We start from the raw sequence: 56,957 nt of genomic DNA, 5'->3' as shown, positions 1-56,957 counted from the left end.
TTCATCGTCCATGACTTCAAGCATCGGTGGCCGGATTTCGAGCGCGACATGCCGCAGTGGCTGCGCGATGGGCGCATCCAGTACCGCGAAGACGTCGTGCAGGGGCTTGAGAATGCACCGGAAGCCTTCTTCGGCCTGCTGCAGGGGCGCAACTTCGGCAAGCTGGTGGTGAAGCTGGATTGAGCGACTGCTTCGCGGACCTGGATCTGGACGCATGCCGCGTACCGGAGGGCGTCGGCGCTGCATCGGTACGAAGGCTGCACGCGCTGTTCGCGGGCAGCCGACCGCCGCATCACGCAGGCGCGGATAGCGTTGTCTGCGTCACGCCGGCCTGTTGCCGGCGTTGTGGGAGCGATTCATGACCGAACACGACAAGAAGACCTCGAACGCCCACGAAGGCGTGCAGGAAAGTCGGCAGGACCGGCAGCAGGATGAAGTGGCCAAGCAGCGCCCTGGCCAGCAGGACCAGAAGGTACGTGACGCGCATTCGCGTGCACCGGTGCGCAAGGACGGCGGGCAGGACCCGGCCTGAGCGGTTCGCCAAAACAGAAAGCCCCGGCAGTGCCGGGGCTTTCTGTTTTTCATATGGTGGAGCCAAGGAGGATCGAACTCCTGACCTCGTCATTGCGAACGACGCGCTCTCCCAGCTGAGCTATGGCCCCATGGGGGGTGTTGCATCCCGTGGGCAGCGGAGCTGGCGCCACGTGACGTCCCTAGCATAGCGCTGGCCGGTGCCGGCTGCAAAGGGGCAGGTCGAACACAGCGGCGCAGGTGATCTGCGCCGCTGCAGGCCTGGCTCAGGGCAGCAGGGCCGCCGCGCGCTGGATCGCGATGTCGGTCGCAGCCGACACGCCATGCAGGTGGATGCAGGCGTGGATCATTCCCGGCAGGCGCTCCAGCGTGCAGTCCACGCCCGCCTCCCGCAGCTGCGCGGCGTACTGTTCAGCTTCGTCGCGCAGCGGGTCGAACTCACAGCTCAGTACCGTCGCCGCCGGCAGCCCGCGCAGATCTGCGGCGTGCAGGGGCGAAGCCAGCGACTGCCGGCGGTCACCGTCGCCCAGATAGGCCTGCCAACAGCGCTGCATCAGTTCGGCGTTGAGGTAGTAGCCGTCGGCGAACTCGCGGTAGCTGCTGCTGGACATGGTGGCGTCCAGTGCCGGGTACAGCAGCAGTTGATGCGATGGCAGCGGCAGTCCCTGATCGCGCAGCAACAGGCAGCACGCTGCGGCGAGATTGCCGCCCGCGCTGTCGCCGCCTATGACCAGGCGTGCTGGATCAAGCCCCAGGTCTGCAGCATTGGCCTGCAGCCACAGCCAGGCGTCGACGACGTCGTGCAGCGGCGTCGGGAACGGATGTTCCGGCGCCAGTCGATAACCGACGGCCGCGATGACATGGCCGCTGGCATTGGCCAGAGCCCGGCAAGGGCCGTCATAGACCGCCAGCGAGCACTGGAACCAGCCACCGCCGTGGGCGAACAGCAGGGCAGGGCACGGGTCCGTGCTGATGGCTGCGGGCGTGTACAGGCGCACAACCAGCGCATGGCCGTCGCGCGCGCTGATGACGTGCTCCACGACATGCGATACCGCCTCGGTGGCGCCCTGCAGCGTGGGCAGCGCCTGCTCGCTCAGTGCGCGCAGTTCCAGCAGATCGTCCGGCAGCGGTTGCGCCGCTACCGCATCCACGAACGCCTGCAACGCAGGTTCAAGCGGCATGGTCAGCCTCCTGCAGGAACGGCAGCAGCTGGGCGAGGAAGGCCTGCGGTGCTTCTTCCATGATGAAGTGGCCACAGCCCGGAACGACGCTGCCGCGCAGATCATCGGCGTGCGGCTGCAGGGTCAGCATCGGGGCGTTGCCGGTGGCGTGCTCGGCGCCGATGGCCAGCACCGGCATCGTCAACCGGCGTTGTGCGCGGACCTGGTTCTGGCGGATGGTTTCCGGAATCGCGCGGTACCAGGCAAACCCTGCACGCAACGCGCCGGGGCGGCTGTAGGCGGCGATGTAGGTTTCGCTGGCCACCGCATCGCGCCGGTACGACCAGCGGTCGAACATGAAGTCCAGGTAGGCGCGTTCGCGACCGCTGATGAGTGCCTCGGGCAGATCGGCCACCTGGTTGAACATGAAGTGCCACAGGAAGATGTTGTCGGCTGGCGCGGCGAAGATGCCCGGCTCAGGTGCCAGCCCGGGAATCACCGCTTCGGTCACGGCCAGGCGCTGTACCGCCTGCGGCTGGTCGCTGGCCAACGCATAGGCGATCCACATGCCGATGTCATGGCCGACCACCTGGTAGCGCTCGTGGCCGAGGGCCTGCATGGTTTGATGCAGTACCGCGGCGGCACTGCCGGTGTCGTAACCGTGTGCGGGACGATCGGATTCGCCGATGCCGGGCGGGTCGACCGCGATCGCTTCGAAACCGGCCTCGGCCAGTGCGTGCAGCACGTGGCGCCAGGCGTACCAGGTCTGCGGCCAGCCCGGGATCAACAGCACCGGTTGCCCGCTGCCAGCGGAGACGCAATGCACGCGCTGGCCGTCGATGCGCAGGTAGTGGTGGCGCAGGGTGTCGTCGCCGGGGGTACCAGCGGTGGGGATGTTCGTCATGGGAATGTTCCGGTGGGGGCTCAGGCGATGCCGAGCATGTGCTGCATCTGGGCGCTGCTGATCGGCGCGCCGGCGAAGTCGTCGAAGATCTTGTCGGTGACCGGGATGATGTGGTCGCGGATGAAGGCGGCACCTTCGCGCGCGCCGGCTTCCTGGTCCTTCAGGCAGCACTCCCACTCCAATGTTGCCCAGCCGGCGTAGTCGTACTGCGCCAGCTTGGAGAAGATCGACTTGAAATCGACCTGGCCATCGCCCAGCGAGCGGAAGCGGCCCGCGCGTTCGGTCCAGTCGGCGTAGCCACCGTAGATGCCCTGACGGCCATTGGGGCGGAACTCCGCGTCCTTGACATGGAACATGCGGATCAGCGGATGGTAGATGTCCAGGAACTGCAGGTAATCCAGCTGCTGCAGCACGAAGTGGCTGGGATCGAACAGGATGCGGCAGCGCTCGTGCTGGCCCACACGCTCGAAGAAGCGTTCGAAGCTGGTGCCATCGTGCAGGTCTTCGCTGGGATGGATTTCGTAGCAGAGGTTGATGCCGTTGTCCTCGCAGGTGTCGAGGATCGGCCGCCAGCGGCGTGCCAGCTCATCGAACGCGGTATCGATCAGGCCCGGCGGACGCTGCGGGAACGGGAACAGGTAGGGCCAGGCGAACGAGCCGGAGAAGGTGCCCATGTCCTGCAGGCCGAGCCGGCGCGAGGCGCGGGCGGCCAGATGCAGCTGCTGCTGCGCCCATTCGCTGCGGGCCTTCGGGTTGCCGCGCAGTGCTTCCGGTGCGAAGCCATCGCACAGCTCATCGTAGGCCGGATGCACGGCGACCAGCTGGCCCAGGATGTGGGTGGTCAGTTCGCTGACCTGCAGGCCGTGCTCGGCCAGGGTGCCACGCAGGTCATCGCAGTAGTCCTGGCTGTCGGCAGCGGTGGCCAGGTCGAACAGGCGCGCGTCCCATGCCGGAATCTGCAGGGCCTTGAAGCCATGGCCGGCCGCCCAGGCGGCGATGCCGGACAGGCTGTCGAACGGCGCCTGGTCGCCAGCGAACTGCGCCAGATGCAGGCTGGGGCCTTTGAGGGTTTGCATGTGTTGCTCCAATTGTTTGTCGGTCGACAAAGAATAGGCGCGCGCATCGGGATGGTCAACACCCGCGTTACACTGCGCGCCTCAGAACGGCAGGCAGGCAGATGGCAGGGCGACCGCGCGAATTCGACAGGGACCAGGCATTGCGCAAGGCGATGCTGCTGTTCTGGCAGCACGGCTATGAGGGCACCTCGATGTCGGCGCTGGTCGAAGCGCTTGGCATTGCCTCGGCGCGCATCTACGCCGCGTTCGGCAGCAAGGAGCAGTTGTTCCGCGAAGCGGTGACGCTGTACGAAGAAGGCGAGGGCGGCTTCGCGCCGCGCGCGCTGGAACAGGCATCACTGCGCGATGCGATCGGCAGCATGCTGCGTGATGCCGTGTTGACCTACACCCGCCGCGGTCGTCCGCATGGCTGCCTGGTGGTGTCATCGGCCAGCAGCGTGTCACCGGATGGCGAGGGCGTACGTGACTGGCTGGCCAGCCATCGTCGCCAGCGCACCGCAGCGATCATCGCGCGGCTGCAGCAGGCGCAGGCAGACGGCGGGCTGGCGGCCGATCTGTCCGTGCAGGCCTTGGGCGATCATTTCGCCACGGTGCTGCATGGCATCTCGGTGCAGGCGCGTGACGGCGTCAGCCGCGAACGCCTGCTGGCGATGGTCGAGGTTGCGCTGGCGCCGTTGCCAAAGGCCGGCTGAGGGCGGACTGTGCCGAAAACGGCTTGATGCCCCCGCTGTCTGCAGGCGCAACGAAATTGTAACAATTTGGAGGATAATGGCCGCTTGCGCAGTTTTCCTCCTATTTGCCGCCCGGTCAGCGCAGGCCGCACGGACGCCTCCTCAGAGCTTTCGATGCCTTCCCATTCCGATTCCCGCCGTTCGTCGGGCATGTCGTCCTCCCTCGTTTCCTTCCGTCGCCATCCGCTGGCCCTGGCCTGTGCAGGCCTGGCCCTGGCTGCCAGCTTCGGTGCTGCCGCACAGGACAGTGCGCCGACCCCGACCGGGCTGGACACCATCACCGTGACCGCCGAGCACCGCGAGCAGAACCTGCAGGAAGTGCCGGTGTCGGTTGGCGTGGTGCAGGGCGAGCGCATGCGCGACTTCACAGCCGGCGGCGACGATACCCTGCTGGCGCTGTCCGGCCGCGTGCCGAGCCTGTATGCGGAAACCACCACCGGCCGCATCTTCCCGCGCTTCTACATCCGCGGCCTGGGCAACATCGATTTCTACCTGGGTGCCTCGCAGCCGGTGTCGATCATCCAGGACGACGTCGTGCTGGAGCACGTGGTGCTGAAGTCCAACCCGGTCTATGACGTCGACCAGGTGGAAGTGCTGCGCGGTCCGCAGGGCTCGCTGTTCGGCCGCAACACCACCGCCGGCATCGTCAAGTTCGACACCCTCAAGCCGACCCAGGACTACAGCGGCCGTGTCAGCGCCAGCTACGCTTCCTACAACAGCGTGTCGATCGACGGTGGCTTCGGTGGCCCGATCAACGACATCGCTTCGTTCCGCGTGTCGGCCCTGTACCAGCACCGCGACGACTACGTCGACAACACCTACACCGGCCCCAGCGCCGACGGCACGGTCAGCCCGAGGAAGAACGCCATGGGCGGCTTCGACGACCGCAACGTGCGCGCGCAGCTGCTGCTGACCCCGAGCGACCAGTTCTCGATCCTCGCCTCGGCCCACGCCCGCGACTACGAAGGCACCTCGACCCTGTTCCTGCGCAACGCGCTGACCAAGGGCTCGAACAAGACCGACGTGCCGCGTGACCAGGTCGCCTACGACGAGGCCGACAACAACCCGCAGGCGTACAAGACCTACGGCGGTTCGGTGAAGGCGCGTTATGACTTCGGCGCGATCGACTTCACCTCGATCACCGCGTACGAGACCACCTCCGGTTACAGCCGCGGTGACACCGACGGCGGCGCCGCGGTCAACTTCCCGGTCAATGGCGTGCCGAACGGCTATGGCCAGTCGATGGGCCAGATCCGTGACCTGGACCAGTGGACCCAGGAATTCCGCCTGGCCAGCCACGATGACAGCGCCCTGCAGTGGCAGGCCGGCGCGTTCTACTTCAACGGCAGCGACACCACCGACTTCTACCAGCGCGCCTGGTTCCTGAAGGGCGCGGCGCGCAACCCGAACAACTGGGTGCGCCTGCGCAACAAGAACACCTCGTGGGCCGGTTTCGGCCAGCTCAGCTACGCCTTCACCGACAAGTTCACCGTCACCGCCGGCCTGCGCCAGACCCGTGATGAGAAGCACACCCGTCTGTTGAAGACCGCCGACACCGCCGCAGGTGCAGTCACCTACAAGGGCCGCACCGACGTCAAGATGACCGACACGACCCCGAGCTGGGATCTGAGCGCGATGTATCAGATCACCCCGGACGTGAGCGTCTATGCGAAGGTCGCGCGCGGCTTCCGTGGCCCGACCATCCAGGGCCGTTCGGCAGTGTTCAACGCTGACTTCACCACCGCCGATTCGGAGACGATCCTGTCCTGGGAAGCCGGCGTGAAGAGCAGCCTGTGGGACAACCGCCTGCGCTTGAATGCCACCGCGTTCACCTACACCGTCAACGACATCCAGCTCAACGGCAACGATTCGGACGGCAACGGCGTGCTGTTCAACGCCGACAAGGCCAAGGCCTACGGCTTCGAAGCGGACATGGAGCTGCGCCCGATCCCGAACCTGACCCTGAGCGCCGGCCTGAGCCTGCTGCACAGCGAAATCAAGGACAAGCGCGTGTATGCGCAGGTCTGCGCACTGAACGGCAAGGTCGTGTGCACCGTCGATGACCCGACGATCAAGGTCGGTGCCAACACCTTCGCCCAGATCGATGGCAATCCGCTGCCGAACGCGCCGAAGTACAACATCAACCTGGCCGCGCGCTACGACTTCCCGCTCAGCGATGCGGGCACGATGTTCGTGTCCACCGACTGGAACAAGCAGGGCTACACCAGCTTCGTGCTGTACGACAGCCAGGAGTTCAATTCGAAGGGTGACTTCGAAGGCGGCCTGAAGATCGGCTACTCGGGCAACTACGGCGCGTATGAAGTGTCGCTGTTCGCGCGCAACATCACCAACGAGAAGAACCTCAAGGGTGTGATCGAGAACTACATGGCCGCGGTCTACAACGAGCCGCGTACCGTCGGTGTTTCGCTGAACATGAACTGGTAAGCGGCATCGGTCGGTACCGCACGCGGTACCGACACCTTTGCACTTCCCTCCAGACGCCCTGCCTGTGCAGGGCGTTTGCCGTTGTGGGAACTGAGACGCGGAATCGACGCCCCGCAGGTGCAGGGCGTCGTGACGGGTCTACTTGGCGGCAGGCGTGACAGCAGGGGCCAGTTCGGCGAACAGGCCGCCGAGCACACCCATGGTGGCCGTGTCCGCGCCCATGTCTTCGGCGGCGTTGGCAATGGCGATCACGCCACTGTTCTGTGCGGGGAACAGCACCACCCAGGCCAGCCAGTTGCCATCGGAGCCACCGTGTACCAGCACCGGGCCCTGGCGGCCGGCGATCGACGGCTGCACGCCCCAGTCCAGACCCAAGGGGCTGCCCGGTTGCGCGCTCTGCATCAGCGTGTAGGACGCCGGTGTCAACAGCGTGCCCTTGCCATGGCTGCCCGCGAGCTGGTCGATGGCGAACAGCGCCAGGTCCTGCAGGCGCATGTGCAGGTTGCCGGCGGCGGTGTAGATCGGCGGTACGCCATCATCGGCTTTCTGTGGCGCGCGGGTGACGGGCTTGCCGCCGCGGTGGCCCAACGGCTGCCCTGTCGTGGTCGGCCCGAAGCCGGCACCGGTCATCTTCAGTGGCTGGAACACCTCGCGTTGGATCAGCGTTTCCACGTCCTTGCCGGTGGCGCGCTCGGCGATCACGGCCGCGATCAGGAAACCGCTGTTGCTGTAAGCGAATTCCGTTCCCGGCGGGTGGATCGGCGCCTCGGACAGCGCGGCCTTGATGTAGGCCTCGCGTTGTATGGGCAGGGCACGCGTGTCGGTGAAGAACGCATCCAATGCGGCGCCATCGGTGAGGTTCTCCGGCAGACCGGCGCGGTGCGACAGCAGCTGCACCAGCGTGACATTGCGGTAGGCCGGCTGCATCTGTGCCGTGAGGTCGGGCAGCATCGTCGACAGCGGCGCATCCCACTTCAGCACGCCCTGTTCGACCAGGCGCGCGATCATCGCCACGGTGATCGGTTTACCGGTCGAGCCGATCATCCAGGCATCGCCGGTGCTGGCGGCCACCTTCTCATCATTGCGGCGCACGCCGCTGACGGCCTGCTCGGCGATCTTGCCATCGCGGATCACCAGCGCTCCCATGGCCGGCGTCGTGGTGCCCTGCAACGCCTGTGCAATGCGTGCCTGCAGGTCATCGGCGGCGCTGGCACTTGCGGCAACGCACAGGAGTGAAACGCCCAGCCATCGGCGCAGGTGGCGCATGGGGCGGGAGGGGGAAGCTGCGGTCCGTTCGGAGATGATCGTGTGCATGGGAGTCCTTTGCGCAGCAGCGTGGGCAGGACCTACGCCGACGGCATCGGTCCTGCGGGGTGTGTCGTCTACTCGTGCCTTGAACAGGCGTACAAGGTGACGTGCGATTCACTCTTGCATGCCGTCGACGCAGGCGTATGTGTCTGCAGTCATGTACATAAACCGAGCGGCGCGATCCTGTTGGCGGACGTACAGGATCGCGGCAGGGCTCGCCCCAGGGAGCAATCAGCGCCGCATGGGTTTCGAGAGGCGGTAGCGCGACGTGTCGCGCGCTGCAGGCACGTGCCGCGCGCGCTCATGGCCATGCCCGGGTGTGCCGTCGCCGCGCTGCATGCGCGACGACGGCAGGGGGCTCAAGCGGCGGGCAACAGCGGTGCCAGCACCGGCTCCAGTTCCTGCTGGCGCCATCCGGCCAATGCGGCAGGCCACCGCCGATGCTCCAGATAGCTTTCCAGATGCTTGCGCGAGGCCAGTACGCCGTCGGCCAGACCGAGCTCGCGGCTGCGTTCGGCTACTGCATCCTGCAGCTTCTTCAGCAGCTGCTTGCTGGCATCGCTGGCCTGCATCGCCAATGGTGCATCGGCTTCATCGGCCAAGGGAGTATCCAGCGCCTCCCATACCGCAGCGGCAAGCTTGCGCGGCGCCTTCGGGAACTGTTCGAACAGCTTGCTCAATGCGGTGGCATCGGCAGGCGGCGTGCGTGCCAGGGTCGCGGCCAGCTCGTTGTCCAGGATCCAGCTGCGCGGACGGTCGCTGGCGCGCGCCTGCACGTCGCGCCAGCGCAGCAGGCGCAGCAGGCGGCGCTGCGCGGGCGCGTCCAGGAACTGCGCCGAGCGCATGCCCAGGTGTGGCCAGCGGTCTTCGTCATTGGCGACGCTGGCCAGCAGGCGCTCGCCGTCGTCGTGCAGCCACTGCTGGCGCCCCAGCGATTCCAGCTTGGCGGAAATCGCGTCATGCATCGCGAAGAGATGCTCGACGTCGTCGGCGGCGTACTTCAGCTGTGAATCCGACAGCGGCCTGCGCATCCAGTCAGAGCGGGTTTCGCCCTTTTCCAGTGCCACGCCGGTGATCTCCTGCACCAGCTTCTGGTAGCCCATGCCAGCACCAATGCCGGCCAGGGCGGCGCCGATCTGGGTGTCGAACAATGGGCGCGGCAGCACGCCGCAGGTCCACTTGAACGCCACCAGGTCTTCGCTGGCGCTGTGCATCACCTTGGTGATGGATTCATCGGCCAGCCAAGGCGCCAACGCCTCGGGCATGCCGGGAATCAACGGGTCGATCAGCAGGATGTCCTCGCCGACGGCCATCTGCACCAGCGCCAGTTGCGGCCAGAAGGTGCGTTCACGGATGAATTCGGTATCCAGGCCGATGCGGGTCGGCCGTTGCTGGCGGTATGTGTCCAGCTCGGCGGGGGTGGTGATCCAGGTTGCCACAGGTCAGGGCCTACTACTCGTGTTTGCTCAGGCAGGGGAGAATAGCCTAACGTCGGTCCGCATCCGTGCCGAAGGAGGCCCTGCTTGCGTTTTCTGCTGTCGCCCGTGCTGTGTACCGCCTTGGCCGTGGGCCTGGCCGGTTGCACGCCGTCGCTCCCTGCGCAGACCTCCGGTGGTACCGCAGGCCATCCGGTCGATCCCGCACCAGAGGCCGGTCCGGCACCTGGTAGCGGGCAGGGCACGGTGACCATTGCCGGTGACGATGCGGCCGAAGACATCCAGCAGTGGACGCCGCCGCGGGTCGATCGCCAGGGACGTACGCGGGCACAGCTGCGCCGGGCCGCCGATCAGGCATTCGCGCGGGGGCATCTGTACGAAGATGGCGATGCAGCAGTGCCGCTGTGGCTGGCGGTGCAGGAAGAGGAACCCGACGACCGCCAGGCGCGTCTGGGCCTGCAACGTGCGAAGCAGCGCCTGCTGCAGCAGGCCGATGCGTTGCTGCAGCAGCCATTGCGGCAGCGTGAAGCGCTGGCCGAAGCCGGGCGCCAGGCGCTGGTACTGCTGACCCTGGCGCCGAAGGACGAGAAGGTGCGCGCGCTGCAGGGCCGGGTGGAGACGGCGCAGCGCGTGGTCGCCTACAACCGCGCTGGCGAAGACGATCTGCGTGCCGACCGGATAGGTGAAGAGGGTGATGGCGCCATCGGCAACTTCCGCGAGGCACTGGCGTTGGACCCGCATAGCCGACGCGCGCGGCAGGGCTTGGCCGCGGCGGAAAGCGGGCTGATCCGGCGGGCCGAGGACGCCGCGCGCATCCGTGATTTCGCCAGTGCCGGCGCCTGGTTGGCAGAAGCCAGCAAGGTGCGGGATTCGTCACCGACCATCGCCGATGCGTTCGAGCGCATCGAGCAGATCCGTGCAGCAGCGCTGGTCCAGCTGCGCGATGGCGGACTGCATGATCTGACCACCCCGCAGGGATTGAAGCCTGCGCGCGAGAAGCTGGCCGAAGCGCTGCGCATCGCCTTGCCGGGCGACGCGGTGGTGGCCCAACTGCGCGAGCGCATCGAGCTGGCCACCCACTACGGCAGCTTCCGGCCCGGACAGGTGTTCAGCGATGCACTGCGTGATGGCGGCCGTGGACCGCAGATGATCGTGGTGCCGCACGGCGGATTCCAGATGGGTGCCAGTGATACCGAGCCGGGCGCAACCGATGCAGAGCGGCCGTCGCACTATGTGCGCTTCGAGCGCGGTTACGCGATGGCGATCACCGAGATCACCGTGGGCGACTTCGAGCGCTATGTGAAGGCGACCAATGCCCGTCCACGCGCGACCCGACGTGGACATTCGGTGGTCTATGACGAGCGCAGCGGCAATTTCATCCGTCGCAGTGGGGTCGACTGGCGGTCCGACTATGACGGCGGGCGGGCACTGGGCAATTCACCGGTGATGCACGTCAGCGTGCGTGACGCGGAGAACTACGCGACCTGGCTGTCCGAGCAGACCGGCCGCAGCTACCGCCTGCCCAGCGAGGCCGAGTTCGAGTACGCGATGCGTGCCGGCAGCAGTGGCCGCTACCCGTGGGGCGATGCCGGGCTGCCGCCGGAAGGCAGTGGCAATTACACCGGCAGCAAGGACGCTTCACCCTCCGGCAGGCATTGGCACAACGCCTTTGTCGGCTACGGCGATGGTTGGTGGGGGCCGGCGCCCGTGGCCAGTTTCCAGGCAAACGGCTTCGGGCTGCACGACATGGGCGGCAACCTGAGCGAGTGGGTGGCCGACTGCTGGCATGCCAGCTATCGGCGCGCGCCGGCCGATGGTGTGGCCTGGTTCAACCCGGGCTGCCGTTCACGGGTGATCCGGGGTGGCAACTGGGCCAATGCCCCGGAGCAGACCCGGGCGGCCTGGCGGCAATCGCAGGATTCGGATACCACCAACGCGCGCATCGGCTTCCGCCTGGTCCGCGGGATCTGACGGACACGCCTGGATCGGCGCCGGCTTCACCCGCCGCAGGCAGTGTCGCACTAAGATTGCGCCGTGCCCGCCGGCCGGCGGGGTCAGCCGGAAGACCTGCCGATGCGCAACGATCCTTTTTCCCGCTCGCCGCAGCAGCGGCGTGGCCTGTTCGGCAACATCCGCTGGTGGGTGCTGCTGTTGGCCGCCGGCTATGCGGCGTTCTACTGGTTCTCCAACCGTGCGATCGACCCCTATACCGGCGAGAAGGTGCTGATCGACAGCAGCCTGGACGCCAGCCAGGAGAAGGCACTGGGCCTGCAGGCCTACCAGCAGATCCTGTCGCAGGAGCGCCCGCTGGGCCCGAACGAACAGGTCTCGCAGGATGTCCGGGCGATTGCCGAGCGACTGATCGCCAAGGTGGACGTGGTGGAGACCGCGCTGGCGCAGGAACACGGGCTGCAACCGGCACACTTCGCGCGCGACTTCGAGTGGGAAGTGAATGTGATTCCGTCCGAACAGGCCAATGCGTTCTGCCTGCCCGGCGGCAAGATGGCCGTGTACACGGGGCTGATTCCGGTTGCGCGCACCCGCGATGCGATGGCGGTGGTGATGGGCCATGAAATCGCCCATGCGTTGCTGCGCCACGGTGCACAGCGCATGGCCCAGCAGAAGCTGACCCAGATCGGCCAGGTGGCCGGCGCCGCCAGCGGCATGGATGCGCAGCAGCAACAGATGATGATGTCGGCGATGGGCTACGGTTATCTGTTGCCGTATGCGCGCAGCCACGAGACGCAGGCTGATGAAGTAGGCCTGATGCTGGCGGCGGCGGCGTGTTTCGACCCGCGTGAGGCGGTGCCGCTGTGGCAGCGCATGGGGCAGGCAGGTGGCGGCCAGTCGCCGCCGGAATTCTCTTCGACCCACCCCAATCCGGGTACCCGTATCCAGAATCTGCAGGCGTTGATGCCGAAGGCACTGGAGTACCGGCAGAAGTTCTGCGAGCAGGCCAGGTAAAGGGTGGTTCGGCAGGGCTGCGCCCTGCACCCGCCGAAGCAACAGCAACAGCAACAGCAACTGCAACTGCAACTGCAACTGCAACTGCAACTGCAACAGCGGGCTATCCGTGGGATGGCGGGTTGGGTCCGGTTGCGGGAGACGCCGTGAACCCGTCCATGGGGGCTTGGCCGCGGCATCCATGCCGCGGACACTCCCGCAACCGGACCCACCCCGCCTTCGACAGATTTCCGCGATCGGTTGGAATGGCATTACCTGCTTTTGGTGGGTGTCGACCTTGGTCGACACGTAGATCCACGCGATGCGTGGATGCTTTTCGATTTCAATTCGAAATATTCGATCTCGATGGAGATTCATCCACGCATGGCATGGATGGGCCAACCGTCACCGGGAGACTGTCGAAGGTGGGGCGGTGTCGGATTGCGGGGTGTCAGCCGCATGGATGCGGCTGCCAAGCCTACAAGGACGTACTTGCGGCGTCCCCGCAATCCGACACTGCCCCACCAAACCCACAGATAGCTCAGCGCCGGCTGTTGCATTTGACGTTGCCGTTGCTTGAACGCATCTGCAGGTGCAGGGCGCAGCCCTGCCGAACACCCCTTATTTGACCGCCGTCACCTGGACGTCGATCACGCCGTCGCCGACGCGGGCCTGCAGTGCGTCACCCGGTTGCACCTGCTCGACCCGACGCACCAGCGTGCCGTCGTCTGCACGGGTCACGATGCTGTAACCACGGGCGACGGTCGCCAGCGGACTGACTGCTTCCAGCGAACGTGCAAGGCCACGCAGGCGCAGTGCATCACGCTGCAGCAGGCGCTGCAGTGCCGCTTGCGGGCGCCCGCCCAGCGCGGCAAGGCGACGTCGCAGCGCTTCCATCTGCCGTTGCGGATGGTGACCTCGCAACACTGCGGCGGCGTGGCGCAGGCGGGCCGCGCGACGCTCCTGCTGCTGGTTGTGCGCCGCATGCAGTCGACGCCCGAGGTCCAGTTGGCGCCGGCGCAGCAGATCCAGCCGTGCTTGCGGGCTCTGTGCATTCAAACGCAGCAGGGCACGATCGGCGCGCTGCATGGCCTGCTGCATGGCGTGGCGTTGCAGCTGCACCATGCGAGCCGCGTTGCGGCGCAGGCGCAGGGCCAGGTCGCGCTGATCGGGTACCAGCAGTTCTGCGGCCACCGATGGCGTCGGTGCGCGCAGGTCAGCGGCAAAATCGCTGAGACTGAAGTCGGTTTCGTGACCCACCGCCGATACAACAGGCGTGCCGCTGGCGGCGATTGCACGGGCCAGGGCTTCATCGTTGAACGCCCACAGGTCTTCCAGTGAGCCACCGCCGCGGGTCAGCAGAATCACGTCGTAGCGGCCGCTGGCATCGGCGGCCTGCAGCAGGCGGGTGATCTGCGCGGCAGCGCTCGCGCCCTGCACCAAGGTTGGCAGCAGATCCACTTCCAGCAACGGGAAGCGGCGGCCGAGCACGCTCAGCACATCGCGCACGGCGGCACCGGTAGGCGAGGTGATCACCGCCAGGCGCTGCACATGGGCCGGCATCTGCCGCTTGCGGGCCGGGTCGAACAGTCCCTCGGCCTCCAGCCGCGCCTTCAGTTCCTCGAACGCGCGCCGCAGTGCGCCTTCGCCGGCTTCCTCCATGTGGTCCAGCACCATCTGGTACTCGCCACGGGCGTCGTAGAGGGTCACCTTGCCACGTACCAGCACGCGCATGCCCTCGCGCGGCACGAACTTCAGGTACTGCGCCTTCATCCTGAACATCGCAGCGCGCAACTGCGCACGCGCGTCCTTCAGGGTGAAGTACAGATGGCCGGACGCCGGGCGCGCCACGCTGCCCAGTTCGGCTTCGACCCAGATAGCCGGGAAGCTGCCTTCCAGCAGGTCGCGGGCGAGGGTGTTGAGCTGGCTGGGGGTGAAGACGTCGTTGTTGCGTGGCTGCATGGTTACGGCGTGGGGCAGATGGAGCAGGGGCCTCAGGATCGCACGTCAGCGCAGGCCGTGCTGGCCCAGCGCCCATTGCACGTGTTCGCGGACCACGGGTGAAGCATCTTCGGCGCGTGTCTGCAGTGCCGACAGCGTCTCTGCCGTGGTCGACGCATTGCCCAGTGCCACGGCGATGTTGCGCAGCCAGCGCTCGTGGCCGCTGCGGCGGATCGGGCTGCCTTCGGTACGGCGCAGGAATTCAGCTTCGTCCCACGCGAACAACTGGTCCAGGCGTGCGGTGTCCAGGTTGTTGCGGGCGCGGAAGTCGGCCTCGTCGGTGCGCTTGGCGAACTTGTTCCAGGGGCAGACCAGCTGGCAGTCGTCGCAGCCATAGATGCGGTTGCCGATCAGTGGTCGCATCTCCACGGGGATCGCGCCGTCATGCTCGATGGTCAGGTAGGAAATGCAGCGGCGCGCATCCAGCCGCTGCGGGCCGGTGATGGCCTGGGTCGGGCAGACGTCGATGCAACGGGTGCAGGTGCCGCAGTGGGCGCTGGCCGGCGTATCAATCGGCAGCGGGATATCGATGTAGATCTCGCCGATGAAGAACCACGAGCCGCCGTGGCGGTCGATCAGGCAGGTGTGCTTGCCGATCCAGCCCAGCCCCGCGTTGCGTGCCAGTGCGCGCTCCAGCACCGGCGCCGAGTCGACGAACACGCGGTAGCCCAGCGGCGCCACCTCATCGTTGATCTGCGTGGCCAGCTTCTGCAGGCGGTTGCGCATCAGCTTGTGGTAATCGCGGCCGAGTGCGTAGCGCGCCACATAGGCGCGGCCCGGATCGGCCAACGTGGCCCAGGCCTCGGTGTCATCCTTGTGGCTGTAGTCCATGCCCACCGAGATCACCCGCACCGTGCCGGGCAGCAGCTCTGCCGGGCGCGCGCGAAGGGTGCCGTGGCGGGCCATCCAGTCCATCGTGCCGTACAGGCCCTGGCCCAGCCAGTCGGCCAGGTGCGCCTCATCCTCGCCCAGTTCGATGCCGGCGATACCGCAGCGCTGGAAGCCATGCGCACGCGCGAGGTCGCGGATGCGCTGTACGGCCAGGGCCGGATCGAGGGGGGCAGGGACGGGGGACATGTGCACCAGTATAAAATCCCTGCATGGCCAACCTCGCCGATCTGTTCGATTCCCGTGCCGCACGCATGCTCGATGCCCAGGCCTCCACGCTGGCGGGCGATGGTGGCTGGGGCCTGATGGCCCAGGCGGGACAGGCGGCCTGGCAATGCCTGCTGCAGCAATGGCCACAGGCGCGGCGGATCGGCGTGGTTGTTGGCAGCGGCAACAATGGCGGCGATGGTTACGTGCTGGCCCGCCAGGCGCTGCAGGCGGGGCTGCAGGTGCAGGTGGTCGCGCTGCCGGGCAGCCCGCCTTCCACGCCATTGGCGCAGCGCGCCGCGACGGATTTCAGGTCCGCCGGGGGAACCGTCGCTGATTTCAACGGCGAACTGGCCCAGGCCGATGTATGGGTTGACGCCCTGTTCGGCCTCGGCTTCGCCCGCGCACCAAGCGGTGCGGCGCAGGCCTTGATCGAGGCGCTGAACGCGCAGCGGGCACTGGTGTTGGCGCTGGATGTGCCCAGCGGTGTCGATGCCGACCGTGGCTGCGTGCCGGGCGCAGCCGTGCGCGCGACCCTGACCTTGCAGTTCATCGTCGCCCATCGTGGCCTGTACACCGGCGACGCGCTGGAATACACCGGGCGCAGACAGCTGGCACCGCTGACGCTGCCCGACGAGGCCTGGCAGGGAGTCGTTGCCGCTGCAGAGTGCTGGACGCAGTCGCGCCTGCCGGATCTGCTGCCGCCGCGTCGTGCCAACAGCCACAAGGGTGAATCCGGCCATGTGCTGTGCGTGGGCGGCAACCATGGCAGCGGCGGTGCCATCGCGATGGCCGCCGAAGCCGCGCTGCGCGCTGGTGCAGGTCTGCTGAGCATCGGCACGCGTCAGGCCCATGTCGGCCCGCTGCTGGCCAGGTTGCCTGAGGCGATGACGCATGCGCTGGAAGATGGCGCTGCGCTGCCCGCGTTGCTGGCAAAAGCCAAGGTCGTGGCGATCGGCCCTGGCCTGGGCCAGGACGAATGGGCGCGGGCGTTGTATGCGCGTGTCCTGCAGTCGGGCCTGCCACTGGTGATCGACGCCGATGCGCTGAACCTGCTGGCGCAGGATGCGCATGCGCTGGCCGATGCGATCCTGACCCCACACCCCGGCGAAGCCGCGCGCTTGCTGGAAACCACCACGGCGGCCATCCAGGCAGATCGCTATGGCAGCGCGCAGGCGCTGGCCGAGCGCTATCACGCGGTGGTGGTGCTGAAGGGGGCGGGCAGCGTCGTCGCCGCGCCCGGCCACGCACCTCGACTGATTGCTGCCGGCAACCCGGGAATGGCGGTGGGTGGCATGGGTGACCTGTTGACCGGCATCATCGCCAGCCTGCGCGCGCAGAGCCTGTCTGCGGTCGATGCGGCGGCCGGCGGTGCGCTGCTGCATGCCCTGGCCGGTGATGTCGCCGCCGCCGACGGTGCCCGCGGCCTGCTTCCCACTGATCTGCTGGCGCCCCTGCGGCGGCTGGCCAACCCGGAATGTTCCCGATGACCGAATTCTTCCTTGCCGACAGCGATGCCACCGAACTGCTGGGGCAATGGCTGGCAGCCACCCGTCCAGCGCAGGCGCTGGTCGAACTGCGCGGCGATCTTGGCGCCGGCAAATCGACCACAGCACGCGCGCTGCTGCGTGCGCTGGGCGTGCAGGGTGCGATCCGCAGCCCCACCTATACCCTGGTGGAGCGCTATCCGTTGTCCAGTGGCGGCGAAGCGTGGCACCTGGACCTGTATCGCATCGGCCAGGCCGGCGAGCTGGATTTCCTTGGCTTGGACGAGGGCAGTGCCGTGCTGTGGCTGGTCGAATGGCCCGAGCGCGGTGCCGGTGCACTGCCGCCCACCGATCTGGTGGTCGCACTGGAGATTGAAGGGCAGGGGCGTCGCGTGCGTCTCACTGGCGTCAGCGACGCGGGACGTGAATGGCTGTCGCGGCTTCCCGAAGGTGGCGACTTGCAGGCCCTTTCTGTCGGCTGACGAGAACAAACACCGGCAGGTTACGGATTATTAAGGAAAAAGGTATTGCATTCCGTTCAGTGCGGTGATTGAATCCTGAGTCATGCGCCCGGGGAATCGACTCATTGCCATCTGTGCCGCCGTCGGACTTGGTCTGGCGAGCGTCAGTGCGTGGGCCGGTGAGGTCCGTCAGGTCCTGCTGAATACCGGTTCTACCGGAACCCGTGCGGAAATCGCACTGGTCGGCAGTGGCGGCTACAAGACCCTGTCGTTGGCCGGTCCGAACCGGCTGGTGGTCGATTTCCCCGATTCCAGCGCGGTGCGCAACCTGAAGATGCCCTCGCCGCAGGGCGTGGTCACGGCGGTGCGCACCGGACAGCCGGTGCCGGGCACATTCCGTGTCGTATTCGACCTGGCCGAGACGGTCGCACCCTTCCGCCCGCAGATGCAGCGTGAAGGCAATGAATCCAAGCTGGTGATCGAGTGGCCGGGCGATGGTCCGGCCGTGGCTGCCAGCCGACCGGCGGTGACGCCTGCGCCGACGCCGCCGCCTGCAGCATCTACGGTGAGCCCGGCGTCGACCTCTGGCCCGACCCCAGCACAGAGCGCACAGTCCCGTGGCGATGCCGCCCGGGCCACTGCGCTGTTGACCGCGCAGGTGCAGCAGCAAGCCAGTGCCAGCGCTGCGGCACCCGCCGCGCCGACGCCGGCGCCAAGCACCACGCCGGTGCAGATGGCGGCAGCAGGTACCACCGCCAGCAGCACGCCGACGTCATCGCCGGCAGCGATCCTGGCCGGTCAGGCCACCACTGCGGTTGTGGCCACCCAGCCGAAGCCGGTGCCGACACCCGTTGCCGTTGCGCCGACGGAGTCGCCGCGTCCGACCATGCCCAGCGATGCCTCGCGCATCCGCATGCAGCCGGGCATGCGTCACCTGGTGGTGGCGATCGATCCGGGCCATGGCGGCCAGGACCCCGGTGCCATCGGCCCGACCGGCAAGCGCGAGAAGGACGTCACCCTCGCGGTGGCGCGTGAACTGGCCCGTCAGGTCAATGCCACGCCCGGCCTGAAAGCGTTCCTGACCCGCGACAGCGATGTGTTCATCCCGCTGCCGATGCGTGCGCAGAAGGCGCGTGCGAACAAGGCCGACATCTTCATTTCGATCCACGCCGATGCCGCCGAGAACCGCTCCGCCACCGGTTCGTCGGTGTACGTGCTGTCGACCAAGGGCGCGTCTTCGCAGCGTGCGCGCTGGCTGGCGGACAAGGAAAACGCCGCCGATCTGGTCGGTGGCGTGCGCCTGCAGCAGACCGAAGGCACGTTGGCCAACGTCCTGCTGGACCTGGCCCAGAGTGGTTACATGAAATCCTCCGAGGATGCCGCCGGCCACGTGCTGGGCGGGCTGAAGCGGATCGGCAACAACCACAAGCCGAACATCGAACGCGCCAACTTCGCGGTGCTGCGCACCTCGGACATGCCGGCGATGCTGGTGGAAACCGCGTTCATCTCCAACCCGGATGAGGAGCGCCGGCTGATCGACCCGGCCTACCAGCGCAAGGTCGCCGGTGCAGTGCTGGACGGCGTGCACACGTTCTTCAGCCGCCAACCGCCGCCGGGGACGTTGTACGCCGCGCGCGCGCAGGCCGAGATCGACGCCGCAAGCACCGTGGCTGGCGGCAGCAAGTAAGCCGCTGGATCACCCGCTTCCGGTAGAGCCAGGCCCTGCCTGGCTGGCGCTGCACACGGTGGATCTCGACTCTACCTGTCGCCGCTCCGCTATCATCGTGGCATGACGTCTGCCTGCCCCACCTGCCCATGAACGCGCCCGATCCGCGTCCGATCCGGCCGTTGCCGGAAATCCTGATCAATCAGATTGCCGCCGGTGAGGTGGTCGAACGACCCGCATCGGTGGTCAAGGAACTGGTTGAGAACGCGATCGATGCCGGCGCCAGCCGCGTCGACATCGAACTGGAAGAAGGCGGTGTGCGCCTGATCCGCATCCGCGACAACGGCAGCGGCATTGCCGCAGAACAGTTGCCGCTGGCGGTCTCGCGACACGCCACCAGCAAGATCGCCAACCTGGACGAGCTGGAAGCGGTGGCGACGCTGGGTTTCCGTGGCGAAGCGCTGCCGTCGATCGCTTCGGTCAGCCGTTTCACCCTGTCCTCGCGCCGTGCCCACGACGAGCACGGTTCGGCACTGCAGATCGAAGGTGGCAAGATCGGCGAGGTGACCCCGCGCGCGCATGCGCCGGGCACCACGGTGGAAGTGCGCGAGTTGTTCTACAACGTGCCGGCGCGGCGCAAGTTCCTGCGTGCCGAGCGCACCGAACTGGGGCATATCGAAGAGTGGCTGCGCTCGCTGGCACTGGCCCGTCCCGATGTCGAGCTGCGTGTCTCGCACAACGGCAAGGCATCGCGTCGCTACAAGCCGGGTGACCTGTATTCGGACGTGCGCCTGGCCGAGACCCTGGGCGAAGACTTCGCCAGCCAGGCTGTGCGCGTGGACCACAGCAGTGCCGGCCTGCGCCTGCATGGCTGGATCGCGCAGCCGCATTATTCGCGTGCCAGCACCGATCAGCAGTACCTGTACGTCAACGGCCGTTCGGTGCGTGACCGCAGTGTTGCCCACGCGGTGAAGATGGCTTACGGCGACGTGCTGTATCACGGTCGGCAGCCAGCCTATGTGCTGTTCCTGGAACTGGACCCGACGCGCGTCGATGTGAATGTGCACCCGGCCAAGCATGAGGTGCGCTTCCGTGATTCGCGGCTGGTGCATGACTTCGTCTACCGCACCTTGAAGGATGCGCTGGCCGACACCCGCGCCGGCATGAGCGCGCAGGAGATCGGTGCAGGAGCCGTGCATCCGGCCGAGGGCAGCAGCGCGTCTGCGATGCCGGGGGCCACGGCCTCCAGCTTCGGCTACGTGCGCGGTCCGGCACCCGGTGCGGGGCAGGGCGGAAGTGGTGGCTTTTCCGGTTGGCGCCCGCAGCAGCCGCTGGGCCTGCAGGTGGCCGATGCACCCGCGGCCTATGCTGCGCTGTATGCATCGCCCGCCGGTGCCGAGCGCGGCGCGGCGCTGCCGTCGATGCCGATGGAGAACGGACTGCCGGTCACCAGTGCCGACGCCGGGGTGCCCCCGCTCGGTTACGCCGTTGCCCAGCTGCATGGCATCTACATCCTGGCCGAGAATGCCGAAGGCCTGATCGTGGTCGACATGCATGCGGCGCACGAACGCATCGGCTACGAGCGGTTGAAGAATGCGCACGATGGCATCGGTCTGCAGTCGCAGCCGTTGCTGGTGCCGATCACCCTGGCGGTGGGCGAGCGCGAAGCCGACACCGCTGAAGCGGAGGCCGATACGCTGGCCGCCCTCGGGTTCGAGATCACCCGCGCCGGACCGGGCGCACTGCACGTGCGCAGCATCCCGGCGCTGCTGGCCCATGCCGAGCCCGAAGGCCTGCTGCGCGACGTACTGACCGACCTGCGCGAGCATGGCCAGAGCCGTCGCATCGCCACTGCGCGCGACGAGCTGCTGTCGACCATGGCCTGCCATGGCGCTGTGCGTGCCAACCGGCGCCTGACCGTGCCGGAAATGAACGCGCTGCTGCGCGACATGGAAATCACCGAACGGTCCGGCCAGTGCAACCACGGCCGGCCGACCTGGGCCCGTTTTTCGCTGGCGGAGATCGACCGCTGGTTCCTGCGCGGACGTTGAGGGGAGCACCGATGCGACTTTGGGGAATGGGCGGCCTGCTGGCGGCCCTGTTGCTGGCGGCCTGCAGCCCGGCATCGACGCCGGCGCCAGCCGTCGTTGAGGATCCGGCATTCGCCGCGCAGCAACAGCAATGGCGGGTGCTGCGTTACCAGGACCTGACCCGGCCCGATGGCTGGACCGCGCTGGTCGGCCTGCACTGGTTGCAGAACCGGTCGCACTTCGTCGGCAGTGGCGCCACCAGCGGCATCCGCCTGGCGGTGGGGCCGGCCAAGCTGGGGCTGTTGCGCCGTGAAGGCGACCAGTGGTGGTTCACGCCGGAGTCCGGCACCGATGTCACCCTCGACGGACAGCCTGTGCGCGGGCGTGTGCGCATGGATACCGACAAGGATCCGCAGCCGACCCTGCTGGCCTTCGATGGTGGCAAGGGCCAGCTCAGCCTGATTCGTCGCGGCGCGCGCGATGCGCTGCGGGTCAAGCATGCCGATGCACCCGCGCGCCGCGATTTCGCCGGCCTGCAGTACTGGCCCGGTGGTCCGCAGTGGCAGGTACAGGCGCGTTTCATCGCGCATCCTCCGGGCAAGACCCTGCCGATCGTGGACATCACCGGCCTGACCACCGAGATGCCCAACGCCGGTGCCGTGGAATTCGAACGCGACGGCCGCAGCTGGCGGCTGGAAGCAATCGGCGAGCCGGGGCAGCCGCTGTTCCTGATCTTCGCCGACCGTACCAGTGGCCACGGCAGCTATCCTGCTGGCCGCTATCTGGATACCGATGCGCCCACCGCCGACGGCCACGTGACGATTGATTTCAACCACGCGCACAACCCACCGTGCGCGTTCACCGCTTATGCGACCTGCCCGTTGGCGCCGCCGGAAAACCGCTTGGATCTGCGCGTGGAAGCGGGTGAGAAGGCGTATCACCTGCCTGAAGGAGAGGGCTGAACATGTTGATGAAACTGTTGTTGCGCAGTGCCGTTTTTCTCGTTGCCTGCGCCGTCGGCCCGTTGGCCATCGCGCGCGATGCGCCAGCCGACACGTCGGCGGGCAAGCCGCCGGTACCGCTGCTGTGGAAGGTCACCGGGCAGGGAGATGCACGCCTGTACCTGCTGGGTTCCTTCCACCTGTTGAAGCCACAGGACTATCCGCTGTCGACTGACGTCGAGCAGGCATTCGAAGCCTCGCAGCGCGTGCTGTTCGAAGTGACGCCAGAGGAACTGCAGTCGCCGCAGATGGCCAGCCAGATGGTGCAAGTCGCTACCCGCAAGGATGGCAGCGAGCTCAAGCGTGACCTGGATGCGCCGACCTGGCAGAAGCTGCAGGCCTATGCGACGCAGAACAAACTGCCGTTGGCGCAACTGCAGGGCATGAAGGCGTGGTTCGTCGGCCTGACCATCACCGTGGCGCAGATGCAGAAGCTGGGCCTGGACGCGGAGCTGGGGCTGGACCGTCATTTCATGCAGCGGGCACAGAAGGCCGGCAAGAAGACCGCAGGCCTGGAAGACATGTCCAGCCAGATCAACCTGCTTGATGGCATGAGCGTGCAGGAGCAGCGGCAGATGCTGTCCGAGGCGCTGGACGAAGCAGGCAAGGGCGATGCCCAGGCGCAGATGCTGCATGAGGCCTGGCGTCGCGGCGATGATCGCCTGTTGTGGAACCGGATGGGCGTGGAGATGCGCCAGAAGTATCCGCAGCTCTATCAGCGCATCAATACCGACCGCAACGATGCATGGGTGCCCAAGCTGCTGCCGTACCTGCAGGCCGGGCAGGGCGGTACGCTGGTGGTGGTGGGCGGCCTGCACCTGCTGGGCAACGATGGCGTGGTGGAGAAGCTGCGCGCGAAGGGCTACAAGGTCGAGCGGGTGTGCTCGGCATGCAAGGCCAAACGTTCGTAGATCCACGCCACGTATGGTGGCGTTGAAAACAAAACGGCGCGCCCATGGCGCGCCGTTTTCGTATCAGCCGGGGCGGTTGCCTCAGCGGCGGGTCTTGCCGCCGGTACCCGTGCCGCCGGTCGGCTCGCCCGGCTTGCCGGCCGTGCCGGTGCCGGTGCCCGTTCCGGTGCCACCGGGACGCGGGCCACCGAAACCGCTGCCCATGTTGCGCTGGAATTCCTGCCACAGCTCCAGGTTGCGCTCGGTCAGCTGGTTCATCATCGCCCACGGCGTCTGCCCCAGCAGGTTGCCCATCTGCTGGCGGAACTGCTGCTGCTGGTCGAGGAAGACCTGCATGCTGCGCTCCAGGTAGTTGCCCATGAAGCCCTGCAGGGAATCGCCGTAGAAGCGGATCAGCTGGCTCAGCAGCTGGGTGGAGAGCATCGGTTCACCGTCCTGCTCCTGGTCGGCGATGATCTGCAGCAGGACCGATCGGGTCAGGTCGTCGCCGCTCTTGGCGTCGCGGACTTCGAAGTCTTCGCCGTCGAGGATCAGCTGGCGCACGTCCTCGATGGTGATGTAGCTGGAGATCTCGGTGTCGTACAGACGGCGGTTCGGATACTTCTTGATGATGCGGGTCGCAGCCATGAAGCGGTACTCGTCACAGTAGACGCGCAGCATGGCGCAGTGCAGCAGCGGTTGCAACCGCCCCAGCCCCCGCCAGGCTTGGTTTTCCGTCGCCGGAATGTTGCGCAACAAGGCTTTGCGTGCTGCGCAGCATGACCAACGGCAGGGTGCAGCACACCCCCTCAGCCGGCCTTGGCGCCGTTTACCAGCCCATGTGGTGGCCGCCGTTGATGTCCAGGTTGCTGCCGGTGATCCACGAGGCTTCTTCGGCTACCAGGAAGGACACGCCATAGGCGATTTCTTCCGGTTTGCCCAGGCGCCCCGTCGGGATGTCGGCGATGATCTTGGCGCGCACTTCCTCGGGCACCGCCATCACCATGTCGGTGGCCACATAGCCGGGCGAGATGGTGTTCACGGTGATGCCGAAGCCTGCATTCTCGCGCGCCAGCGAGATGGTGAAGCCGTGCATGCCGGCCTTGGCGGCGGCGTAGTTGGCCTGGCCGTACTGGCCCTTCAGGCCGTTGATCGAGCTGATCTGGATGACCCGGCCCCAGCCGCGTCGACGCATGCCTTCGATGACCGGGCGGGTGACGTTGAACACCGAATTGAGGTTGGTGTTGATCACATCGTGCCACTGCTCCGCGCGCATGCGGTGGAAGGTGGTGTCGCGGGTGATGCCGGCGTTGTTGACCAGGATCTCGACCGGGCCCAGTTCGGCTTCGACCGCACGGATCAGGGCTTCGGCGCTGGCCGAGTCGGAGACATCGCCCGGGAAGATCGACACCTGGTAGCCCCGTTCGGTCATCGCCTGCTGCCAGGCGCGGGCCTTGGCCTCGTCACGGTAGTTGGTGGCGACGCGGTGGCCCTGGTCGGCCAGGCGTTGGCAGATGGCGGTACCGATGCCGCCGGTTCCGCCGGTGACCAGTGCGACGCGAGATGTCATGGAAAGCTGTCCGGATATCAGGTGGGGGAAGGGGGATTCTGCAACATCGGCGCGGAAAGTGCGCCCGCCGGCAGCAGGATGTCCGCGCGCGGCAGCAGGCCGGGGTCGAAGCTGCGCTGCGCGGCGGCCAACAGCGCATCGCGGTCGTCGATGCCTTCCAGTGCGGTGCTCGGCTGGCCCAGCAGTTCCCACAACCGGCGCAGCACCGGTACCGGCTCGCGGGCATCCACCGGCAGCGCGGCCAGTGACTTGGACAGTTTGTGGCCCGGTGCATCCAGCAGCAGCGGCAGGTGCCAGTAGCGCGGCGTCGGCAGGTCGAGTGCCTGCTGCAGCAGGATCTGGCGGGCGGTGGAATCGAGCAGGTCGGCGCCACGCACGACCTCGTTCACGCCCTGCGCGGCATCGTCGACGACCACCGCCAACTGGTAGGCCCAGCAGCCGTCGGCGCGGCGCAGAACGAAGTCGCCGACCTCGGCATGGACATCCTGTTGCTGCCGGCCGCGCAGGCCATCCTCGAAATGCACCACGCTGCCCGCAGGTACCCGGAAGCGGACGGCGGGGTCCGGTCTTGTCTGCCGCGCGACGCAGTGGTGGTGCAGGCCACCGTTGGCGGCCAAGTCGCTGCGGCTGCAGTGGCAGACAAACGCGTTGCCATTGGCCAGCAGGCGGTCCAGCGCAGTCTGATAGGCGTCGCCGCGCGCGCTTTGCCAGATCACCGGCCCATCATGGACCAGACCGAACGCGGCCAGGGTCTGCAGCTGCACCTGTGCCGCACCGGCAACCGTGCGGGGTGGATCGACGTCCTCGATGCGCAACCGCCACAGGCCGCCATGGTGGCGCGCGAGCAGCCAGCTGCCGAAGGCGGCGAGCAGGGAGCCGGGATGCAGCAGGCCGGTGGGCGAGGGCGCAAAACGGCCGCAGGGAAGGGAGAAAGTCATGCAGGCTGAATCGTCGGTCAGGTTGGCGCTTGAATTCAAGCTGACCGCACCGCAAATTGACGGATATCGACCCCTTCCAAGCCGGAATTTCCCATGTTTACCCGCATTGCCCTGTTCCTGGCGACCAACTTCGCGGTCCTGATCCTCGCCAGCATCGTGATGTCGTTGCTGGGGGTCAATTCGAACCAGATGAGCGGCCTGCTGGTCATGGCCGCGATCTTCGGTTTCGGTGGCTCCCTCATCTCGCTGCTGCTGTCCAAGTGGATGGCCAAGCGCTCCACCGGTGCAGTGGTGATCACCGAGCCGCGCAACCAGACCGAGCGCTGGCTGCTGGCCACCGTCGAACGCCAGGCCAAGGCGGCCGGTATCGGCATGCCGGAAGTGGCGGTGTATGACGGCCCGGAGATCAACGCGTTCGCCACCGGTGCGAACCGCAACAACGCGCTGGTGGCGGTGTCCACCGGCCTGCTGCACAACATGAGCGAGGACGAAGCCGAAGCCGTGCTCGGCCACGAGATCGCCCACGTCGCCAACGGTGACATGATCACCATGGCACTGCTGCAGGGCGTGCTGAACACCTTCGTGATCGTGCTGGCCCGCGTGGTCGGCGGCGTGATCGACAGCGCGCTGTCCGGCAACCGCGAAGGCGGCGGCCGTGGCTTTGCCTACTACATCATCGTATTCGTGCTGGAGATGGTGTTCGGCCTGTTCGCCACGATGATCTCGATGTGGTTCTCGCGCCACCGCGAGTTCCGTGCCGATGCCGGCGGTGCATCGCTGGCCGGTCGTCAGAAGATGATCTCGGCGCTGGAGCGCCTGCAGCTCAACCACGGCCAGAGCACCTTGCCGACGCAGATCGCCGCGTTCGGTATTGCCGGTTCGACGGCGAAGAAGCTGTTCATGAGCCATCCGCCGCTGGAAGAGCGCATTGCCGCGCTGCGGGCGTCGACCGCGGCGTAAGCTCCGGCCCCCGATGGAGATGCAGGAACGCCTGGCCTCGCGCCGGGCGTTTTTGTTTGCGGGGATGTATTGCTGGCGCCGGGCTCGCCCGGCGACTCGTTTCCGCGCCTGCGGGGAGGTGTCACTTTCTTTGCTCGTGCAAAGAAAGTAACCAAAGAAACACGCCGCCAGTCCGCGAGCCGATGCTGCGCATCGGTGCCCTGCGCTTCTCGGGGAATCAGGGGACGGCGCCGAACTCGCCGCGCTCAGACATCGGCGCCTCTGCGCCCCTGATTCCCCTGCGATGCTCGGCTCGCTACAAGGCGGACCCAAGATCAAAAGCCACAGCTGCACCCAGTAGATCCACGCCATGCGTGGATGCTCTTGCCGTTGATCTTGATCTTCCAGTCCGCCTTATAGCGAGCCGAGCACCGCAGGTCCGGCGAGGGCGAAGAGGTGCGGGTGTCTGAGCGTAGCGAGTTCCCGCACCGTCCCTCGACGGACCGAGGAGCGCAGGGAACCGACGTGCGAAGCACGACGGCTCGCGGCCGGCGGAGCGTTTCTTTGGTTACTTTCTTGATGGCGCACATCCCTGTGCGCCACCCTGCGGGCCGGCTGCGCCGTTCCGCGCTGCTCCTGCAGCGCGGTGCACGAGCAAAGAAAGTGACAAGCACGATGAAAGTGACAAGCACGATCACCGCGCAAACGAAAACGGCACCTTCGCAGGTGCCGTCTCCATGAACCGCTTTACGCGGAAATTCAGAACTTCGCGTCGAACTCGGCAGCGTAGCCGGTGTTGACCAGTACCTTCTGCAGCGACTCGGCCACCTTCAGGTTGCCGGCCACGATCTGCTGGGTGTCCGGGCCGCGGTTGTCCATGCGGGCCGGGGTCGCGCCCTTGAAGTCGCAGACCTTGCCACCGGCTTCGCGCACCAGCAGCACACCGGCGGCGATGTCCCAGGCCTTCACGCCGGCCTCGAAGTAGGCATCGGCGCGGCCACAGGCCACGTAGGCCAGGTCCAGCGCGGCCGAACCCGAGCGGCGGATGTCCTCGGCGTGCACCAGCAGGGCGTCCACCGACTTCAGCTGCGCGCTGGCGCGTGCACGCTCGCGCGGGGCGAAACCGGTGTGGATCATGGTGCCTTCCAGATCCTTGCGGTCGGCAACGCGGATGCGACGGTCGTTGAGCACGGCGCCGGCGCCGCGGCTGGCAGTGAACAGCTCGTTGCGCAGCGGGTCGAAGATCACCGCGTCGGTCGGCTCGCCGTTCTCGACCAGGGCGATCGACACGCAGTAGTGCGGTACGCCGCGCAGGTAGTTGCTGGTGCCGTCCAGCGGGTCGATGACCCACATGTGGCGACGCTCGCTCTGTACGCCACCTTCTTCACCGAAGATGCCGTACTCGGGGTAAGCGCGCTTGAGTTCCTTGACGATCACCTTTTCCGCGTCCGCATCGACTTCGCTGGCGTAGTCCATGCGGCCCTTCTGGACTACATTCAGTGCCTCGAGCTTGTTGATGTTGCGCAAGAGGACGTTGCCGGCGAGGCGGGCGGCCTTGACCATGACGGTTACGGCGGGTTTCTGCATGGCATGGGCTCCCGGAAGGGCAGAAGAGAAGGGCTGGCGGGGGAAAAGAGCGGGTCCGGCGCAGTGGCCGGCCGCACAGTTTACCATTGGTCTTCGTCCAGCTCGACATTTTCCCTGTTCATGTCCCAGTTTCCTGTCGCCACCCGCCTCCGATTCGTCCTGGTCGGGACCCAACACCCCGGCAACATGGGCGCCGCCGCCCGTGCCCTGAAGACCATGGGCCTGGCCCGCCTGGTGCTGGTAGCACCAGAGAAGCCGCTTGATGAAGAGGCCTTCCGGCGCTCGGCCGGTGCCGAGGACGTGCTCGGCGACGCACCCGTGGTGGCCACCCTCGCAGAAGCCGTGGCCGACTGCCGGTTCGTGCTGGGGTGCACCGCACGTGCGCGCCGGGTCCAGCTGGAGGAGTTCCTGCCGGCCGATGCCGCCGCCCGCGCAGTGGCCAAGGCCGGCGAAGGCGCCGAGGTGGCGCTGGTGTTCGGCCGTGAGCGTACCGGCCTGACCAACGAGGAGCTGCAGCTGTGCCATGCCGCAGTGCACATTCCGTCCGACCCTGAGTTCAGCTCGCTCAACCTGGCGGCCGCGGTGCAGGTGCTGGCCTATGAAGTGCGCATGCAGCTGCTGGGCGCGCAGCCCGTGGCCGCGACCGAGCCGGACACCCGCGAGCAGGCTGCCAGCCACGATCAGATGGAGAGCTTCTTCGCCCAGCTCGGCGAGACGCTGGACGAGATCGATTTCCACAAGGGACGCGCGCCCGAGTCGGCGATGCGCAAGCTGCGCCGTCTGTTCCTGCGCAGCGAGCCAAGCGAGCAGGAAGTGCGCCTGCTGCGCGGCATCCTGGCCGATACCCAGCGCATGGCGCGCCTGGCCCAGAAGAACGGCAAGGACAGCTGACGACGGCCCCATTTTTTCGGGTAGTCTGTCCGGATACCCTTGGGGGATGATGCTTGTGTCGGGTCTGCGTAGGGCAATGCAGGGGGAACTGCTGAGCCTGGCCTTGGCCCTGCTGGCCGGGACGGCGCGTGCTGCGCCGGCTCGGCGATGGGGGCGTTGGGCAGCGGAGAGGGGCGACTCGCGATGACGCAGGATCATGCGCTCGGCAGTGTGGACCGTGCGGTTGCCGGACCGGCGCCGCCGGCGTTCGGTCGCGCGTCCAGCGTGCTGCCGCGTGTCGTCTGTTATCGGCGGGTGCAGAGTGCGTTTGAGAAGGTGTTGGGGGCTTCCGGTTTCCGCCGCGTCGATGCGCATGCGCAGCCGTGGCTGGATGGATTGAAACAAGGGTCGACGCGCGTGCGGATGGAAGTGGAATGAAGTTGCTCGGCTCGGGAATGCAGGCCCGGTTCCTGCTTGCGATGGGCGGGGCGATGCTGGTGGTGGTGGCGATCCTGGCCGTGCTGCTGGGGCGGCAGGCGGCGATGCAGGGCGAGGTGAGGTCGCTCAGCAACGGCTTCATCCACGAACTGTTCGACCGCAGCGTGCGCAGCCGTGGCGAGGCCATGGTGCGCGAGCTGTCCGAAGCGCTTGCCGGCCCTCTCCACAACAACGACCTGGACCAGGTCGGGGCGCTGGTGCGCAGCATTTCGCGGCAGTCGGTGGTGCGTTATGTACTGGTGTTCGACGACCGCGGGCGGCTGGTCCACGACGGCTCGGCCGGGGTGCCCGGATCCGGACGGCCGATGACCGATCCGCTGGCGGCCGGGGCGGTTGCCGCGCAATCGCTGGTGGTGCAGCAGTCGCCCACGGTGCTCGACAACGCGATGCCGATCACGATGGGTAATCAGCGCATCGGTGGCGTCCGCGTCGGCATGGCGCTGGATGAAGTGCTGCAGCGTGAGCAGGCGGCCAACGCGACCCTCGATGAGCGGCTGCAGCAGATGGGAAGCCGGCATCTGGGCTGGCTGCTGCTGATGCTGGCCCTGCTGGTGGTGATCGGCGTGGTGGTGATCCTGTACGTGCAGCGCACGCTGGTGGCGCCGATCCGCGATCTGGCCGCGGCTGCCCGGCGCATCGAAGCCGGCGACTATCAGGCGCCGCTGCGGGAAAACACCCGCGACGACGAGGTGGGTGAACTGGTGCGCGGCTTTGCCCGCATGCGTGATGCGATTGCCCGCCACGACCGCGAAGTGCGGCGCATGGCCTACACCGACGCGTTGACCGGCCTCACCAACCGGTTGGCGTTCCGTGAGGCGCTGGACCACCGGTTGATGGCCGCACGTGCGTCCAATCACCGGTTGGGCCTGCTGTTCGCCGATATCGATGATTTCAAGCGGGTCAACGACACGCTGGGCCATGAGGCCGGCGACGAGGCACTGCTGCAGTTCGCCCAGCGCATCGGCCGTGCAGTGACCGAGGCCGGCGGCGATGACGCATTGCTGGCACGGTTCGGCGGCGACGAATTCGTGATCCTGGTCGGCGATGGCGATGTCGCGGCCAATGCGCGGTTGCTGGCCGAGGTGCTGGTACGCGAGCTGGGCAAGCCGCTGGTGGTGCAGGGCAGGGAACTGTTCCTGGGCACTTCGATCGGTGTGACCCTGTTCCCCGACGACGCTGCGGATGCGACAACGCTGCTGAAGAACGGCGACATCGCGATGTACCAGGCGAAGATGGCGGGCAAGAACTGCTACCGCTACTACAGCCGGGCCATGGATCACGCTGTCGAACGCCGCGTGCACATGGAGCAGGAGCTGCGCGGCGCCTGGGAGCGCGGCGAGCTGCGGCTGGCCTACCAGCCGATCTTCCGCATGCGCGACCGCCGCATGGTCGGTGTGGAAGTGCTGCTGCGCTGGCAGCACCCGACGCTGGGCACGATCCCGCCCTCGGTGTTCATCGAGGTGGCCGAGCAGAGTGGCCTGATCGAGATCATCGGCCCGAAGGTGCTGCGTGCCGCCTGCATGGAAGCCGTGCAGTGGCCCAGCGGCGTGGCCGGCGACGAACTGTTCGTCTCGGTCAATGTGTCGCCACGGCAGTTGCGCGGCGGTGAGCTGCCGGCGTTGGTCGCGCAGTGCCTGCAGGAGTCGGGCCTGCCGGCCTCGCGCCTGCACCTGGAGCTGACCGAGACGGCGGTGATCGGCGATGAAATGCTGGCCGCGCAGCTGCTGGACCGTCTGCACCGGGCGGGGGTGAAGGTGTGGCTGGACGACTTCGGTACCGGCTTCTCCGGTCTCAGCCACCTGCGGCAGGTGCCGGTGGACGGGGTCAAGATCGACAAGAGCTTCGTCGCCGACATGCAGCGCGACCCGGACGATCTGGCCCTGACTACGGCGATCATCGCCATGGCCCACGCACTGGGCATCACGGTGGTGGCCGAGGGTATCGAGCAGGAGGCGCAGTTCGAGCTGCTTGCCCAGCGTGGCTGCGACCTGGGCCAGGGCTATCGGTTGAGCCACCCGGTCACTGCCACTGAAGTGGTGCGGATGATCGAATCGGGCGCATGAGAGTAGATCCACGCCATGCGTGGATGGGCAGGCTGGGTAGATCCACGCCATGCGTGGATGGGCAGGCTGGGTAGATCCACGCCATGCGTGGATGGGCTTTCCTGGCAGAAACATCCACGCATGGCGTGGATCTACTGTTACACCGGGCGCTTGCTCGGGTCGCCGGGCAGTTCGCGGACCAGCTTGGGTACCAGGTAGCCAGACAGCCGAGCAGTGAGCCCGGCAATCAGGGCCTTGGCCTGGACATCCTCCACTTCGAAGTGGGCCACGCCCTCGACCCTATCCAACTGGTGCAGGTAATAGGGCAGCACGCCGGCGGCGAAGCTGCGCTCGCTCAGGTCCTGCAGCGCCTGCACGCTGTCGTTGACCCCACGCAGCAGCACCGCCTGGTTCAGCAGCTGGGCGCCGATGCCGCGCAGGCGGGCCATCGCGGTATCGACGCTGGCGTCGAATTCATTGGCGTGGTTGGCGTGGACCACGATGGCCAGCGGCCAGGGCAGGCTGCCCAGCCAGGCCAGCAGCTCGTCATCGACCCGCTCGGGCAGCACGATCGGCAGGCGCGTATGGATGCGCAGCCGGCGGATGTGCGCGATGCCACGCAGTGCATCGGTCAGCTCGGCCAACTTGTGGGTCGCCAGCGACAATGGGTCGCCGCCGGACAGGATCACCTCATCGATGTCCGGGTCTGCGGCGATGGCTTCCACCGCCTCCTGCCATCCCCCCTTGGCGGCGTTTTCGGCGCCATAGTCGAAATGCCGGCGGAAACAGTAGCGGCAGTTGATCGCGCAGCTGCCGGTGGCCACCAGCAGGGCGCGGCCGCGGTACTTCTGGATGACCCCGGTGGCCTTCTTTGCTGCACCGTCGCCCACCGCATCGAAGCTGAACCCGGGGGCCGGGCGCATCTCGGCGTCGATCGGCAGCACCTGCCGCAGCAGCGGATCGTGGGCATCGCCACGGCGCATGCGCGCGACGAAACCCTCCGGCACGCGCAGCGCGAACTGGGCGATGGCGGCCTCGGATACACCCAGTGCCGCGGCATCCAGATCCAGCCGGGCCAGCAGCGCCTGCGGGTCGCGCAGGGCCTGCCGCCACAGCTGCTGCCAGCGCGCGGGCGCGGCTGGCGACTGGGTCCGGGGGAAGGCGGAAAGCTGCATGGAGAGGGGGCCTGCGGTTATCATGGACACATAAACAGTTGCCCGCCGGGGTTCCGGTGGGCTTTCCATTCTATCCGGCTCGCCGCACGCGCGGCGGTTTCGCCATTTGAGGAGCTTGAGCATGGCCACTGCGGGCATGAACGATGTCAAGAACGGGATGAAGATCCTGGTCAACAATGAACCGGCCGTCATCTCCGAGACCGAGTTCATCAAGCCGGGCAAGGGCCAGGCCTTCACCCGCGTGCGCTATCGCTTCATCAAGTCGGGCCGCACGGTCGAAATGACCATGAAGGCGACCGACGACGTGGAAGTGGCCGATGTGGTCGATACCAACATGGACTACATGTACAGCGACGGCGAGTACTGGCACTTCATGGACCCGGAAACCTTCGAGCAGGTGCAGGCCGACAAGGCCGGCATGGGCGGCGCCGAGAAGTGGCTGAAGGGTGAAGAGTCCTGCATCGTCACCCTGTTCAATGGCTCCCCGATCTTCGTGCAGCCGCCGAACTTCGTCGAACTGAAGATCACCGAGACCGACCCGGGCGTCCGTGGCGACACCTCGGGCGGCGGCGGCAAGCCGGCCACCCTGGAAACCGGTGCCGTGGTGCGCGTGCCGCTGTTCGTCAACCAGGATGAAATCATCAAGGTCGACACCCGTTCGGGCGAGTATTCCTCGCGCGTCAAGTAATCCGGGTACGCGCCGGCGCATTCGCGCTGGCGCTCCCACGATCCGCCATGCGGATCGTGGGCCCCCGCTCACCAGCACCCACACCCCGCCGCTTCGCGGCCGCCCCTGACTCAGGGGGCTTGCCTTCCAGAAGCCCAGCGGTAGCCGTTTGACCGGTGATCAGTCGCCAGGTCGGAGCCAAGGCTACGTACGGTCCTTCCCCCATAGCCAGTGAGCCCGCATGAGCGATAGCCCGCACCTCCCCGAAGCCTGCGATCTGCTGATCGAAGCCGGTTATGTCGTTCCGATCGAGCCGCATGCGGTGGTGCTGGAAGACCATGCCGTCGCCGTGCGTGGCAGCGAGATCGTGGCCATCCTGCCGCGTGCCGAAGCGCGTGCGCGCTTCCGCGCCACCCAGGTTGTCAGCCGCCCCGAGGCCGCGCTGATGCCGGGCCTGGTCAACGCCCATACGCACAACCCGATGACCCTGCTGCGCGGCGTCGCCGACGACCTGCCGCTGATGACCTGGCTGCAGCAGCACATCTGGCCGGTGGAAGCGGCGGTGATCGGCCCCGAATTCGTGGCTGATGGCACCACCCTTGCCATCGCCGAGATGCTGCGTGGCGGCACCACCTGCGCCAACGAGAATTATTTCTTCGGTGACGTGCAGGCCGCCGTCTACAAGAAGCACGGTTTCCGCGCGCTGGTCGGCGCGGTGATCATCGATTTCCCCACTGCCTGGGCCAAGACCGATGACGAGTACTTCGCCAAGGCCGGTGAGCTGCACGACCAGTGGCGCACCGATCCGCTGATCGGCACCGCGTTCGCGCCGCATGCGCCGTACACGGTCAACGATGCCAATTTCGAGCGGGTGCGGATGCTGTCCGACCAGCTGGACATGCAGGTGCATCTGCATACCCATGAAACCGCGCAGGAAATCACCGATTCGATCAAGCTGCACGGCCAGCGCCCGCTGGCGCGGCTGGATCGCCTCGGCCTGGTCAACGACCGCCTGATCGCGGTGCACATGACCCAGCTGACCGAGGCTGAAATCCACCTGTGCGCCGAGCGTGGCGTCAGCGTGGTGCATTGCCCGGAATCGAACCTGAAACTGGCCTCCGGTTTCTGCCCGGCCTGCGCCCTGCAGCGCGCAGGCGTGAACCTGGCCATCGGTACCGATGGCTGCGCCAGCAACAACGACCTGGACATGTTCAGCGAGAACCGCACCGCGGCGATCCTGGCCAAGGCCGTGGCCGACGATGCCACCGCGCTGGACGCGGCGACCACGTTGCGCGCGTCCACGCTGGGTGGCGCCCGCGCGCTCGGCTTTGGCGAGCGCATAGGCTCGATCGAGGTCGGCAAACAGGCCGATCTGGTCTGCGTCGACCTGTCCGCGCTGGAGACCCAGCCGCTGCACAACGTGCTGTCGCAGCTGGTGTACGCCACCGGCCGCCAGCAGGTCAGCGATGTCTGGATCGCCGGCAAGCCCAAGCTGGTGCAGCGTGAGCTGGTCGGCATGGACCTGCCGGGCATCATCGCCAACGCGCGCCAGTGGCGCGAGCGCATCCGTCATATCCGCGCCTGAGCACAGGCGCCGCAAGGACAACCGTCATGACTGCCCCCCACGCTTCTTCCAATTTCGATCAGGCCGAGCTGGACAAGTTCGCTGCCCTGGCCAACCGCTGGTGGGACGCTGATGGCCCGCAGAAGCCGCTGCACGCGCTGAATCCGGTGCGCCTGCAGTACGTTGCCGACCGCGCGCCGCTGCGTGGTGCGCGCGTGCTCGACATCGGTTGCGGTGGCGGGCTGCTGAGTGAAGCGCTGGCCCAGGCCGGTGCCGAGGTGACCGCCATCGACCTGGCGCCGGAGCTGGTCAAGGTCGCGCGCCTGCATGCACTGGAAAGTGGTGTCAGCGTCGACTACCGGGTACAGGCCGCCGAAGACCTTGCCGCCGAACAGCCGGGCAGCTTCGACGTGGTGACCTGCATGGAAATGCTCGAGCACGTGCCCGATCCGGGCGCGATCATCGAGGCCTGCAAGCGCCTGCTGAAGCCGGGCGGCCACCTGTTCCTGTCCACCATCAACCGCACGGCTGCGGCCTTTGCAGTGGCCATTGTCGGTGCCGAGTACGTGGCGCGGCTGCTGCCCAAGGGCACCCACCACTACCAGGAATTCATCAAGCCGGCCGAGCTGGCGCGCTGGCTGCGCGAGGCCGACCTGCAGCTGGCCGATGTCAGCGGCATGGCCTATGAACCGTGGCGCAACCGCGCCCGCTTGAGCAGCCGCACAGACATCAACTACCTGGCCCACGCGGTCAAGGCGCCGTGACCGCCGCGGCGTTCCCGCGTGCAGTGCTGTTCGACCTGGACGGCACTCTGCTCGACAGTGCGCCGGACTTCGTCGCGACGCTTGATGCGATGCTGGCCGAGCGCGGTCGCGCACCGATCGATCCGGCGCAGTTGCGTCCGGTGGTGTCGAAGGGCTCGCGGGCGATGGTGTCGGCCGCGTTTCCAGAACTGGACGCGGCCGAGCGCGATGCGCTGATTCCCGAGTTCCTGCAGCGCTACGAAGCCTCGATCGGCCGGCACGCCGTGCTGTTCGATGGCGTCGCCGGCATGCTCGAGGCGCTGGACGCGGCCGGTACCGTGTGGGGCATCGTCACCAACAAGCCCGAGTACCTGGCGCGGCTGATCGTGCCGCAGTACGGCTGGCAGCAGCGTTGCGCGGTGCTGGTCGGTGGTGACACCCTGGCCGAGCGCAAGCCGCATCCGTTGCCGCTGCTGCACGCCGCGCAGCTGATCGGCATCGCAGCGGAAGACTGCGTGTATGTCGGCGACGATGAGCGCGACATCATCGCCGCGCGTGCCGCCGGCATGCCGTCGGTGGCGGCACTGTGGGGCTACCGCCTGCACAGCGACGATCCGCTGGCCTGGCAGGCCGATGTGCTGGTCGAGAACGCCGAACTCCTGCAACTGGCCAGCCTCTGGCCGACCCGGCCGGCGACCCCGGCCCAGCCGTAAGGAACAACGTAGTGAGCAGTACCGCGCTGGATAGTTTCCTCGACAAGTGGCGCAGCCGCTGGCCGGAATGGTCGGTGGCTGAGCCGTTCGTGGCCGAACCGCAGCGCCCTGTCGCGCTGGCATGGTTCGCGCTGCTGCAGGAATTCGACGACATGCTCAACACCAGTGGCGACCCGCTGCCGGCCGACGCCAAGCTGGCCTGGTGGGGCGAGGAACTGCGCAGCTGGGCCGCGCAACGTTCGCGTCATCCGCTGGGGCGTGTGCTGGAGCCGGTGCGGGCACCGTGGGCGCAGCTGGCCGAGGCGCTGCCGGATCTGGTCGAGGCGCGCACCGTGGCGCTGGACGCTGCCGGTGCCGAGCGTGCGCTGGGCAACTATGCCGAAGCAGTGGCTGCGGTTGAGGCGGTGGTGTTTGCCGACACGCCGCGCAAGGGCGCCGGTCATGCGGTGCTGCTGCAGACCCTGGCCCAGCGCTTGCAGGACGCTGGCGTGGCCGGCGTGCCGCGCAGCCTGCTGGACGAGGATGCCGGCAACGCAGCACAGCGTTGGGCGCAGCAGCTGCTGAAAGGGTGGGGCAGCCGCGTGCCCGGTCCGCGTGCGCGCCGCGTGTGGTCGAGCCTGGCGCGTGCCCGCCTGGCGGCGCAGGCCGCCGGCAAGCCGGTCGAAGCGACGCCCGTGCGCACGCTGTTGCGTGTGTGGTGGGCCGCGCGCGGCTGAACGACTGGCCGCTGCGCTCGCCGGGCATGGCCCGACGCTACCAATTCATCGCACGGCCCATGCGCGATAAACGATCCGTCCCGCGGTAGCGCCGGGCCATGCCCGGCGGGGAAGCTGCGCGCGTTACTTCCGTTCCAGCACCAGCAGCGGGTCGATGCGGGTGTCGAACCAGTTCATGCCCCAGTGCAGATGCGGGCCGGTCGCGCGGCCGGTGGCGCCGACGGCGGCGATCACCTGGCCCTGTTCGACGCGATCACCGACCTTCACGTCGATGCGCGACAGGTGCAGGAAGTTCGAACTGACGCCGAAGCCATGGTCGAGCAGCAGGGTGCCGCCGGTCAGGTACAGATCCGGGCCCGCGAACGTCACCACACCGGCGGCCGGTGCTTTCACAGGGGTACCGGTCGGCACCGCGATGTCCATGCCGGAGTGACCGGCACCGGGCTGGCCGTTGTAGACGCGCGCATTGCCGAAGCGGCCGCTGATGCGACCCTGCACCGGCCAGATGAAGGTCTGGGTGAAATCGGTGCGGTTGTCGTCGCGCGCACGCGCGGCAGTGACCTGCGCCTGTTCGCGCTTGATCCGTTCGGCGATGGCCGGCGGCGGATTGACCGTCTTCGGCGGCACGCCATTGACCCGCTCGGTGGGCCAGTCGCGCGGGGTCACGGTGATGGTGGTCGTCTCGCTGCTGCCATCCGGTCGGCGGATCTGCACCTGCAGCGGGCCCTTCTCATCGCGACCGATGCCGAACACCACGCTGCCGTAGCTGCTCACGCGCAGGTCGCGGCCTGCAAAGCGCACGCTGCTGCCGGCGGGAACCTTGCCGATCACCAGCGCGCCCTGCGACGCGCTGGCCGGGAACACCACGCGGCTGTCGATCAGGTCGCCGATGCCGTCCTGCGCCTGTGCCGCCGGTGCGGAGAACAGGGGTGCTACCAGCAGCAGCGCCCCGAACATGAGTGCCGAACGCATCAGCGGTCGTAGGTCATGCGCTGGCCGGCGGGTTCGCCCACCAGCGAACTGCCGTCCCACACCAGCTGGCCGTTGACCCAGGTGGAGGCGATGCGCGATTGGAACGTGGTGCCTTCGAACGGCGACCAGCCGCACTTGGACAGCACGTCCTCGCGCTTGACCGTGAACGGCACGTCTTCCACCAGTACCAGGTCGGCGAAGTAGCCTTCGCGCAGGAAGCCACGCTCTTCCACGTCGAACAGCTGGGCGGGAGCATGGGCGAATTTCTGCACCACCTGCTCGCGGGTCAGCTTGCCTTCGTGCACGCGTTCCAGCGCGGCGACCAGCGCGTACTGCACCAGCGGCAGGCCGGACGGCGCCTGCGCATAGGGCTTCTGCTTCTCTTCCCAGGTGTGCGGGGCGTGGTCGGTGGCCAGGACATCCAGCACGTCGTCAGCCAACGCGGCGGTGATCGCCTCGCGATCGGCCACGTCCTTGATCGCCGGGTTGCACTTGATCAGGTTGCCCTTGGTGGCGTAGTCCGGGCGGGCGAAGTGCAGGAAGTGCACGCAGGTCTCGGCGGTGATCTGCTTGCGGCTGCCGTCGGCACGGATCAGCGGGCCCTTCTCGAACAGCGCCAGTTCGTCGGCGGTGGAGATGTGCAGCACGTGCAGGCGGGTGCCGTGCTTGCGCGCCAGCGACATGGCCAGCCGCGTCGACTTGATGCACGCTTCGCGCGAACGGATGTCCGGGTGCATCTCCGGGGTCAGCGCGTCGCCGTACTTTTCCTGGAAGGCCTTCAGGTTGGCATCGATCATCGGCGTGTCTTCGCAGTGCGTGATGATCGGGGTCGGGCACTCGCGGAAGATCGCGTCCAGGGTTTCCGGGTTGTCGACCAGCATGTTGCCGGTGGAAGCACCCATGAACACCTTCACGCCCGGCGCCTTCTTCGGGTCGAGCGCGCGGATGGCCTCCAGGTTGTCGTTGCTGGCCCCGTGGTAGAACCCGTAGTTGGCCCAGGCACGGCCGCGCGCCAGCTCGTACTTGGCTTCAAGAATGGTCGAGTCGAGCGTCGGCGGGTTGGTGTTGGGCATGTCCATGAAGCTGGTCAGGCCACCGGCCACGGCCGCGGCCGACTCGCTGGCGATGTCGCCCTTGTGGGTCAGGCCCGGTTCGCGGAAGTGCACCTGGTCGTCGATCATCCCGGGCAGCAGCCAGCGCCCGGCCGCATCCACCACCTGTTCGCCATCACGCGGGGTCAACCCTTTGCCGATCTGCGCGATGCGGTCGTTCTCGATGCGCAGGTCGCCTTCGAAGGTGCGGCCTTCGTTGACCAGGCGGGCGTTGGTGATGAGCGTGGAGGACATGTCAGTGTTTTCCTGTGCAACGGCAAGAAGGGGCGTTGGGAGATTCGGGCACTGGATCGAAGCCGCCGGGATGGAACGGGTGGCAGCGGCCCAGCCGTCGCGCCGCCAGCCAGCTGCCACGCAGCGGGCCGTGCCGGGAGATGGCGTCCATGGCGTATTCAGAGCAGCTCGGCACGAAACGGCAGCGAGGCCCCAGCAGCGGGCTGATGAAGCGCTTGTAGAAGCGCAGCAGGGCGATGAGCAGGCGCGAGATCACTCAGTCATCTTAAGCCAGTTGGCATGAAGGCCGCATTTGTGCAGGATGGGCCGTTGGTCGCATGTCGTAGATGGCCTGCGACCGCTATCGGCACCCCTCCAGGTGCCGGACAGGTTCCGTACCGCGCAAGGCGGTCCGTGTTCGTCGGACCGCGCCTTGGACCCGTTGACTCCTGGACTGAATGGAGCGGGCCCCCGAGGTTGCTGCTGCGGGTCGGGTAGGCTATAAAGGCCCGCTTTCCCGGGCCCCGGGGAATCCAAGGAAGAGCGTTTCGTGGCTGCTAAAAAAACTGCAAAGAAGGCCGTCAAGGCCGCCAAGAAAACCGCCAAGCCTGTTGTGAAGAAGTTGGCGGCCAAGCCCGTTGCCAAGAAGCCGGCCAGCAAGCCGGTGACCAAGGCGGCATCCTCACAACCGGCGGCCAGGAAGGCCACCGCAAAGAAAGCGCCGGCCAAGTCCGGCAAGCCGGCAGTGGCGAAGAAACCCGCTGCGCCGGTCAAGGCCAAACCTGTCGCTGCCAGCAAGAAGGCACCGGCGGTGAAGAAGGTTGCCAGCAAGGCTGCACCGGTGAAGAAGGCCGCTGCCAAGCCGGCACCGAAGAAGGCAGCAGCCAAGCCGGCGCCGAAGGCGGTGGTGAAGAAGGTTGCCGCCGCGCCTGCTGCGAAGCCGGCAGCAAAGAAGGTGGCGCCTGCCAAGCCGGCACCTGCCGCCAAGACCGCCAAGAATGTCGCCCCGCCGGCTGCCAAGCCGACGCCGGCCCCTGTAGTGAAGTCCGCACCGAAGCCAGCTGCGAAGCCGGCCCCGGCCAAGTCTGTCCCGGCCAAGACCGCGGCAGTGGCAGCAGCCAAACCGGCCCCCAAGCCGGCCACCGCCGCCGCTTCTGCAGCATCGACCGCCCCGCAATCCAAGAATCCCGTGCCCGTTTCGAAATCGCCTGCTAAAACCGCCGTGAAATCCGATTCCGCTCCGAAGACCGTGACCCGCCCCGTGGGCAAGGTCGCTGTGGCCGTCGCCGCCCGTTCGTCGGCACCTGCGCCGCGCAGCAAGTACAAGGTCGTCGAATACAAGACCGACGAGGCCACTGGCCGCCCGATCCTGCCCGCAGGCTACAAGCCGGCCTCGGACGAGGAGTACATGAGCCCGCTGCAGCAGGAGTACTTCCGCCAGCGCCTGCAGAACTGGCGCGCCGATCTGGTGGAAGAGTCCAAGCAGACCATCGAGAACCTGCGTGAGGAAGTGCGTGACATCGGCGATGAAGCCGAGCGCGCGACCCGCGAGACCGAGAACTCGCTGGAACTGCGCACCCGTGACCGTTACCGCAAGCTGATCGGCAAGATCGACAGCACCCTCAAGCGCCTGGAAGCGGGCGACTACGGCTACTGCGTGGACACCGGTGAAGAAATCGGCCTGGAGCGCCTCGAAGCGCGCCTGACCGCCGAGCGCACCATCGACGCCCAGGAGCGTTGGGAGCACCTGCAGAAGCAGCAGGGCGACTGATTCCGGTTCGTTGTGATGTCATGCGAAAAGCCCGGCTTCGGCCGGGTTTTTTTGTTGGGTTCGAGTTGGCTGTGTAGAGCAGCGCCTTGGTTGTTCCGTGAGCGAGCGGGCGGGTCACCCGGGCCAGGACACGCCGTAAACCCATCCCTGGGGGCTCGGTCGCGCCATCCATGGCGCGAACGGTCCTGGCCCGGGTGACCCGCCCGCTCCAGACGGTTCCCGAGTGCGGCCGCTGTAGAGCCGAGCCCACGCTCGGCTCAGGCCGAAGCCGGAGGGCAGGGAAGAGCAGGAGCAAGAGCGAGAGCAGCCAAGCATGGCTTGGCTCTACCAGGAGCGGTCATGCGTGCGCTCGCGGCTATTGGGTCCGCCTTGTAGCGAGCCGAGCACCGCAGGGGAATCAGGGGCGAAGAGGCGTCGCTGTTTGAGCGCAGCGAGTTCGGCGCCGTCCCCTGATTCACCGAGGAGCGCAGGGCACCGGTGCGCAGCGCCGGCTCGCGGATGGCGGCGCGTTTCTTTGGTTACTTTCTTGATGGCGCACATCCATGTGCTCCACCCTGCGGGCCGGCTATGCCGTTCCGTGCTGCTCCTGCAGCACGGTGCGCGCGCAAAGAAAGTGACACCCCGCCGCGGTCGCGGAAAAGGGCCGCCGGGCATGGCCCGGCGCTACCAGTGCGTCGGCGCACGTAAACCCGCTGTCGCGGAAACGACGAGCCGACGCTACTGCAGATCACGCAGATTCAATTTCCGCAGCGTCGGGTTCTTCCACGCGGTGATCCCGGCCACGCTCAGCACCGCGAACCCGCCCAGCACCACTGCCGGTACCAGCCCCAGAACCCTGGCCATCGTGCCGGCATAGAACGCGCCCAGTTCGTTGGACGAGCTGATGAAGATGCCGTTGATCGACGATACCCGGCCGCGCATCTCTTCCGGCGTTGCCAGCTGCAGGATGGTGGAGCGGATCACCACCGACACGCCGTCGAAGGCGCCGTAGAACAGCAGGATCAACGCCGACAGCCAGAAGTGCTGGGACAGGCCGAAGCCGATCACGCACAGGCCGAAGCCGGCCACGGCGAACAGCAGCACGCGACCAGCATTGCGGTGCAGCGGGTGGCGCGCCAGCCACAGGCCGACGCACACCGAACCCACTGCCGGGGCCGCGCGCAGGATGCCCAGTCCCTCCGGGCCGTGGTGCAGGATCTCGTGCAGGAACGCCGGCAGCATCGCCACCACGCCGCCCAGCAGTACCGAGAACATGTCCAGCGCCATGGCACCGACCATGATCCGGTTGCCGACCACGAAGCGCGCGCCTTCGGCGATGCTCTTGAAGATCGGGGCGGCGGGGCCGGCATGCACCGGTTCTTCCACCTTCAGCGTGGCCAGGCAGCCCATCGCCACCAGCGCGAAGGCCGTGGCCACCGCATAGGACAGGCCCTTGCCACCGAAGCCGACCAGCACCCCACCCAGTGCCGGGCCGGCGATCATGCCGGTCTGGAACACCACGGCGCCGAGGCCGGCGCCACGGGCGAAATGTTCACGTGGCAACACGCGGGCGAACAGCGCGTTGTAGATCGGCGACAGGAAGGCGCGGACCATGCCGGTCAGCGCGATGGCTGCGTAGATCGGCCACACGCCATCAACCGGCAGCCAGCCCTTGGCCACGCTGGTCAGCACCAGCGCGGTGGCGATCAGTCCGGAACAGGCGACCATGCCCAGCTTGCGGCGCGGCAGATGATCCACCAGATAGCCGGCGAACGGCGCCACGCAGAAGAACGGCAGCACCTCGGCCAGGCCGATCAGGCCCAGCGAGAACGGATTGCGGGTGACTTCGTAGATGTGCCAACCGACGGTGACCGCGACCACCTGGTAGGACAGCATCGCGAAGATGCGGTACGCCAGCAGCCGGGCGAAACCGGGCCGGGACAGCAGGCCCAGCGCGGTGTCTTCGGCTGTGGCAGGGTCGCTCACGACGGATCGCGCTGCAGCTGGGCCTGCGCGGTCTCACGGATGAAGGCCAGCATCGCCGCCACGCCGTTGCTGCGGGTCGGCGACAGATGGCGGGACAGGCCGATATCCTGGATATAGCTGGGTTCGGTGGCCAGGATCTCCTGCGCGGTGCGCCCGGAGTACACCCGCAGCGCCAGGAAGATCAGGCCGGAGACGATGGCCGAATCACTGATGGCGTGGAAACGCAGCGACTGCGTATTGCCTTCCGGCACGATCCAGACCATCGACTGGCAACCGAGCAGGCGGTGCTCTTCGGTTTTCCATTCTTCGGGGAAGGCGGGCAGCTTGCGGCCGAGGTCGATCAGGTACTGGTAGCGCTCGGACCAGTCGCCGAAGAAACCGAATTCCTCGGCGATGGCCGTCTGTGCCTCGGCGGCGGTGGGTTCAAGCGGGAACGGGGAGTCGATCACAACAGTCTCTACATTGGGGGCGTGGCCGGTGGGGCCGGCCACGGGGCAGGGCAGGTCAGCCGCGCTTGCGCGACCAGCGCACGCCCTGCGGGGTGTCTTCCAGCACGATGCCTTCGGCGGCCAGCTGGTCGCGGATGGCGTCGGAACGGGCGAAGTCGCGCGCCTGCTTGGCTGCCGCACGTTCGTCGATCAAGCCCTGGATGCGCGCGTCGTCGTCGCTGTCGCCAGCGGCGTTGCCGAACCACTGCGCCGGGTCGGCCTGCAGCAGGCCGAGGGCGAGACCCGCGCCGAGCAGTTCGCTCTTCAGGCGTGCGCGTTCGCTGGGATCGGTGGCGCGGCGCGCTTCGCCGGCGATACGGGCCACTTCGGCCAGCGCCTGCGGCGTATTGAGATCGTCATCCAATGCCGCTTCGATGACTGCCGGGATCACTGCCGTGGCGGCCACATCGGCCAGCTCGCGCAGGGTGCCGTACAGGCGGTCGAGGGTGCGGCCGGACTGTTCGATCAGCGCGTCGGACCAGTCCAGCGGCTGCCGGTAGTGGGCCGACAGCAAGGCCAGGCGCAATGCCTCGGGGGCGTGTTTACGCACCAGGTCGTGGACGCGCTCGATGTTGCCGATCGACTTGCTCATCTTGGCGCCGCCGAAGTTGAGCATGCCGTTGTGCAGCCAGAAGCGCGCGAACACCTTGCCGCCGTGCGCGCACTCGCTCTGCGCGATCTCGTTTTCGTGGTGCGGGAACTGCAGGTCGACGCCCCCGGCATGGATGTCGATGGTCTCGCCCAGGTGTGCGGCGGCCATCGCCGAGCATTCGATATGCCAGCCCGGACGGCCGCGGCCCCATGGCGATTCCCAGCCCGGCAGGTCGTCGCCGGACGGCTTCCACAGCACGAAGTCGCCAGGCGCGCGCTTGTAGGGAGCAACCTCGACACGGGCGCCGGCCAGCATTTCGTCCGGGTCGCGGCGTGACAGCTTGCCGTAGCCCTCGAAACTGCCGACGGCGAACAGCACATGGCCCTCGGCGGCGTAGGCATGCCCGCTGCTGACCAGCTGCTCGATCATGGTGATGATCTGCGCCATGTGCGCGGTCACTTCCGGCTCGATGTCCGGCGGCACCACGCCCAGCGCGGCCATGTCTTCACGGTAGGCGGCGGCGAAACGGTCGGTGATGGTGCTGATCGGCACCCCCTGCTCGCGCGCGGCGGTGTTGATCTTGTCGTCCACGTCGGTGATGTTGCGGGCGTAGCGCAGGGCACCGAAGCGCCGCCGCAGCAGGTCGGCCAGCACCCCGAACACCACCGGCCCACGGGCGTTGCCGATGTGCACGTAGTTGTAGACCGTCGGGCCGCACACATACAGGGTCGGACAGGCCGGGTCGAGCGGGGTGAACGGTTCGAGCTGGCGAGTCAGGTTGTTGTGCAGGCGCAGGGTCATGGGTCTGTGACTGGGGGACAAGCCTGTGATTTTAGAACGTGTCGGGCCCCTTTGGGGGGACCGTTGCCACCGGTGGACGTCACCGGCGGCCGGGGTGGGGTGGGCAGGAACGGCGCGGACGGGTAATGTTCAGCCCCTTGCGGTCACCACTGCCTACACTATTGCCGTGTCCCTGCTCCCTTCGCCAATGAAAACCACCGCGTTGCTGACCCTGGCCTGCCTGTCGGCGCTGCCTGCCGTGGTCCTGGCCCAGGAGGCCGAGCCCCGCAACCGGGTGGTGATCGTGGAGAACGTGAAGTTCGACTACGCCCAGGTGCTCAACGTGGAGCCGGTGTTCCAGACCCTGCGCGCAACCCGTACCGAGGAGCACTGCGAGCCGGTCTCGACCCGCACCCTGGCCCCGGTCAATGTCACCGGCGAGGAGCCGGTCGAGGACAAGGGCCGCATCGGCCGCCTGTGGGATTCGGTACGCTCGATGTTCAAGCGCAGCGACGAGGAGGGGGTGGAAGAGCTTCCGGCGGAAACCCCCGCCCCGGCGCCGGCCAACACGGGCCCGATGCTGACCCGGGACTGTCGAATCGTCCCTGTCGGGCGCGAGTTCCGCCGCCCCATCGCCTATGACGTGGATTACGTCTACAAGGGCACCAAGTACCGTTCACGGCTGCCGGAAGACCCTGGCAACCGGCTGAAGATCCGGGTTTCGATCACCCCTTGGGTGGGCCCGGAGCAGGCTGCCGCCGGCACCCCCTGATTCTGCGACGCTGGCCTCTTGCGCCGGCCCCGGCCGCATGTAAAGATTGCCGACCAATGAAGCTCACCGACTTCCAGCACGACAGCAGCGCCGCCCGCCAGGCCACTGGCATGACGTCGCGTGCCCGTCGACCGGAACCCCACATTCTCGCTGGGTAATCCGGAGCTTTCTGCTGTTCGTCCGAAAAAAACCCAGCCCGCCGGCTGGGTTTTTTCGTTTCCGCGTTCTGAAAGCTTCATCTGCAACCTTTTCGTATCACCTTGGTTCCCGGTTTTCCCTTCCACCTTCCACCGCGTCGGCCACCGGCGCCGCTCATGCAAGGAATGATGATGTCCCCCAAGCACTTCCTGAACACCCAGGACTGGAGCCGCAGCGAACTTGACGCGCTGCTGACCCAGGCTGCGCTGTTCAAGCGCAACAAGCTCGGCGACCAGCTCAAGGGCAAGTCGATCGCGCTGGTGTTCTTCAATCCGTCCATGCGTACCCGCACCAGTTTCGAGCTGGGCGCGTTCCAGCTCGGTGCCCACGCAGTGGTGCTGCAGCCGGGCAAGGATGCATGGCCGATCGAGTTCAACCTCGGCACGGTGATGGATGGCGATACCGAAGAGCACATCGCTGAAGTGGCCAAGGTGCTCGGCCGTTACTGCGACATCATCGCCGTGCGCGCGTTCCCGAAGTTCGTCGACTGGGCCTACGACCGCCAGGACGTCGTGCTCGAGAGTTTCGCCAGGTACTCGCCGGTGCCGGTGATCAACATGGAGACCATCACCCACCCGTGCCAGGAACTGGCGCACGTGATGGCCCTGCAGGAGCATTTCGGTACCCAGGACCTGCGCGGCAAGAAGTACGTGCTGACCTGGACCTACCACCCCAAGCCGCTGAACACCGCCGTGGCCAACTCGGCGCTGACCATCGCCACCCGCATGGGCATGGACGTGACGCTGCTGTGCCCGACCGCCGACTACATCCTCGACGAGCGCTACATGGGCTGGGCCGAGCAGAACGTGGCCGAGAGCGGCGGTTCGCTGAAGATCAGCCATGACATCGACAGCGCCTATGCCGGTGCCGACGTGGTCTATGCCAAGAGCTGGGGCGCGCTGCCGTTCTTCGGCAACTGGGAGCCGGAGAAGCCGATCCGCGACCAGTTCAAGCACTTCATCGTCGACGAGCGGAAGATGGCGCTGACCAACAACGGTGTGTTCAGCCACTGCCTGCCGCTGCGCCGCAACGTGAAGGCGACCGACGGCGTGATGGATTCGCCGCAGTGCATCGCCATCAACGAGGCCGAGAATCGCCTGCATGTGCAGAAGGCGATCATGGCCGCTGTTGCCGGCCGCTGATTCTTTTCCATTCGAACATTTCCGCCGGGCATGGCCCGGTGCTACCAGGACATACCCCCCATGAGCAACAAAGACGTCGTTCTCGCCTTCTCCGGCGGCCTTGATACCAGCTTCTGCGTGCCGTACCTGCAGGAGCGCGGTTACAACGTGCATACCGTGTTCGCCGATACCGGCGGTGTGGATGACGAAGAGCGCGATTTCATCGAGAAGCGTGCCGCCGAACTGGGTGTCACCAGCCACCAGACCGTCGATGGCGGTCCGGCCATCTGGTCCGGCTTCGTCAAACCGTTCGTGTGGGCAGGTGAGGGCTACCAGGGCCAGTACCCGCTGCTGGTGTCGGACCGTTACCTGATCGTCGATGCCGCGCTCAAGCGCGCCGCCGAACTGGGCACCAACATCATCGCCCACGGCTGCACCGGCATGGGCAACGACCAGGTGCGTTTCGACCTGGCAGTGAAGGCCCTGGGTGACTACCAGATCATCGCGCCGATCCGCGAGATCCAGAAGGAACACACCCAGACCCGCGCCTACGAGCAGAAGTACCTGGAAGAGCGTGGCTTCGGCGTGCGCGCCAAGCAGCAGGCCTACACCATCAACGAGAATCTGCTGGGCCTGACCATGTCCGGCGGCGAGATCGATCGTTGGGAAGCACCGGGCGAGGGCGCCCGTGGCTGGTGCGCACCGCGCAGCGAATGGCCGGAAGCACCGCTGACCGTCACCCTGAAGTTTGTCGAAGGCGAAGCCGTGGAGCTCAACGGCAAGGCACTGCCGGGCGAGCAGATCCTGGCCCAGCTCAACAAGCTGTTCGCCCCCTATGGCGTCGGCCGTGGCGTGTACACCGGCGACACCGTGATCGGCCTGAAGGGCCGCATCGTGTTCGAGGCACCGGGCCTGGTCTCGCTGCTGGCCGCGCACCGCGCGCTGGAAGATGCGGTGCTGACCAAGCAGCAGAACCGCTTCAAGCCGGACGTGGCGCGCAAGTGGGTGGAGCTGGTGTACGAAGGCTTCTATCACGACCCGCTGAAGACCGATATCGAAGCCTTCCTGAAGTCCTCGCAGGCCAAGGTCAACGGCGAAGTGGTGCTGGAAACCCGTGGCGGCCGCGTCGACGCCGTTGCGGTGAAGTCGCCGCACCTGCTCAACACCAAGGGCGCCACGTATGCGCAGTCGGCTGACTGGGGCGTGGAGGAGGCCGAAGGCTTCATCAAGCTGTTCGGCATGAGCTCGACGTTGTATGCGCAGGTCAACCGCGGCTGAGCCGCGATCGACCTGCCCGCGCATTCCTCCTTAACCCCGCGCCGTTGGCGCGCCCCCTTCAACAAGAAGGGGGCTCTCCTCCAGACGCGTTCCGGTAGCGCCGGGCCATGCCCGGCGGAAATCCACAGGATTGTTGATTCATGCTTGAACAGACGCTCGATCACCTGCAGGCGCTGGTGTCCTTCGACACCCGCAACCCGCCGCGTGCGATCACCACCGGTGGCATCTTCGACTACCTGCGCGACAACCTGCCCGGGTTCAATGTCGAGGTGATCGACCATGGCGCCGGCGCGGTCAGCCTGTATGCCGTGCGCGGTACGCCGAAGTACCTGTTCAACGTGCACCTGGACACCGTGCCGGACTCGCCGCACTGGAGTGCCGACCCGCACGTGATGCGCCGCCTGGACGACCGCGTGGTCGGCCTCGGTGTGTGTGACATCAAGGGCGCGGCCGCTGCGCTGGTAGCTGCGGCCAATGCCAGTGATGGCGATGCGGCGTTCCTGTTCTCCAGCGATGAAGAGGCCAACGATCCGCGCTGCATCGCCGCGTTCCTGGCCCGGGGCATCAAGTACGAAGCGGTGCTGGTGGCCGAACCGACCATGAGTGAAGCGGTGCTCGCGCACCGTGGCATCAGTTCGGTGCTGATGCAGTTCGCCGGCCGTGCCGGCCACGCGTCGGGCAAGCAGGATGCGGCCGCCAGCGCGCTGCATCAGGCGATGCGCTGGGGCAACCGCGCGCTGGACCATGTCGAATCGCTGGCCTCGGCACGCTTCGGCGGATTGACCGGCCTGCGCTTCAACATCGGCCGCGTTGAAGGTGGCATCAAGGCCAACATGATCGCGCCGGCGGCGGAAGTGCGCTTTGGTTTCCGGCCGCTGCCGTCGATGGATATCGATGCGCTGCTGGCGACCTTTGCCGGCTTCGCCGAACCGGAAGCGGCGGTGTTCACCGAAACCTTCCGTGGCCCCAGCCTGCCGGCCGGCGATATCGCCGAAGCCGAGAACCGCCGCCTGCTGGCGCGCGACGTGGCCGACGCGCTGGAGCTGCCGATCGGCAACGCGGTGGACTTCTGGACCGAGGCGTCGCTGTTCTCGGCCGCTGGCTACACCACGATGGTGTTCGGCCCGGGCGACATCGCCCAGGCCCATACCGCCGACGAGTTCGTGACGCTGGAGCAGTTGCAGCGCTACACCGACGCGGTACACCGGATCATCGCCGCCGGCGCCTGATCGACCCACAACGCCGCTGCGCACCTGCGCGGCGGAACTGCAACGCGGCGACCGCCGCCTGTGACGAAACCGAAATGTCTCCTGCCCTCCAGCCCCACCGCCAGACCCGCCAGACCATCGTGCGCCTGCTCTCGAGCATGGCCAGCGCGAAGGAGATCAGCCAATACCTCAAGCGCTTTTCGCAGCTGGACGCCAAGCGCTTTGCCGTGGTCAAGGTCGGCGGCGCAGTGCTGCGCGACGATCTCGACGCGCTGACCTCCTCGCTGTCGTTCCTGCAGGAAGTCGGCCTGACTCCGATCGTGCTGCATGGCGCCGGCCCGCAGCTGGATGCGGAACTGTCGGCCGCCGGCATTGAAAAGCAGACGGTCAACGGCCTGCGGGTGACCTCGCCGGAAGCGCTGGCGATCGTGCGCCGGGTGTTCCAGCAATCCAACCTGCGCCTGGTCGAAGCCCTGCAGCAGAACGGCGCGCGCGCCACTTCCATCACCGGTGGCGTGTTCGAGGCGGAGTACCTGGGCCTGGATACCTACGGCCTGGTCGGCGAGGTGAAGAAGGTCAACCTGGCACCGATCGAAGCCAGCCTGCGCGCAGGCTCGATTCCGGTCATCACCAGCCTGGGCGAGACCGCCGGTGGGCAGATCCTCAACGTCAATGCCGACTTCGCCGCCAACGAACTGGTGCAGGAACTGCAGCCGTACAAGATCATCTTCCTGACCGGTACCGGCGGCCTGCTGGACGAAGAGGGCAGCGTGATCGATTCGATCAACCTGTCCACCGAGTACGACCACCTGATCGCACAGCCGTGGATCCACGGTGGCATGAAGGTGAAGATCGAACAGATCAAGTCCCTGCTGGACCGGCTGCCGCTGGAATCGTCGGTGTCGATCACCCGTCCGGCCGACCTGGCCAAGGAACTGTTCACCCACAAGGGCTCGGGCACGCTGGTGCGGAAGGGCGAGAAAGTGCTGCGTGCAACCGCCTGGAGCGAGCTGGACCTGCCGCGCCTGAAGGGCCTGATCGAATCCAGTTTCGGTCGTACCCTGGTGGCGGACTATTTCGAGAAGACCACGCTGCTGCGCGCCTATGTCAGCGAGAATTACCGCACGGCGGTGATCCTCACCGATGAGGCCGAGGGCGTGTACCTGGACAAGTTTGCCGTGCTCGACGATGCGCAGGGCGAAGGCCTTGGCCGCGCGGTCTGGAACGTGATGCGCGAGGAAACCCCGCAGCTGTTCTGGCGCTCGCGCAACGGCAACCCGATCAACCATTTCTACTACGCCGAATCCGATGGCTGCTACAAGCAGGGCCATTGGAAGGTGTTCTGGTACGGTGCCGATGGCATCGACCGGATCAGGACCTATGTCGACCATTGTGCCGTGCGTGCACCGAGCCTGGAGGGCTGAGCGCGATGAACCACGCAGACTGGACCCGGGTACCCACGCTGACCGGCACGCATGCGCGGCTGGAACCGCTGCAGATGAGTCATATCGACGGCCTGCGCGGTGCGTTGGGTGACGGTGCGTTGTCGAAGCTCTGGTATACGCAGGTGCCCGATGCGAAGACCATGACCAGCTATGTGCAGGCCGCGCTGCAGGCGCAGGCCGAGGGCAAGGTGCTGCCGTTCGTGGTGTTCGATGCCAACGACCATATCGTCGGCACCACCCGCTACTACGACCTGCAGGCGGACGTGCCGCGGCTCAGCATCGGCTACACCTGGTATGGCGAGTCGGTGCAGCGCACCGGGGTCAACACCGAAACCAAGCTGATGCTGCTCAGCCATGCCTTCGAGCGACTGGAATGCCTGAGCGTGGTGTTTGAAACCAGCTGGTTCAACTTCACCTCGCGCACCGCGATCGCACGCCTGGGCGCCAAGCAGGATGGCGTGCTGCGCAATCACCGTCGCCATCCCGACGGCACGCCGCGCGACACCGTCATCTTCTCCATCATCGACGCGGAATGGCAGGGCGTGAAACGCCACCTGCAGCACCGCCTCGACTCGCACGCATGAGCACGCACGCATGAGCACTTCCTCCTCGTTCACCGTCGGCATCGTCGGCGCCCGCGGCCATACCGGCGCCGAGCTGATCCGGCTGGTGGCCGCGCATCCGAACCTGCAGCTGGGCTTCGTCTCCTCGCGCGAACTGGCCGGGCAGCGCGTGTCCGACCACTACCCGCAATGGCAGGGTGAACTGCAGTTCGAGAATCTCGACGCCGATGCCGTTGCCGCCAAGGGCGTGGATGCGGTGATCCTGGCGCTGCCCAACGGCCTGGCTGCTCCGTTCGTGACGGCGCTGGAAACGGCGAAGCCGGACACGGTGATCGTCGACCTGTCGGCCGACTACCGTTTCGACAACAGCTGGTACTACGGTCTGCCCGAGCTTACCCGCGACCGTTACAACGGCCAGAAGCACATCAGCAATCCCGGTTGCTATGCCACCGCGATGCAGCTGGCGATCCATCCGCTGCGGGATCTGCTGGCGGGCCCGCCGCAGTGCTTCGGTGTGTCCGGCTACTCCGGTGCCGGCACCTCGCCGTCGGACAAGAACAATGTCGAGCTGCTGGCCGACAACCTGATGCCGTACGCGCTGACCAACCACGTGCACGAGCGTGAGGTGTCCGTGCAACTCGGCGTGGCCGTCGAATTCATGCCGCACGTCGCGCCGCATTTCCGTGGCATCACTCTCACCGCCAACCTGTGGTTGAACCGTGTGCAGACCCGCGAGCAGATCGTCGAGCGCTTCCAGCAGGCCTATGCCGGTGAAGCACTCATCGAGGTCGTGGACGAGGCGCCGTGGGTGAGCCGCATCGCTGGCCGCCATGGTGCCCAGGTCGGCGGCTTCACGCTGGCCCCGGGCGGCAAGCGGGTGGTGGTGGTGGCGACCCTGGACAACCTGCTCAAGGGCGCGGCCACCCAGGCCATGCAGAACCTCAATCTCGCGCTGGGCATCGACGAACTGACGTCGATCCCGCACTGAAACCGCACAGGAGCCCCCCATGGCAGACCTTCTTTGGCAGAAGCCAGGCGTCGCTGTCGATGCCCAGATCCAGACCTTCCTCGCCGGCGACGACGTGATCCTCGACCGCGAATTCTTCCTGCATGACATCGCCGCCAGCGCCGCGCACGCGCAGGGCCTGCAGCACATCGGCATCCTCAGCGCCGATGAACTCGCTGGCCTGCTGCGCGAACTGGAGGTGCTGGCGCAGGACTTCCGCGAAGGCCGCTTCGTGCTGGATACGCAGTATGAAGATGGCCATTCCGCCATCGAGGCACGGTTGACCGAGCGCCTGGGTGATGCAGGCCGCAAGATCCATACCGGCCGTAGCCGCAACGACCAGATCCTGGTCGCGACCCGGTTGTGGTTGAAGGAGAAGCTGCAGCGCGTCGCGCAGGTCAGTGCCGAAGTGGCCAAGGTGGCGCTCGACCGTGCGCAGGCCGAGCAGCATCTGCCGATTCCCGGTTACACCCACATCCAGCGTGCCGTGGTGTCCTCGGCAGGCATGTGGTGGGCTGGGTGGGCCGAGGCTTTCATCGACAACGCTGTGCGTGCCCGCGATACCCATGCACTGGTTGATGCCAATCCGCTCGGCACCGCTGCCGGTTACGGCGTGAACCTGCCGCTGGATCGCGAACACACCACCGCTGCGCTCGGCTTTGCGCGCATGCAGATCTCGCCGATCTACGCGCAGCTGTCGCGTGGCAAGTTCGAACTGGCCGCACTGGAAGCGCTGGGTGGCGCAACCCTGGACCTGCGCCGCATCGCCTGGGACCTGTCGCTGTTCACCAGCGCCGAATTCGGTTTCGTCGCGCTGCCGGCGCAGTACACCACCGGCAGTTCGATCATGCCCAACAAGCGCAATCCGGACGTGATCGAGCTGATGCGGGCGACCCATGCCAGCGTCGCCGCTGCACGTACCGAGATCGAGCAGTTGCTGTCGCTGCCGTCGGGTTACCACCGTGATCTGCAGTCGTCCAAGGGCGCGATCTTCCACGGCTTCGGCCGTGGCCTGGCCGCGCTGGAGCTGCTGCCGGCGCTGCTGGCCAACCTGGAATGGCGCGATGACAAGCTGCGTGCGGCGATCGATTCGGGCATGTACGCCACCGACGTAGCGGTGGAAGCTGCGGTCGCGGGCGTGCCGTTCCGCGAGGCCTACAAGGCCGCTGCCGCCGGCGCCGACAGCGCAGGGCAGGGGCGTACGCCGGAAGGCAGCCTGGCGGCGCGTGTATCGCCGGGTTCGGCGTCGGACCTGCGCCTGGATGAACTGCGCGCGCGCTGGCAGGCGCTGTCCTGATGGCCGCCACCGTCTACCTGGTGCTGGCGATGCGCCAGCCCGGCTTCACCGACGCCGTGGTGCAACCGCACCGCGACTTCCTCGATGCGTTGCAGGCCGAAGGCAAGCTGCAGCTGACCGGCGGCTTTGCCGATGGCAGTGGCGGCGCCTATGTGCTGTGCAACGTCGACAGCCTGGCGCAGGCACAGGCCATCGTCGCCACCGATCCGTTGGTGACGATGCAGGCATCGGCGCTGAGCGTCCACGAATGGAATACCCGCTGAGGCGCCCCCGATGACCGTCCACGCCGCCACCGTTGCATCGCCGTTCCCCGAACAAGCGCTGCCGTCGTGGCGGCGTGCCGTACTCAAGGTCGGCAGCAGCCTGCTCGCGGCCGATGGCGGTGGCCTGTCACCGCGTCACGCGCTGGGCCTGGCCCAGTTCGTCTCGGCCAATGTGCTGGCTGGGCGCGAAGTGGTCATCGTCTCCTCCGGCGCGGTGGCTGCCGGTCGCGCGATCCTGCCCAGGGCCGATGAGCCTGGTGCGGCGATGGCGGCGCGACAGGCATTGGCGGCACTTGGCCAGGCGCAGCTGATCGGTCTGTGGCAGCGCTTCTTCGAGCGCCCGGTGGCGCAGGTGCTGCTGACCCATGACGATCTGCGCAACCGCCGCCGTTACCTCAACGCACGCGCCACCCTCAACGAGCTGCTGCGGCTGGGGGCATTGCCGGTGGTCAACGAGAACGACACTGTATCGGTGGACGAACTCAAGCTTGGCGACAACGACAACCTGGCTGCGACCGTAGCGGCGCTGGTCGATGCCGATGCACTGTTCATCGCCACCGACATCGATGGCCTCTACAGTGCCGACCCGCGCACGCATGCCGATGCACGGCCGCTGCACGACGTGCCCGAGTTGAATGATGCCGTGCTGGCGATGGCCGGTGGTGCCGGTTCAGTCGCCGGTACCGGCGGCATGCGCACCAAGCTGGAGGCCGCGGCCAAGGCCGGCCGTGTTGGCATTGAAACCTACCTGTTCAACGGCCGCAGTGGCGAGGTGGTGCGCGCGCTGTCACAGGATCGCCTGTTCGGCACCCGCATCCATGCGGCGCGCAGCCGCGAGGCCGCCCGCAAGCACTGGCTGCGGCACGCGCCGCTGGCCGAAGGCGCGATCCTGATCGACGCCGGCGCGGCGCAGGCGATGCGCGAGAAGGGCGCCTCGCTGCTGCCTGGTGGCATCACCGGTGCCGATGGCGCGTTCCGCCGAGGTGACATGGTGCAGGTGTGCTGGAACACCGAAGCCGGCCGGGTCTGCGTGGCCCGTGGTGTCAGCCAGTACGCCGCCGATGACGTGCGCCGCATTGCCGGCCACCACACCCGCGATATCCAGACCGTGCTCGGCTACAACTACGGCGGCACCGTCGTCCATCGCGACGATCTGGTGCTGCCATGAACCCCTTGCAGGATGTCCCGATGAGTGAGATCGAATCGCAGGCCCGCGCCTGCCGTGACGCAGCCCAGGTGGTCGCGGGCCTCGACAGCGATGCCCGCAGGGCGCTGCTGCAGGCGATGGCGCAGGCGCTGGAGGTCAATGCCGGGCAGATTCTTGCGGGTAATGCGCGCGACCTGGCCGCGGCCCGCGACAAGGGCGTGGGCAGCGCGATGCTCGACCGCCTGGCGCTGGACCCGGCACGCCTGCTGGCAATGGCCGATGCGGTGCGTGAGGTGGCGGGCCTGCCGGACCCGGTCGGGCAGGTGACCCGCGACGACGTGCGTCCGAACGGAATCCGCGTACAGAAGGTGCGCGTGCCGCTGGGGGTAATCGCGATGATCTACGAAGCACGCCCGAACGTGACCGCCGAAGCCGCCGCGCTGTGCCTGAAGGCGGGCAACGGCGTGATTCTGCGTGGAGGTTCGGAGGCCATCCATTCCAACACCGCCATCGCCCAGGCGTTGGCCGTTGCATTGAAGGCCAACGGCGTTCCCCCTGCCGCGGTGACGGTGCTGACCGACCTGCGCCGCGAAGCCATGCTGGAACTGCTGCAGCTGCATGAACTGATCGACCTGGCGATCCCGCGCGGTGGCGAAGGCCTGATCCGCTTCGTTGCAGAACACGCACGGGTACCGGTGATCAAGCACTACAAGGGTGTCTGCCACCTGTTCGTGGATGCCAGTGCCGACCCTGCCAAAGCGCTCGATCTGCTGGTGGATGGCAAGTGCAGTCGCCCGTCCGCGTGCAATTCACTGGAAACCCTGCTGGTGCACCAGGACATTGCCGCAGACTTCCTGCCGCGTACTGCGCAGGCGCTGGCCGAACGTGGCGTGCAGCTGCGTGCCGACGCGCGCGCGCAGCCGTTGCTGCCGGGAAGCACTGCTGCCAGCGAGGATGACTATGCCGCCGAGTTCCTTGATCTGGTACTGGCGGTCCGCGTGGTCGACGATCTTGACGCAGCGATCGCGCACATCCGCACCTACACCTCCGACCATACCGAAGTGATCGCCACCGAAGACGTAGCCAGTGCCGAACGTTTCGTCAACGCGTTGCGCTCGGCGGTGGTGATGGTCAACGCGTCTTCACGTTTTTCCGATGGCGGCCAGCTTGGCCTCGGCAGCGAAATCGGGATCTCCACCACGCGCCTGCATGCCTATGGCCCGATGGGACTGGAAGCGCTCACGGTCGAACGTTTCGTGGTGCGTGGCGAAGGCCAGGTCCGAAGGTAGGTTCACGGCCGGGCTGCGCCCGGCACCTGCAGAAGCCACTGCGCAAGCAACGGCGACGGCAAAAGCCGGGTTCCTGTGGGATGGCGGGGTGGGTCCGGTTGCGGGGGACGCCGCAAGTACGTCCCTGTAGGCTTGGGCGCGCCATCCATGGCGCTCACGCCCCCGCAACCGGGCCCACCCCGCCTTCGACAGATTTCCGCGAGCTGTCGGAACGACGTACTGTGCTGCTGTTTGTCTGTTTCTTTTACACATCTCCCAGCCCACCCGACAAATCCATTAAATTTCTATTC

Annotated in this window: 50 protein-coding genes, 1 tRNA gene and 1 pseudogene (1 of these 52 running past the window's edge); 33 read left to right on the top strand and 19 right to left on the bottom strand. The window is 67.0% G+C overall.

Features of this window, described 5'->3' with window-relative positions:
• Both GIW57_RS12175 and GIW57_RS12170 read left to right on the top strand, forming a co-directional pair.
• Nucleotides 1–183: the end of an NADP-dependent oxidoreductase gene (locus GIW57_RS12175; RefSeq protein ID WP_100460865.1), read on the top strand. Its footprint begins 837 nt before the window's first position; the window shows 183 of its 1,020 coding nt (coding positions 838–1,020); its start codon lies off the left edge, out of view; the stop codon is at nt 181–183.
• Between the two features lie 175 nt (nt 184–358).
• Complete coding sequence (locus tag GIW57_RS12170) at nt 359–532, top strand: hypothetical protein (protein ID WP_165787239.1); 174 nt, start codon at nt 359–361, stop codon at nt 530–532.
• Between the two features lie 54 nt (nt 533–586).
• Here the strand turns inward: GIW57_RS12170 and GIW57_RS12165 are convergent.
• From GIW57_RS12165 to GIW57_RS12150, 4 genes are all read right to left on the bottom strand, one after another.
• A tRNA-Ala gene (locus tag GIW57_RS12165) sits at nt 587–662 on the bottom strand.
• 135 nt (nt 663–797) lie between these two features.
• The gene (locus tag GIW57_RS12160) at nt 798–1,712 is read right to left on the bottom strand and encodes an alpha/beta hydrolase (protein WP_100460862.1); all 915 of its coding nucleotides are present in this window, start codon (nt 1,710–1,712) and stop codon (nt 798–800) included.
• Entirely contained in the window at nt 1,702–2,595 is an 894-nt protein-coding gene (locus GIW57_RS12155) for an alpha/beta hydrolase (protein WP_100460859.1), read from the bottom strand. Before GIW57_RS12155 ends, GIW57_RS12160 begins: the two co-directional genes overlap by 11 nt.
• A gap of 20 nt (nt 2,596–2,615) precedes the next feature.
• On the bottom strand, nt 2,616–3,671 hold the full coding sequence (locus GIW57_RS12150; protein ID WP_108265689.1) for a sugar phosphate isomerase/epimerase family protein: 1,056 nt from the start codon (nt 3,669–3,671) through the stop codon (nt 2,616–2,618).
• Nucleotides 3,672–3,772: 101 nt separating this feature from the next.
• Here GIW57_RS12150 and GIW57_RS12145 point away from each other — a divergent pair, with 101 nt between their 5' ends.
• Entirely contained in the window at nt 3,773–4,363 is a 591-nt protein-coding gene (locus GIW57_RS12145) for a TetR/AcrR family transcriptional regulator (protein WP_100460838.1), read from the top strand.
• 153 nt (nt 4,364–4,516) lie between these two features.
• Nucleotides 4,517–6,847, top strand: a complete 2,331-nt coding sequence (locus tag GIW57_RS12140; RefSeq protein ID WP_329605759.1) for a TonB-dependent receptor — start codon at nt 4,517–4,519, stop codon at nt 6,845–6,847.
• Nucleotides 6,848–6,985: 138 nt separating this feature from the next.
• On the opposite strand, the gene GIW57_RS12135 is transcribed toward GIW57_RS12140, so the two are convergent.
• Together GIW57_RS12135 and rnd are read right to left on the bottom strand one after the other, a co-directional pair.
• Nucleotides 6,986–8,161: a serine hydrolase domain-containing protein gene (locus tag GIW57_RS12135; protein ID WP_236511057.1), complete on the bottom strand. Its 1,176-nt coding sequence runs from the start codon at nt 8,159–8,161 to the stop codon at nt 6,986–6,988.
• Nucleotides 8,162–8,514: 353 nt separating this feature from the next.
• Complete coding sequence (gene rnd / locus GIW57_RS12130; protein ID WP_236511054.1) at nt 8,515–9,594, bottom strand: ribonuclease D; 1,080 nt, start codon at nt 9,592–9,594, stop codon at nt 8,515–8,517.
• An 84-nt stretch (nt 9,595–9,678) separates the two neighbouring features.
• Between rnd and GIW57_RS12125 the strand changes: the two genes are divergently transcribed.
• Complete coding sequence (locus GIW57_RS12125) at nt 9,679–11,562, top strand: formylglycine-generating enzyme family protein (protein WP_236511051.1); 1,884 nt, start codon at nt 9,679–9,681, stop codon at nt 11,560–11,562.
• A 102-nt stretch (nt 11,563–11,664) separates the two neighbouring features.
• On the top strand, nt 11,665–12,555 hold the full coding sequence (locus GIW57_RS12120; protein ID WP_100460798.1) for a M48 family metallopeptidase: 891 nt from the start codon (nt 11,665–11,667) through the stop codon (nt 12,553–12,555).
• A gap of 600 nt (nt 12,556–13,155) precedes the next feature.
• Here the strand turns inward: GIW57_RS12120 and xseA are convergent.
• Together xseA and queG are read right to left on the bottom strand one after the other, a co-directional pair.
• The gene (gene xseA / locus GIW57_RS12115) at nt 13,156–14,496 is read right to left on the bottom strand and encodes an exodeoxyribonuclease VII large subunit (protein WP_236511048.1); all 1,341 of its coding nucleotides are present in this window, start codon (nt 14,494–14,496) and stop codon (nt 13,156–13,158) included.
• A 45-nt stretch (nt 14,497–14,541) separates the two neighbouring features.
• Nucleotides 14,542–15,612, bottom strand: a complete 1,071-nt coding sequence (gene queG / locus GIW57_RS12110) for a tRNA epoxyqueuosine(34) reductase QueG (protein ID WP_100460780.1) — start codon at nt 15,610–15,612, stop codon at nt 14,542–14,544.
• Between the two features lie 23 nt (nt 15,613–15,635).
• Between queG and GIW57_RS12105 the strand changes: the two genes are divergently transcribed.
• The 6 genes from GIW57_RS12105 (at nt 15,636) to GIW57_RS12080 (ending at nt 23,186) form a co-directional block, all read left to right on the top strand.
• Entirely contained in the window at nt 15,636–17,120 is a 1,485-nt protein-coding gene (locus GIW57_RS12105) for an NAD(P)H-hydrate dehydratase (RefSeq protein WP_236511045.1), read from the top strand.
• Nucleotides 17,117–17,599, top strand: coding sequence for a tRNA (adenosine(37)-N6)-threonylcarbamoyltransferase complex ATPase subunit type 1 TsaE (tsaE, locus tag GIW57_RS12100; RefSeq protein WP_100460770.1), 483 nt, complete (start codon nt 17,117–17,119; stop codon nt 17,597–17,599). The genes GIW57_RS12105 and tsaE overlap by 4 nt, the downstream gene beginning before the upstream one ends.
• An 82-nt stretch (nt 17,600–17,681) precedes the next feature.
• Nucleotides 17,682–19,265, top strand: a complete 1,584-nt coding sequence (locus tag GIW57_RS12095; protein ID WP_236511043.1) for an N-acetylmuramoyl-L-alanine amidase — start codon at nt 17,682–17,684, stop codon at nt 19,263–19,265.
• A gap of 128 nt (nt 19,266–19,393) precedes the next feature.
• Entirely contained in the window at nt 19,394–21,295 is a 1,902-nt protein-coding gene (mutL, locus tag GIW57_RS12090; RefSeq protein WP_236511041.1) for a DNA mismatch repair endonuclease MutL, read from the top strand.
• Between the two features lie 11 nt (nt 21,296–21,306).
• The gene (locus tag GIW57_RS12085; protein WP_236511038.1) at nt 21,307–22,236 is read left to right on the top strand and encodes a DUF1684 domain-containing protein; all 930 of its coding nucleotides are present in this window, start codon (nt 21,307–21,309) and stop codon (nt 22,234–22,236) included.
• Between the two features lie 2 nt (nt 22,237–22,238).
• Nucleotides 22,239–23,186, top strand: coding sequence for a TraB/GumN family protein (locus GIW57_RS12080; RefSeq protein ID WP_100460747.1), 948 nt, complete (start codon nt 22,239–22,241; stop codon nt 23,184–23,186).
• A gap of 81 nt (nt 23,187–23,267) precedes the next feature.
• Here GIW57_RS12080 and phaR read toward each other — a convergent pair whose 3' ends face one another.
• The 3 genes from phaR to gluQRS all read right to left on the bottom strand — a co-directional run bounded on the left by phaR (nt 23,268) and on the right by gluQRS (nt 25,673).
• A complete protein-coding gene (gene phaR, locus GIW57_RS12075) occupies nt 23,268–23,813 on the bottom strand; it encodes a polyhydroxyalkanoate synthesis repressor PhaR (RefSeq protein WP_100461017.1) in 546 nt (181 codons plus the stop codon).
• Nucleotides 23,814–23,994: 181 nt separating this feature from the next.
• Nucleotides 23,995–24,735: an acetoacetyl-CoA reductase gene (gene phbB, locus GIW57_RS12070; protein WP_089236243.1), complete on the bottom strand. Its 741-nt coding sequence runs from the start codon at nt 24,733–24,735 to the stop codon at nt 23,995–23,997.
• A 17-nt stretch (nt 24,736–24,752) separates the two neighbouring features.
• A complete protein-coding gene (gene gluQRS, locus GIW57_RS12065; protein WP_236511035.1) occupies nt 24,753–25,673 on the bottom strand; it encodes a tRNA glutamyl-Q(34) synthetase GluQRS in 921 nt (306 codons plus the stop codon).
• Between the two features lie 93 nt (nt 25,674–25,766).
• On the opposite strand from gluQRS, the gene htpX reads away from it, so the two are divergent.
• Nucleotides 25,767–26,633, top strand: coding sequence for a protease HtpX (gene htpX, locus GIW57_RS12060; protein ID WP_236511032.1), 867 nt, complete (start codon nt 25,767–25,769; stop codon nt 26,631–26,633).
• A gap of 738 nt (nt 26,634–27,371) precedes the next feature.
• Here the strand turns inward: htpX and GIW57_RS12055 are convergent.
• A complete protein-coding gene (locus tag GIW57_RS12055) occupies nt 27,372–28,199 on the bottom strand; it encodes an inositol monophosphatase family protein (protein WP_089236240.1) in 828 nt (275 codons plus the stop codon).
• A gap of 120 nt (nt 28,200–28,319) precedes the next feature.
• On the opposite strand from GIW57_RS12055, the gene GIW57_RS12050 reads away from it, so the two are divergent.
• From GIW57_RS12050 to GIW57_RS12040, 3 genes and pseudogenes are all read left to right on the top strand, one after another.
• Complete coding sequence (locus GIW57_RS12050; RefSeq protein ID WP_236511030.1) at nt 28,320–29,090, top strand: RNA methyltransferase; 771 nt, start codon at nt 28,320–28,322, stop codon at nt 29,088–29,090.
• 321 nt (nt 29,091–29,411) lie between these two features.
• Nucleotides 29,412–29,507 (top strand): annotated as a pseudogene (locus tag GIW57_RS23775) (metal-binding protein); the annotation flags it as partial.
• Nucleotides 29,504–31,630 carry a GGDEF domain-containing protein gene (locus tag GIW57_RS12040; RefSeq protein WP_236511023.1) on the top strand — a complete coding sequence of 709 codons (2,127 nt, stop codon included), beginning with the start codon at nt 29,504–29,506 and terminating at the stop codon, nt 31,628–31,630. The pseudogene GIW57_RS23775 and the gene GIW57_RS12040, both read left to right, overlap by 4 nt.
• Before the next feature lie 137 nt (nt 31,631–31,767).
• Here the strand turns inward: GIW57_RS12040 and epmB are convergent, their stop codons facing one another.
• Complete coding sequence (epmB, locus tag GIW57_RS12035) at nt 31,768–32,808, bottom strand: EF-P beta-lysylation protein EpmB (protein ID WP_100460722.1); 1,041 nt, start codon at nt 32,806–32,808, stop codon at nt 31,768–31,770.
• A gap of 97 nt (nt 32,809–32,905) precedes the next feature.
• Between epmB and efp the strand changes: the two genes are divergently transcribed.
• The 5 genes from efp to GIW57_RS12010 all read left to right on the top strand — a co-directional run bounded on the left by efp (nt 32,906) and on the right by GIW57_RS12010 (nt 37,187).
• A complete protein-coding gene (gene efp / locus GIW57_RS12030; protein ID WP_006379771.1) occupies nt 32,906–33,472 on the top strand; it encodes an elongation factor P in 567 nt (188 codons plus the stop codon).
• Nucleotides 33,473–33,692: 220 nt separating this feature from the next.
• Nucleotides 33,693–35,036, top strand: a complete 1,344-nt coding sequence (locus GIW57_RS12025) for a TRZ/ATZ family hydrolase (RefSeq protein WP_089236234.1) — start codon at nt 33,693–33,695, stop codon at nt 35,034–35,036.
• 26 nt (nt 35,037–35,062) lie between these two features.
• On the top strand, nt 35,063–35,779 hold the full coding sequence (ubiG, locus tag GIW57_RS12020; protein WP_033831579.1) for a bifunctional 2-polyprenyl-6-hydroxyphenol methylase/3-demethylubiquinol 3-O-methyltransferase UbiG: 717 nt from the start codon (nt 35,063–35,065) through the stop codon (nt 35,777–35,779).
• Nucleotides 35,776–36,471, top strand: coding sequence for a phosphoglycolate phosphatase (locus tag GIW57_RS12015; protein WP_236511021.1), 696 nt, complete (start codon nt 35,776–35,778; stop codon nt 36,469–36,471). Before ubiG ends, GIW57_RS12015 begins: the two co-directional genes overlap by 4 nt.
• 11 nt (nt 36,472–36,482) lie before the next feature.
• Nucleotides 36,483–37,187: a squalene/phytoene synthase family protein gene (locus GIW57_RS12010; protein ID WP_236511019.1), complete on the top strand. Its 705-nt coding sequence runs from the start codon at nt 36,483–36,485 to the stop codon at nt 37,185–37,187.
• A gap of 123 nt (nt 37,188–37,310) precedes the next feature.
• On the opposite strand, the gene GIW57_RS12005 is transcribed toward GIW57_RS12010, so the two are convergent.
• Genes GIW57_RS12005 through yidD form a run of 3 tightly spaced genes read right to left on the bottom strand, consistent with a single transcriptional unit; the run spans nt 37,311 to nt 39,761 of the window.
• Nucleotides 37,311–38,159 carry a M23 family metallopeptidase gene (locus GIW57_RS12005; RefSeq protein ID WP_236511016.1) on the bottom strand — a complete coding sequence of 283 codons (849 nt, stop codon included), beginning with the start codon at nt 38,157–38,159 and terminating at the stop codon, nt 37,311–37,313.
• Nucleotides 38,159–39,505 carry a dihydroorotase gene (locus GIW57_RS12000; protein ID WP_236511013.1) on the bottom strand — a complete coding sequence of 449 codons (1,347 nt, stop codon included), beginning with the start codon at nt 39,503–39,505 and terminating at the stop codon, nt 38,159–38,161. The genes GIW57_RS12005 and GIW57_RS12000 overlap by 1 nt, the downstream gene beginning before the upstream one ends.
• Before the next feature lies 1 nt (nt 39,506).
• Nucleotides 39,507–39,761, bottom strand: coding sequence for a membrane protein insertion efficiency factor YidD (gene yidD, locus GIW57_RS11995; protein WP_014037867.1), 255 nt, complete (start codon nt 39,759–39,761; stop codon nt 39,507–39,509).
• Between the two features lie 273 nt (nt 39,762–40,034).
• Here yidD and dksA point away from each other — a divergent pair, with 273 nt between their 5' ends.
• A complete protein-coding gene (dksA, locus tag GIW57_RS11990) occupies nt 40,035–41,255 on the top strand; it encodes an RNA polymerase-binding protein DksA (protein ID WP_236511011.1) in 1,221 nt (406 codons plus the stop codon).
• A gap of 717 nt (nt 41,256–41,972) precedes the next feature.
• On the opposite strand, the gene GIW57_RS11985 is transcribed toward dksA, so the two are convergent.
• From GIW57_RS11985 to cysS, 3 genes are read right to left on the bottom strand one after another with little or no spacing between them, the layout of a single operon-like run.
• Entirely contained in the window at nt 41,973–43,220 is a 1,248-nt protein-coding gene (locus GIW57_RS11985; protein WP_236511008.1) for an MFS transporter, read from the bottom strand.
• Nucleotides 43,217–43,669 (bottom strand): SufE family protein, encoded by a 453-nt coding sequence (locus GIW57_RS11980; RefSeq protein ID WP_089236228.1) that lies wholly within the window; start codon nt 43,667–43,669, stop codon nt 43,217–43,219. Before GIW57_RS11980 ends, GIW57_RS11985 begins: the two co-directional genes overlap by 4 nt.
• 55 nt (nt 43,670–43,724) lie before the next feature.
• Nucleotides 43,725–45,101 (bottom strand): cysteine--tRNA ligase, encoded by a 1,377-nt coding sequence (gene cysS, locus GIW57_RS11975; protein WP_236511005.1) that lies wholly within the window; start codon nt 45,099–45,101, stop codon nt 43,725–43,727.
• Nucleotides 45,102–45,288: 187 nt separating this feature from the next.
• Here cysS and GIW57_RS11970 point away from each other — a divergent pair, with 187 nt between their 5' ends.
• The 11 genes from GIW57_RS11970 (at nt 45,289) to GIW57_RS11920 (ending at nt 56,667) form a co-directional block, all read left to right on the top strand.
• Nucleotides 45,289–45,852 carry a hypothetical protein gene (locus tag GIW57_RS11970; protein ID WP_100460707.1) on the top strand — a complete coding sequence of 188 codons (564 nt, stop codon included), beginning with the start codon at nt 45,289–45,291 and terminating at the stop codon, nt 45,850–45,852.
• A 329-nt stretch (nt 45,853–46,181) separates the two neighbouring features.
• Nucleotides 46,182–47,192: an N-acetylornithine carbamoyltransferase gene (locus GIW57_RS11965; RefSeq protein ID WP_025876421.1), complete on the top strand. Its 1,011-nt coding sequence runs from the start codon at nt 46,182–46,184 to the stop codon at nt 47,190–47,192.
• A 60-nt stretch (nt 47,193–47,252) separates the two neighbouring features.
• Complete coding sequence (locus GIW57_RS11960; RefSeq protein ID WP_089236225.1) at nt 47,253–48,449, top strand: argininosuccinate synthase; 1,197 nt, start codon at nt 47,253–47,255, stop codon at nt 48,447–48,449.
• A 140-nt stretch (nt 48,450–48,589) separates the two neighbouring features.
• On the top strand, nt 48,590–49,678 hold the full coding sequence (locus tag GIW57_RS11955; RefSeq protein ID WP_236511004.1) for an acetylornithine deacetylase: 1,089 nt from the start codon (nt 48,590–48,592) through the stop codon (nt 49,676–49,678).
• A gap of 74 nt (nt 49,679–49,752) precedes the next feature.
• Nucleotides 49,753–51,081 (top strand): acetylglutamate kinase, encoded by a 1,329-nt coding sequence (locus tag GIW57_RS11950; RefSeq protein ID WP_236511001.1) that lies wholly within the window; start codon nt 49,753–49,755, stop codon nt 51,079–51,081.
• A 5-nt stretch (nt 51,082–51,086) separates the two neighbouring features.
• Nucleotides 51,087–51,686 carry a GNAT family protein gene (locus GIW57_RS11945; RefSeq protein ID WP_236510999.1) on the top strand — a complete coding sequence of 200 codons (600 nt, stop codon included), beginning with the start codon at nt 51,087–51,089 and terminating at the stop codon, nt 51,684–51,686.
• A gap of 10 nt (nt 51,687–51,696) precedes the next feature.
• Complete coding sequence (gene argC, locus GIW57_RS11940; protein ID WP_236510996.1) at nt 51,697–52,653, top strand: N-acetyl-gamma-glutamyl-phosphate reductase; 957 nt, start codon at nt 51,697–51,699, stop codon at nt 52,651–52,653.
• A 19-nt stretch (nt 52,654–52,672) separates the two neighbouring features.
• Complete coding sequence (gene argH, locus GIW57_RS11935; protein WP_033831569.1) at nt 52,673–53,968, top strand: argininosuccinate lyase; 1,296 nt, start codon at nt 52,673–52,675, stop codon at nt 53,966–53,968.
• Nucleotides 53,968–54,231, top strand: a complete 264-nt coding sequence (locus GIW57_RS11930; protein ID WP_100460695.1) for a YciI family protein — start codon at nt 53,968–53,970, stop codon at nt 54,229–54,231. Before argH ends, GIW57_RS11930 begins: the two co-directional genes overlap by 1 nt.
• Nucleotides 54,232–54,241: 10 nt before the next feature.
• The gene (gene proB / locus GIW57_RS11925; RefSeq protein WP_236510993.1) at nt 54,242–55,399 is read left to right on the top strand and encodes a glutamate 5-kinase; all 1,158 of its coding nucleotides are present in this window, start codon (nt 54,242–54,244) and stop codon (nt 55,397–55,399) included.
• Nucleotides 55,396–56,667, top strand: coding sequence for a glutamate-5-semialdehyde dehydrogenase (locus GIW57_RS11920; protein WP_236510990.1), 1,272 nt, complete (start codon nt 55,396–55,398; stop codon nt 56,665–56,667). The genes proB and GIW57_RS11920 overlap by 4 nt, the downstream gene beginning before the upstream one ends.
• Nucleotides 56,668–56,957 lie beyond the last annotated feature (290 nt).

Source organism: Stenotrophomonas sp. PA-6-5C (assembly GCF_021605635.1).
GTDB classification, from domain to species: Bacteria; Pseudomonadota; Gammaproteobacteria; order Xanthomonadales; family Xanthomonadaceae; genus Stenotrophomonas; species Stenotrophomonas lactitubi.
This window is presented reverse-complemented; position numbering and strand designations above follow the sequence as displayed.

Coding starts and splice junctions, on each gene's coding strand:
- GIW57_RS12170 (WP_165787239.1), top strand. CDS start 359: ATGACCGAACACGACAAGAAGACCTCGAACGCCCACGAAGGCGTGCAG.
- GIW57_RS12160 (WP_100460862.1), bottom strand. CDS start 1,712: ATGCCGCTTGAACCTGCGTTGCAGGCGTTCGTGGATGCGGTAGCGGCG.
- GIW57_RS12155 (WP_100460859.1), bottom strand. CDS start 2,595: ATGACGAACATCCCCACCGCTGGTACCCCCGGCGACGACACCCTGCGC.
- GIW57_RS12150 (WP_108265689.1), bottom strand. CDS start 3,671: ATGCAAACCCTCAAAGGCCCCAGCCTGCATCTGGCGCAGTTCGCTGGC.
- GIW57_RS12145 (WP_100460838.1), top strand. CDS start 3,773: ATGGCAGGGCGACCGCGCGAATTCGACAGGGACCAGGCATTGCGCAAG.
- GIW57_RS12140 (WP_329605759.1), top strand. CDS start 4,517: ATGCCTTCCCATTCCGATTCCCGCCGTTCGTCGGGCATGTCGTCCTCC.
- GIW57_RS12135 (WP_236511057.1), bottom strand. CDS start 8,161: ATGCACACGATCATCTCCGAACGGACCGCAGCTTCCCCCTCCCGCCCC.
- GIW57_RS12120 (WP_100460798.1), top strand. CDS start 11,665: ATGCGCAACGATCCTTTTTCCCGCTCGCCGCAGCAGCGGCGTGGCCTG.
- xseA (WP_236511048.1), bottom strand. CDS start 14,496: ATGCAGCCACGCAACAACGACGTCTTCACCCCCAGCCAGCTCAACACC.
- queG (WP_100460780.1), bottom strand. CDS start 15,612: ATGTCCCCCGTCCCTGCCCCCCTCGATCCGGCCCTGGCCGTACAGCGC.
- GIW57_RS12105 (WP_236511045.1), top strand. CDS start 15,636: ATGGCCAACCTCGCCGATCTGTTCGATTCCCGTGCCGCACGCATGCTC.
- tsaE (WP_100460770.1), top strand. CDS start 17,117: ATGACCGAATTCTTCCTTGCCGACAGCGATGCCACCGAACTGCTGGGG.
- GIW57_RS12095 (WP_236511043.1), top strand. CDS start 17,682: ATGCGCCCGGGGAATCGACTCATTGCCATCTGTGCCGCCGTCGGACTT.
- mutL (WP_236511041.1), top strand. CDS start 19,394: ATGAACGCGCCCGATCCGCGTCCGATCCGGCCGTTGCCGGAAATCCTG.
- GIW57_RS12085 (WP_236511038.1), top strand. CDS start 21,307: ATGCGACTTTGGGGAATGGGCGGCCTGCTGGCGGCCCTGTTGCTGGCG.
- GIW57_RS12080 (WP_100460747.1), top strand. CDS start 22,239: ATGTTGATGAAACTGTTGTTGCGCAGTGCCGTTTTTCTCGTTGCCTGC.
- phaR (WP_100461017.1), bottom strand. CDS start 23,813: ATGGCTGCGACCCGCATCATCAAGAAGTATCCGAACCGCCGTCTGTAC.
- phbB (WP_089236243.1), bottom strand. CDS start 24,735: ATGACATCTCGCGTCGCACTGGTCACCGGCGGAACCGGCGGCATCGGT.
- gluQRS (WP_236511035.1), bottom strand. CDS start 25,673: ATGACTTTCTCCCTTCCCTGCGGCCGTTTTGCGCCCTCGCCCACCGGC.
- htpX (WP_236511032.1), top strand. CDS start 25,767: ATGTTTACCCGCATTGCCCTGTTCCTGGCGACCAACTTCGCGGTCCTG.
- GIW57_RS12055 (WP_089236240.1), bottom strand. CDS start 28,199: ATGCAGAAACCCGCCGTAACCGTCATGGTCAAGGCCGCCCGCCTCGCC.
- GIW57_RS12050 (WP_236511030.1), top strand. CDS start 28,320: ATGTCCCAGTTTCCTGTCGCCACCCGCCTCCGATTCGTCCTGGTCGGG.
- GIW57_RS12040 (WP_236511023.1), top strand. CDS start 29,504: ATGAAGTTGCTCGGCTCGGGAATGCAGGCCCGGTTCCTGCTTGCGATG.
- epmB (WP_100460722.1), bottom strand. CDS start 32,808: ATGATAACCGCAGGCCCCCTCTCCATGCAGCTTTCCGCCTTCCCCCGG.
- efp (WP_006379771.1), top strand. CDS start 32,906: ATGGCCACTGCGGGCATGAACGATGTCAAGAACGGGATGAAGATCCTG.
- GIW57_RS12025 (WP_089236234.1), top strand. CDS start 33,693: ATGAGCGATAGCCCGCACCTCCCCGAAGCCTGCGATCTGCTGATCGAA.
- ubiG (WP_033831579.1), top strand. CDS start 35,063: ATGACTGCCCCCCACGCTTCTTCCAATTTCGATCAGGCCGAGCTGGAC.
- GIW57_RS12005 (WP_236511016.1), bottom strand. CDS start 38,159: ATGCGTTCGGCACTCATGTTCGGGGCGCTGCTGCTGGTAGCACCCCTG.
- GIW57_RS12000 (WP_236511013.1), bottom strand. CDS start 39,505: ATGTCCTCCACGCTCATCACCAACGCCCGCCTGGTCAACGAAGGCCGC.
- cysS (WP_236511005.1), bottom strand. CDS start 45,101: ATGACCCTGCGCCTGCACAACAACCTGACTCGCCAGCTCGAACCGTTC.
- GIW57_RS11970 (WP_100460707.1), top strand. CDS start 45,289: ATGAAAACCACCGCGTTGCTGACCCTGGCCTGCCTGTCGGCGCTGCCT.
- GIW57_RS11965 (WP_025876421.1), top strand. CDS start 46,182: ATGTCCCCCAAGCACTTCCTGAACACCCAGGACTGGAGCCGCAGCGAA.
- GIW57_RS11960 (WP_089236225.1), top strand. CDS start 47,253: ATGAGCAACAAAGACGTCGTTCTCGCCTTCTCCGGCGGCCTTGATACC.
- GIW57_RS11955 (WP_236511004.1), top strand. CDS start 48,590: ATGCTTGAACAGACGCTCGATCACCTGCAGGCGCTGGTGTCCTTCGAC.
- GIW57_RS11950 (WP_236511001.1), top strand. CDS start 49,753: ATGTCTCCTGCCCTCCAGCCCCACCGCCAGACCCGCCAGACCATCGTG.
- GIW57_RS11945 (WP_236510999.1), top strand. CDS start 51,087: ATGAACCACGCAGACTGGACCCGGGTACCCACGCTGACCGGCACGCAT.
- argC (WP_236510996.1), top strand. CDS start 51,697: ATGAGCACTTCCTCCTCGTTCACCGTCGGCATCGTCGGCGCCCGCGGC.
- argH (WP_033831569.1), top strand. CDS start 52,673: ATGGCAGACCTTCTTTGGCAGAAGCCAGGCGTCGCTGTCGATGCCCAG.
- GIW57_RS11930 (WP_100460695.1), top strand. CDS start 53,968: ATGGCCGCCACCGTCTACCTGGTGCTGGCGATGCGCCAGCCCGGCTTC.
- proB (WP_236510993.1), top strand. CDS start 54,242: ATGACCGTCCACGCCGCCACCGTTGCATCGCCGTTCCCCGAACAAGCG.
- GIW57_RS11920 (WP_236510990.1), top strand. CDS start 55,396: ATGAACCCCTTGCAGGATGTCCCGATGAGTGAGATCGAATCGCAGGCC.